The organism is Brevundimonas sp. TWP3-1-2b1 (assembly GCF_049896165.1).
Taxonomy (GTDB): Bacteria; Pseudomonadota; Alphaproteobacteria; order Caulobacterales; family Caulobacteraceae; genus Brevundimonas; species Brevundimonas subvibrioides_B.
Genome location: NZ_JAFCTT010000014.1, coordinates 1 through 45,676 on the forward strand (window position 1 = coordinate 1; position 45,676 = coordinate 45,676).

Here is a 45,676-nt window from a genome sequence, read left to right on the forward strand (position 1 = left end):
CGCAAACTCGCGCCGGATCCTCAACACCGTCTCCAACACCAACATCCCGAACTCGCCGCCTGACATCCGCCAAGCAGCCATCGTTAGACATCAGGAATGAGGGGTCCTTATTCGACGCCGATCACCCCGCTAACGGGGTCCCTTTTCCACGCCGATCCACAATCCGGCAGGTTGAACTCCGCGAACTGATCGACCTGCGGGACCTCATCCAGGATGACAATCCACCGTTCGCGGTTGGCGAAGAACGGGATAGCGAAGAAGGCCGCTTGGGTGATGAATAGGATTTCGGGGCCTTCGTCGGCGTCGTTTAGGTGTTTGACGATGGTCGAAATCACGTCGGCAGCGACGTCGCCGTGGATCACTCTCTGGCGAACCGAGGGGAGTTTGCCGAGTTCGTCGGCGACGGTCCGGTCGATCAGATTTTTCGTCGGCTGAGCGATCAGAACCTTCCTGCCACAACGGGCCAACTCGTGGGCCTTCCTGACAATGGCGTATGTCTTGCCCGCGCCCGCTAAGGCGTCGAGATAGTATTTTAGTCTTGATTTGAGTTGCATGATTGATCCTTGAATGAAAAGAGCCCGCCAGAGGATGGTGGTCCTGGCGGGCTCTCTCGGATCATTCATGCGCGTAGAGATATGGAGGTCGCGGAACCTACCATTCAGACATCAAACCATCCGAGTTCCCGTCTGGTCCGCTACCTGACTTGATCTCAACTGTATTTATACCACGCGATGTCAGCCCGACCCTAAAATGAAATGGCACGAAAGCTTTGACTAGGCTGTCAGTCGTTCTCCCCATCTCAGCTTGAAATGGACAGCGTCCGTCACCTCGACGAACTCTACCGTTAGGGTTCCCCTGAACTCGTCTCGGTCGGTTTCGAACTGCCCTTCTGCGAACTCATCGACCCAGGCTTCGATCTGATCGAATAGGACGTTCGGTTCACCGGCGAAGAACGCCCGAGCCTCAGCGGCGGTCTGGAAGCCCAAGACGACGAACGCGAAGGGGTGGCCGGTGTAGGGCGATAACGGCAAGGGAGACGGGGGCTCTTCGGTCAATTGAATGGGTCACAGACGTCGGCGGCGACAGAAATGTGATTTTTGACTTACGTGTTGAGAGTCAGCGATCATGCAACTCCTGCAAGGAGTGGGCTGATGGAAGCTTCATCAATCGTCGAGGCCGTCAACGACCTTTGGATCGATGCGAAAGGGATTGGCGACTATCCCCGCGTGCTCGAATGCACCGCCAATTTTCATGGACTGAACCCCGTTCTTCTGGATCGCAAGTTCCGGGAGACGCACGGAAGACCCGAAGCGGTCCTGCCACTCAAAAGGGCGGGCCAGCTTCGTGAGTTAGGCTTCCGACGAAAGGCCAAGCAGCGACTGCGGTATCATCTGAGCAAGGGGCACCGCATGGATGAGCGGCTCCTTCACCGCGTTGGGCAGCGGATCGTTCGTAACAACATGACGCTGTATTTTGTCGGACTCTGGTGGGACCAATATGGCGGATACCTGTTTGTCCAGGAGTCAGACCCAAGGACCCTGACTATCTCGTTCAAGGAGGGAGCAGACCTTGGCGACGTGTTGCGATTTGAGACGCCAAATCCTTGATGTTCGTCCATCCCTCTCGCCCGGCCAATCAACCGATGTAGGCCATCAGATCGAATTCCGGCCCCTCGAATAAAATTGACGTCATGGTCGTCTTGCCACGAAGGAGCATCGGCCCGTTCAGCAGCATGCTGGTGATCGATCCGGCCCACATCGCGGCGGCAACCTGTTAGCAAGAATCCAACGGAAGGCTCGCGTTAATCTCGAACCTGGACTTGCCCGCAGCCCTGTAATGGATGGACCGGGGGCTACCAGTTGCCGCCTGTGGCGGACACCAAAAGTTTTGCGGAACGCACATTATCTGTCCACGAGCAGCTCCCGGAACATCGTCAGTGCGGCCTCTGCGAACCTCCGAGAAGGATGGAGAGCGCACCTTGATGCCAGGGCCATAGTCGGACCTGCCGAGCCGTGTGCGTTCCGATGCGTGAATGGTGCAAAGGGACACATTGAGGTCAAGCCCCCGGTTCTGCTCTGACCCTCTGGTTGCGAGGCCGTCGCAGAGAGCCTAATCGCGGCGGACAGATAAGCGACAGCCTTCACTGCACCGTGGCGAGCCTCGCTGCCAGTTTCACCGTGAGTCCTCATGACCGGCTTGAATCCACGCTCGCTCGCTTCAACAGCCGCATGCGCGTTGCTCTGGCTTATGTCTGGCACCGCCGCGACGGCGCAGGACGTTCCGGCCCCGGAATCGGTTGAACCGGAAGAAGAGGCTGAAAGCGAGTTGGACGATGTGATCGTTCAAGCAACACGATCCCGTCGCCGGGTCCAGGATGAGCCCGTGAGGGTCGAGGTCGTCTCGCAGGAAGAGATCGAGGAGAAAATCCTCATGCGTCCCGGCAACATCTCCATGGTCCTGGCGGAAACTGGCGGGTTGCGGATTCAGGTGACCTCGCCGAGCCTCGGATCGTCAAACGTCCGCGTTCAGGGGATGCGCGGTCGCTACACGCAAATCCTCGCTGACGGGCTACCCCTTTACGGGGGGCAGTCGTCATCATTCGGACTGCTCACCATTCCGCCGAGCGACCTGAGGCAGGTCGAGATCATCAAGGGTGCGGCGTCCGCCCTTTACGGCGGTTCAGCGTTGGGTGGCGTCATCAACCTCGTGTCCCGCCGACCGGATGACTCCTCCACCGCCGAGATCACATTGAACGCGACCACTCGCGACGGTCAGGACTTCGCGGCCTACGGCGCGACGCCGCTGTCGGACTCGTGGGGCGGTTCACTCCTTACGACATTCAACCGCCAGACCATCCAAGACCTCGATGGTGACGGTTGGGCCGAGATGGCGGGCTACGAGCGCATCAGCGCACGGCCTCGCCTGTTCTGGGAAGGTGATAGCGGATCGACCGCCTATTTCACTCTGGGAGCGTTGCACGAGGAACGTGAGGGCGGGACCGTTTCGGGACGTGTTGCGCCGGACGGGTCGGCATTCCCGCAACTTCAAGACACGACTCGCTTTGATGGCGGCCTCGTCTTTGAACGAGCGATGGGCGACTGGGGCTTCGCGCAGTTCAGGGCCTCGGGGGTCAGCCAAGATCACCGGCACCAGTTCGGATCGCTGGTGGAGGAGGACGAGCATCGGACCATATTCGCAGAAGCGTCGATTTCCGCTGATTGGGCAGACGCATCTTGGGTCGGCGGACTGGCTGTTCAGGAGGATGACTATCGCTCCGAAGCCTTTCCGCAGTTTGACTACACGTTCACAACCCCGGCTCTCTTCGGGCAGGTGGAACGGGACTTGTCGAACGATCTCACCCTCGCCGGAAGTGCGCGTCTCGACGCGCACAGCGAATACGGAACACAGATCAGCCCCCGCATATCGCTCCTCTACAATCCTGGACCTTGGACAGTCCGGGCCTCCTATGGGCAGGGGTTTTACGGCCCGACGCCATTCGTAGAAGAAACCGAGGAGTCGGGCCTTTCTCGCCTTGAGCCATTGGCAGGGCTGGAGGCCGAGACCGCGCAAACGACTTCCATCGATTTCGGCTACGCGGCTGGCCCCTTCGAAGCCAATCTGACGTTCTTCGGGTCCGACATTCAGGACGCGGTTCAGCTAAGGGAGGTCGCGCCCGATCTGGTGCGCCTCGTGAACAGCACAGGCGCGAGTCGCACACGAGGTGCCGAAGCCCTGCTGCGCTACCGACTGGAAGGCTTCACTCTCACCGGCAGCTACGTTTATGTCGATGCGACCGAGCCTGACCCGTCTGGCTTTGGCCGCCGAGCGACACCCCTTACGCCTCGCCACTCCGGCAGCGTTGTCGCGATGTGGGAAAATGAGGAGCGGGGCAGGATCGGGCTCGAAGCCTACTACACCGGGCCTCAACCGCTGGACGGCAACCCATATCGGACGGAAAGCGAATCATACCTTGAAGTCGGCGCGTTGGTCGAAGTCGTCGTTACGCCCACGGTGCGGGCCTTCGTCAATCTGGAGAACATCCTTGATGTTCAGCAGACCGATTACGACCCGCTCTTGTTGCCGCAACGCTCCCCCGCTGGGACGTGGACGGTTGACTCGTGGGCTCCGCTGGAGGGCTTCGTTGTCAACGGGGGCCTAAGGCTGCGCTTCGGGGGATGAGCCGCTTTGCTCTGAAAAGCGGACATGGGAAAGTTTTGCGGAACGGATGTTACCGGTCCGAGAAATAGACCCATAATCCGAAGACATAACGGGTCCAATCTGGACCCCGCAAATGTCTGGGATGGTGGCTAGCGGACTCTCTTTGATCCTTCGGCTAAAGAGGAAGGACGAACACCCGCTCGTAGCCCTTGTGCCCGTCCTTAGTCGGCAACACCAAAAATTCGTTTCCCGTAGAATTGATGATGTCTCGCGTCAAAACGTTGAACAATTCGGCCTGACCATCCTGTCTAATAATAATCACCCCGTCGCCGACCGGCTCAATGCGGAAGGCGGGGTCGGCGCAGCGGAATTTGTCGATTAGACGATCCATACATCAAGCTGCACAGCAGTAGCACTAGATGTCCAGCGTAACCGTTCTAGTCATAGTTGGCGTTCTTGGGTCGCGGGTCGAGATTCTTCAATCTTCATCATGCCTTTGGCGACTACGGTATCGATGGCTCGGTGTTCAGAAGCGTTGCAACCGCGTTTATGATTTGCGCTGAGACGAATGGCTTACTCACGAGAATGCTATTGGGGACGCCACGGGCTGCCCACTCGTGCGCGCTGTCCCCGGTCACATAAACCACCGGCAAGGTCGGGAACTTCTCGCGGGCGTTCCGAGCCACATCCCAGCCCGTCAGTTCTCCGCCGAGGTTCACATCGGTTATCAGCGCACGGCAGTTCTGGCCGTGCTCTCTAAACAGCGTCACCGCCTCTTCGGCCGACATCACCGACTTGTGGTCGAAGCCGCCGTCTTCAAGTGCATGCTCGATGGTCATGAGGATCAGAGCCTCGTCGTCAACGACGAACACGCACACGGAATCCGACATCAAAGTCTCATTTCATTCAGGCGCAGGCTTAACCCCAGCCACTTTGGCTGGTTGCGTCCTTTTCCCTTAAATTTCCGTCATCTTCGACGTCGTCTGCAACGGGTCGAACCCGGCGGTTGGCGATCTGCCCCAAACCAGACGTTGGCGTCACCGCCACAAACCAGATGCGCCGAACTGTTGAGGGTGGAGGTCACTCCTCGTCTCGCGCGCCGATAGCGGACATCATTGCATCGTCGGGCTGGCGGTAACGCTTCTATCTACGTTCGCTGGCGAGCGGTCGGATACAGTGGCCTCTCCCGATATTATGGGATGTGAGGACGGATGTGCCGTGGTCGCTACAGGTTGGCCTTTAATCTTTGTCACCGATTATATTGTCTTGTCGGTCGCTAAAACTGCCAACATATGGGCGGTCGGTTCGCGCCGGATCACGTTTATTGGCTTTCTTTCCCCTTCAACTCCGAGCATAGACCGTCGTATCGCCCGTTGCGACACGCCTTGTGGTTCGTTTGTTGACTGGAACTGGGTTCTCGTCTCTCACAGACCGCTGATATTTCCCGCGTCTCGCGTGGATATATGCGCAAGCAGGGCATTTGGTGTTTTTCCAAAATGCAGATGACCGCCCAAGCCTCACGCATACCGGTGCTTGCACTCGGGCTGTCGGCCATCGCAACGGCGGCATGGGCGCACGTCAAATGGTTTGAAGCCTATGAGGTCTCGGCAGACCCGGTTCCGATCACGACCACCCTTGTGCTTCCTGCCTTCTGGTTTGCCGTCGCGCTGGTAACGGCCTTCTTTCTAGCAGCCACTGTTCTCGAACGCCGAGCACCCGGTCAGGCCGCCACCCGCATTCTCGACACTGGAACTCGGCTGCTGCGCGATCATGCAGACGCCTTCATGATCGCGGTGATGGCCGCGTTCTTCGTCGCGCTTTTTGCTGTCGGCGGCTCCTACCTGACGCCCGACCTCAAAACAGAATCTGAGCTTCTACCGTGGGCGCAATTGTTGATCGGCATTCTGCTGATCTGGCGACGCACTCGACCAGTGGCCGCGGTCATGATCGTCCTCCTGTGGGCCGTCGCGCTCGCGAACTATGACCTCTTCCACCTTTATGACTATCTCGCACTTGGCTTGGGGCTGGCGGGGTATCTGTTCCTGTCGGGACTGAAGGATGGGAAGTGGCATGACCGACGCTTCGCGGTGCTGCGCTGGGGCATTGCACTGGCCCTCATGTGGTCCAGCATGGAGAAGTTCATGTATCCGCAGTGGTTCATGCCGCTGCTGGAAGAGAAGCCTTTCCTAGCCTTCGGAATACCCTTTGAGCCGTATACGACGATGGCCGGGGTGGCTGAGTTTACCCTGGGCTTCGGGCTTCTGTGGACATCGCTCGTGCGACGGCTCTCGGCAGTCGCGCTGTTCGCGTTGATGTTCTCGGCAGTCTACCCATTTGGCCGTATCGACATGATCGGCCACGCGACCATCTTGGCCGGTCTGCTGGTCGCCATTGCAGACCCTATGCGTCATCACGCCTTCGAAGTGACGCCCCGTGATCACCGCGCAACGTGGCTCGTCCCGGTCGGCCTCGTTATCGCATTGGCCATCACTATGCTGTCCTACGCTGGCCAGCACTACGTTATCTATCGCGTGCTTGAAGGCCCGTTCGCAGCACTACTGCGGCCCGAGTCGCGGGAGATAGTCACCCAAGGCGGTGTCGCTCCTGGCGGTTTCTGGCGTGGCAATGAGCACTACCATGGCGATGAAAACTCGACCGCCGCGCCGGAGGCTGGGGCGTCTGCGGCCATGATGCGGTCCATGGATCGCATGCACGCCGAGATGAACGAACTACAGGTAACCGGCGACCTAGATCGGGACTTCGTTGCCCTTATGGTTCCTCATCACCAATCCGGTGTGGACATGGCTCGGGTGTATCTGGAAAGCGGCACCGATCCTGAGCTTCGGCGGCTGGCCGAGCAAATCGTCAGCAGCCAAGAGGCTGAGATCGGTCATATGAAGGCTGAGGTCGGCGGGGGTTCAAGCGCGACTAGTCCGGCCCACGCGGGGCACTAGCAGCGGGCAGACTTCATTGCCGATCCATTCCTCGGTTTTGCGGAACGCACACTACCGGTCGAGTTCGAGGCCCCGAAATATCGTTAACGAAGTTGACCGGAAGCATGCCGCGAATTCATGCATGTCTTTAACCCACATAACGTAGATTGGCGCGGGTTTCCCCAAGGTAAGCGGTTTTCGCCGCCCCCCACAGCGCGCCTGCTGGCATGCGATCATGACAACCTCAGCCCGATCATCGCTCGGTGACGACGAGCGGCTACCAGTCCACATTTATGGACTGGACCTTCTCTGTCGCCCTGTCTGGGTTTTTGACCCACTCGCCGAGCGTAAGCTCTACGCGAACCCAAGCGCGATTGCTCTCTGGGGAGCGGACGATCTGACTACCCTTCGCGCACGAGATTTCTCTGTGAAAAGTGAGTCGGCACGCACGCGAACTGAGCAGACTTTTCTCGCGGCTCAGAGGGGGGAGCACAGGTCAGAGGTTTGGACATTTTATCCAAACGGAAAGCCTGTCTCGATCAGAGCCGTCTCAAGCCTGATGCCGTTGCGAGATGGCTCGGAGGCTATCCTGTTCGAGGCTTCCAAACTGGAGGAATCCGATACGGAATACCTCCGCGCACTCGAAGCCGTGCGTCAGGCCAGCACGCCGATTTCTCTCTACGATGAGCAGGGTAGCGAACTCTTTGGCAATCCGAGCGCGGCGCGAACCTACGATGTTCGCGGGAGATTTGAGGACAGATGCGAGGACGTCAGCGCGGCCCGAAAGGCTTGGACATCGGCGAAGACCGGCGGTTTCAAGGGGCGTCTTTGGATGAACACCGAGGGCGGTTCGGTGTGTCATGAGGTATGGCTTCAGCGAACTGTCGATCCCATCACCGGAGCCGTCGCGATCCTCTCGTATGAGACCGACGATACCGGCAAGATCGCCGCTGAAGAACACCTTGCGGAGCAAATTACCGCGCTTGAGCTTGCGACGACAAAAGCCAACGAAGCCAATGAAGCCAAGAGCGTCTTTTTGGCGAACATGAGCCATGAGCTTCGCACGCCGCTCAACGGCGTCGTGAGTTTGGCCGACCTTCTTTGCCGGTCCGAACTGTCGCCGACGCAACGTGAGGCAGCGGAGTTGATACGCACGTCTGGTCGCAGCCTCGAACATCTGCTGGCGGACATTCTTCAGCTTGCCCAGATCGAGGCGGGTGAGGTGGCCATCCTTGCCAAGCCATTCGACGTCGCACTGGTTGCCAAGGATGTCACTGACCTGCTGCGGCTGAAAGCAGAAGAAAGCGGTTCGACGCTTGATCTCCGCATTGATCTTCCGGCCGGTCACGGGCGCGTAGGAGATGGGCTGCGGTTTCGTCAAATCCTGACGAACCTGATTTCAAACGCCGTGAAATTCACCGTCAAAGGCTCCACGTCGGTCACGATTGAGGAGCGTGGATTGGGAATCCGCCTTCTCGTCAGAGATACCGGAATCGGGTTCAACGATGAACAAAAGGGCCGCATTTTCGAGCGGTTCCAGCAGGCGGACGGGTCGATCACCCGTCGTTTCGGCGGCAGTGGATTGGGCCTCGCAATCACCTACAGCCTCGTTGAGAGGATGGGGGGCGAGATAGGTTGCGAGAGCAGCGTCGGCGTTGGTTCCACATTCTGGGCTGACCTGCCGTTTGCAGTGGCTGACTTAGCCGTTCCGGCTGCGAGCCAGATTTCGAACGGAGGAGACCTCGAAGGTCTGAAGGTGCTGGTCGCCGATGATCATCCGGTCAATCGCCGGGTCATCGAGATGATCCTCGAACCTCTCGGCGTTGAAGTCATTGCGGTTGAAAATGGGGCAGAGGCCGTCGAGGCTGTGCGCGAAGAACCTTTTGATGTGGTTCTCATGGATATGCAGATGCCGGTCATGGACGGACTTGAAGCTACGAAGACGATTGTCGCCACGGAGGGTCCGCCGGTCATAATGGTATCCGCTAACGGCCTCCCTCAGCACGTCGAAGCAGCATTGGAAGCTGGCGCAGTCGCTTTTGTGACCAAGCCGATTCAACCAGCCGTTCTCATCGAAACCGTCATAGCCACGGTCGAGCAGGAGCCACAGGTGAACGGGAAAGCCACGGATGCCCCACAGGTCGCGTAGACGGTCTCATGGGGCGCGGCACGGCGCGCAACGCATCGAACGGCTGCTTCCCCGTATCGACACCGGGTCACCCAGCAGGAAGCGTTAGAGGCTCTTGACCATCCGGTAGTTGCGGAAGGTCTGCCCGCGTAGTTCGACGTCTTGTGGCGCTATGATCTCGAAGCCGTTGCGCTCGAAGAACAGGCACGCGGTGATGCTGGCCTCGGTGAACAGGCGGTCGATGTCTTGCTCATGGGCACGTGCATGGATGTGTTCCAGCAGCGCGAGGGCGACGCCTTGCCCTTGGTGATCGGCATGGACGAACAGCATGTCGATGTGGCCGTCCTGTTCCAGATCGCTGAAGCCGACGATCTCGCCGTCTGCTTCCGCCACATAGGTCGGACGGCTACCCAGCCGGGTTGCCCAATGCTCGCGGTTCATGGCCACCGGCGCCCATGCCTCGATCTGGGCCGGGCTGTAGTCACGGCTGGCCACCTGTCGCACCGATCCGGCGAATAGGTCGATCAGCGTATCGAGGTCGGCCTCGTTATAGGCCCTGATGTGAACTGCTGCGCTCATGGGGGAGCGACTGCCACAGGTGACGCTCCACGGCTACTCAGGGCCGTCTCGGACGCACGAGCCGGGGCTGCGCCTCTTCCAGATCGGCAATGGCTTCATACTGGAAGGCGATGCGCAGGTAATGCTGGCGGTGCTCGACCACTGAGGTCACGCCCGCCTGTTCGCGCGCTCTCATCGCCCGCTGCCGATTGTAGCTGATCCCGAAACTCATCCGGCGCAAACGGCGAAAGAGCGGGTCGGCTCCTTAACCAAGAGGCATTTTTTTGGGGGACGGCGGCCTCACGGATTTCAGGCTGTAACCTTGCGCTGCGGGTGGCGGCCTCTGTTCCAACTTCTTCCAGCGCATCAGTAGCTCCCAGCCCTCAAGCTTCGACCAAAGCGGTCCGCAGGGGTTCCCCGTATGACCGATCAACGATTCTGCGAATCGCACAGCACCGGTCGAGATAGAGGACGCGGAACTGCTCGCGCGGTTCGTGCTGGAGGGCGACGCGGACGTAGGCGAGCAGGGCGGTCCAGGACGAGATGACGGGCCGTTTGACGGTCGGTTCCCTGGCCACGCGCCGGGCGACCTCGTGCAGGGCGGCGAGGTCCAGGGCGGTCTCCATGCCGACGCCCTTCGTGCGGCCCCGGGCGTCCTCGGTGCGGACGGTCATCAGGTCCTCGACCGAGGCGGCGAGGACGGCGGCGAAGGATCCGAACCGCGACAGCAGGGCCTTGGCGATCGGCTTCACGTCCCCCTGCGGCTGGCTGCGGAACAGGAACAGCTCCAGCAGTTCGTAGTCGGGCAGGTGATGCAGGCCGGCGGTGCGGGCGCGCTCGCGCAACCGTTCGCGGTGTCCCGCATGATGCGGGACGACCATGGCGGCGGCCGTTGTCGGTTGATCGCCCTGATACGTCACGACGCCCCCTGCTGACACGCAGTCAGGCTAACCGGTGGCGGGCGCGGTTCAAGGGGGTTTCTAGTTCGGGTTGAACAGGCCGGCCGGGCTGGCGGTGAAGATCTCGCAGCCGTCTCCGGTCACGCCGACGGTGTGCTCGCACTGGGCGGACAGGGACTTGTCGCGGGTCACGGCGGTCCAGCCGTCGGACAAGACCTTCACGTGCGGCTTGCCCAGATTCACCATCGGCTCGATCGTGAAGAACATGCCGGGCTTGAGCACCGCGCCCTCGCCCTTGCGGCCATAGTGCAGGACGTTGGGGCTGTCGTGGAAAAGGCGGCCGATGCCGTGGCCGCAGAAGTCGCGCACCACGCTCATGCGGTTGGCCTCGACGTGGCGCTGGATGACGAAGCCGATGTCGCCGAAGGTGTTGCCCGGCTTCACCTGCTCCAGCCCCAGAGCGAGCGATTCATAGGTGACGTCGACCAGCTTCTTCACGCGAGGGGCCAGGTTGCCCACGGCGTACATGCGGCTGGAATCGCCGTGCCAGCCGTCGACGATGACGGTGTGGTCGATGTTGACGATGTCGCCGTCCTTCAGCACCCGGTCGCCCGGGATGCCGTGGCACACCACGTGATTGATCGAGGTGCAGACGGTCTTCATATAGCCCTTGTAACCGAGGCAGGCGGGCAGGCCGCCGTTGTCCAGGGTGAACTGGCGGATTCGGTCGTCGATCTCCTGGGTCGTCACGCCGGGCACGACGAACGGCGTGATCATGTCGAGCGCCTCGGCCACCAGACGGCCGGCGACCCGCATGCCTTCGAAATCCGCAGGCTCATACAGACGGATGGCGCTGGTCCGCGTGTAGGTATCTTCAGCCAGCTCGGGCGTTTCGTACATTCGAGGGTCTCGGGGTCTCGGGGTCGCGCTGGTCAGCGCCGTCGGGGATTAGATGGGCAGTGTAGCACGCTTCCTCAAGCCTTTTCAGCGGCTGTGACAGCGAGACGCTTGTCGGCTGGCCCCGGCGGAGTAGGTGTGGCCCATGACCCACGCAGCACCGACCGCCGCCGTCCTGATCATCGGCGATGAAATCCTGTCCGGGCGGACGGCCGACACCAATCTGAACACCATCGCGCGGTTCCTTGGCGCGCTGGGGATCGACCTGCTGGAGGCGCGAACGGTCGGGGATCGGCCGTCGCAGATCGTGGAGGCGCTGAACGCGCTGCGCGCCGGGCACGACTATGTCTTCACCACCGGCGGGATCGGCCCGACGCATGACGACATCACGGCGGACTGCGTGGCCGAGGCGTTCGGCGTCGGCATAGCGGAACGGGCCGACGCGCTGGCGATCCTGGAGCGGCGCTATGGCGACGAACTCAACGAGGCGCGCCGGCGAATGGCGCGGATCCCGGACGGCGGCGGGCTGATCGCCAATCCCGTGACGGATGCGCCGGGATTCCAGATCGGCAACGTCTTCGTCATGGCGGGGGTGCCGAAGATCATGACCGCGATGCTGGAGGACGTGGCGCCCAGGTTGCGGACCGGGGCGGTGGTGCATCATCGGACGCTGAGGGTCACCGGCGTCGGCGAAGGCGCTATCGCGGCGCCCCTGGCCGAGGCGGCGAAGGCGGACCGCGACCTGTCGTTCGGCAGCTATCCGTTCGGGGCCGGGTCGGACGGCGAGCTGGGCACGAATCTGGTGGTGCGCGGCCGGGATGCGGCGAAGGTCGAGGCGGCAGTCCAGACGCTGGCGGGGACGCTTGGCGCGGCCGGGATCGCGACGGCGCTCCAGACATGAAAACGGCGGGCCCCTCGCGAGGCCCGCCGTCCCATTTCAGTTCAAAGCATCAGGCCTTGGCGACGTAGCCCTTGCCGCCGTTGGACGGGCGACGGCCGCGGGGGCGGCGGCTGATCTCGCCGTCGGGCTTGGGCGCCGCGACCGGACGGTTGGCGTTGGCGGCGGAGCGGGCGCGGTCGGCGGCCAGGGGATCGAACGGGGTGACGCTGACGATCGAACGGTCGCCGTTGTGGCCGCGGTTCTGATCGCGTCCGCCATCGCGTCCGCCTTCGCGGTTGCCGCCCGGAGCCGGCTTGCGCTGGCGATGCGGCTGGCCGCCGTGAGCCGGCTTGACGCCGTCGCGACGCGGGTTGCGCGGGCCGCGATCGCCACGCGGACGATCCTCGCGGTCGGGCATGGTGGCCTTGGTGCCGACGCCGGCGGCCATGATCGACTGGTCCAGCAGGCCCAGCGACTTGTCGTTGCGACGGTCGGTGGCCGGGATCTTCTGGCGGGTGACCTTCTCGATGTCCTTGAGCAGCTTCATCTCGTCGCCGGCGACGAAGCTGATGGCCGACCCGTCGGCGCCGGCGCGGGCCGTCCGGCCGATGCGGTGGACGTAGGCTTCCGGCACGAAGGGCAGTTCGAAGTTCACGACGTGGGAGACGCCGTCGACGTCGATGCCGCGGGCGGCGATGTCGGTGGCGACCAGAACGCGCAGCTTGCCGGCCTTGAAGGCGGCCAGGGTGCGTTCACGCTGGGGCTGGGACTTGTTGCCGTGGATGGCTCCGGCCTGGACGCCGCCGGCCTCCAGATAGGCCGCGACCTTGTCGGCACCGTGCTTGGTCTTGGTGAAGACCAGGCAGCGCGTGTAGTTGTCGTCGGCGAACATCTCGGTCAGCAGGGCGCGCTTGCGGCCCTGTTCGACGTGGACCACGGACTGGTTGATGCGCTCGACCGTGGTGGCCTGTGGGGTCACCTGGACCTTGACCGGATCCTTGAGCAACTCGCCGGCCAGCTTGCCGATTTCGGTCGGCATGGTGGCGGAGAAGAACAGGTTCTGGCGCTTGGCCGGGATGCGGCTGACGATCTGGCGGATCGGCTTGACGAAGCCGAGGTCCAGCATCTGGTCGGCCTCGTCGAGGACGAAGATCTCGGTCGAGGACAGGTCCAGCGTCTTCTGCTGCATGTGGTCGAGCAGGCGGCCGGGGGTGGCGACGAGGACGTCGAGGCCGCCCTGGATGGCGCGTTCCTGCGGGCCGTATTTCACGCCGCCGAAGACGACGGCGACCTTGAAGCCGAGGTGGCGGCCGTAGGTCTTGAAGCTCTCGGCGATCTGGCTGGCCAGTTCACGCGTCGGCGACAGGATCAGGCAGCGGGTGGTGCGTGGCAGGGGGGCGACGCGGTTTTCGGCCAGACGATGCAGGATCGGCAGGGCGAAGGCGGCGGTCTTGCCGGTGCCGGTCTGGGCGATGCCCAGCAGGTCCTTGCCGAGCATGACGTCGGGAATGGCCTGGGCCTGGATCGGCGTGGGGATGGTGTAGCCCTCGGTCGTGAGGGCTTGCAGCAGGGCCTTGTTCAGGCCGAAGGATTCGAAGGTAATGCTCATGGGAGCCATGTTTCTTTCGCGTATGCGGCGACGCGCATCAGCCATGGCTCAACGCCGATAAGGCCGCGCACCGCCAGTCCCGACGGAGCACCAGAGTGGGGCTCGCGGGGTGGATCGGGCGCCGCCCCGCGTGTCCGGGCAGCGAATGAATCTTGAGGGTCCGGCGGCTACTACAGTCAGGTCTTCGCTCGGGAGCAAGACCCACACGCGCTGGAGACGCCGGGGATCGCAATTGTGCGACGCAGCGCAAATGGGCGCACACTGCGGCGAAGTCAAGGCGGAGGGCTCTCGTCTCCTCCCTGTAGCGCAGCGATGGGGAGGTGGATCCGTAGCGAAGCGGAGGAGACGGAGGGGCTCTTCGCTGCGGCAAGAACCCCTCCGTCGGCTCGCGAAGGGCGCGCCGCCACCTCCCCATTCGCCAAGCGGCCAACGGGGAGGAGACGACCGGCCTAGATCAAACTCACCGCCAGATTGACCGCAAGGGCCACCAGGACAGTGTTGAACACGAAGGCCGTGACGCTGTGCACTGTCGAGAGCCGACGCAGACCCCGGTCGGCGATCTGGACGTCGGCGGTCTGGGAGGCGACGCCGATGATCAGGGAGAAGTGCAGGAAGTCCCAGTAGTCCGGCTCGGTCTCGCCCGGGAACAGCAGGCCGCCACGATCGCCCGTCTCGTCCGGCGCATAGAAGCGGTGGGCGTAGTGCAGGCCGAACAGGACGTGGACGAAGAGCCAGGACGCGGCGACGGTGCCGAGGGTCAACAGGGCCTCGATCCCCTTGTCGATGCCCGCCGACGCCGTGGCGGCCTCGGAGATGACCAGGGCGACGCTGGCGGCGGCGGCCAGCAGGCTGAGCGGGAGCACTGCGACCCCGGCCTCGTCCAGTTCGGCCGCCCGGGCGCGGATGGCTTCGACCGACTGCGTCCGGGCCAGCTTCAGGAAGGTCAGCAGCAGGAACAGGGCCACGCCCGCATCCCAGCCTGCCGCGAGCCGCACGGTCCAGCGCCACTCGACCGGGGCGGCGAGGGTGATGACCGCCGCGGTCGCCAGGCCCGCCAGCAACACGCCATGCAGGCGCAGCACCCGGAACGGCGGGCGGGCTTCGGGCGGGGCGGGCGGCTGGGCCATCAGGTTCCGGGCTGGATGTAGGGGATCGCCGCGAACAGGCGACGTTCGGCACCGCGCGGATCGTCCTCCATCCGGGGCGGCGCGTCCATGATCATCGTCTGGCGGCGGGTCAGATCGTAGGGGGCCCAGCTCGGCAGGCCGGGGTGGTTGGGGTCGCCGTCGCGGGCCAGGGCGACGAAGGCCTTCGACAGGCGGTCGGCCATGCCTTGCGCCTCCGGTCCCTGGGCGCGGCTGCCGGTCGCCATGATGGTGTCGAGCGCCAGGGGGATGTCGTCGGTGTGCATGGCGCCGCGTCGGCCGCCGTCGATCGGGGATGTCCAGTCCAGTTGGTAGACCCAGGCCGGGGTTCCGGCTGCGGCGCGGGCCTCGGCCTCGATCACAGCGCCGCGCCATGAGCGGGCGGCCGTGGTGGCGGAGAAGAAGACGTCGGACGGGGAGTAGGCGGGATAGATCCGGCGATAGGCGGCGATGACGGGCTCGGGGGCGACGTCGATGCGGAACTCCCGGTTCGTCATCTTGCCGGGCAGCTCGTCCCAGGTCAGGGCGAAATTGGCCGGATCGCCGCCGAGGAAAGCGCGGGTCTCGTCATGGGTGTTGCCGATGATTATCGGGATGTGCGCCGACTGCAGAGGGGCGTCGGGATAGAAGGGGTGACGCGTCAGGCTGCGGTTATCGAGCACCGGCCCCCAGTAGAGGCCGCCGAAACCGAGCACCGGATCGGTCGCTTCGGAGGCCTTCAGCAGATCTTCGACCGGCAGGGTCGCGGCCTCGGCGGCGCGGTCTTTCGGCAGGCTGAGGGCGTCGAGCCAGGCCTCGGCGCGGCGGCTCGCGTTCCAGGGGCCGGAGGCGGTGACCTGCTGGCCGCTCATGGTGGCGGCGCGGTGGAACAGGCCGGCGGCGGCCGGCGTGGCCATCATGGTCGCGATCTTGGCCCCGCCGCCGGACTGGCCGAAGACCGTGACGCGGGACGGATCGCCGCCGAAGGCTCCGATATTGTCGCGCACCCACTGTAAGGCGAGGTGCAGATCGAGCTGTCCGGCGTTGCCGCTGTCGAGAAAGGGCGCGCCGGCGATGCGGGCCAGATAGGCGTAGCCGAACAGGTTGAGCCGGTGGTTCAGGGTCACCACGACCACGTCATTGCGCGTCGCCAGCCGCGTCCCGTCGTAGAGCGGACTGGAGCCCGAGCCGTTCGAATAGGCACCGCCGTGGATATAGACCATGACCGGCCGCCGGTCGCGGTCGAGGCCGGGCGACCAGACGTTCAGGAACAGGCAGTCCTCGGACTGATTGGCTTCAGTCCCGCCCTGCGGGCTCGCGGGCCCATAGGCGAAGGCCTCGGCAGGGGCAGTCCATGAGGTCGGGCGGACGGGCGGCTGGAAGCGGCGCGGTCCGGTGTCGGCGCCGTAACGCAGGCCCTTGAACACCGCGACGCCGCCGTCCGTCTGGCCACGCACCGGCCCGTTGGTGGTGGCGACCACCGGGTGGTCGGATTGAGCGAAGGCGGGCACGGCGAGCGTGGGCAGGATCAGGCCGGCGGCGACCACGGAACGACGCGAAACACTCATCTCAACCTCCGTGCACCCCGGCCCCCGGGTCCGGCTTGCCGGCCCGAGGATAAACTTCGGCCGGGGTCCAGATCGCGGATGCCGAAGGTTGGGATCGGGCTTCGGTCTTGCTGATCATCGGACTGTGTCTTCCATCTGGACCCCGGCCTAAGTTTATCCTCGGGCCGGCAAGCCGGACCCGGGGGCCAGGGTGCACGGAGGGGGAGGGTAGGGCGGGGAAGGGGGTTCTGTCACCGGTGTCATCCGCATCGGCCCTTGCAGCCCCGCTGGCGCTCCGCTCTACTGCGATCACGCATTGTTACAGGCCGCCTCCCCAGCCGGTCTGCGCTGGAGATCCGCATGACCCACCATGACCGCGCCGGCCTGTCCGTGGCCGCCGAACTGGCGAGCTTCATCGAGGACGAGGTCCTGCCGGGGCTCGGGATCGGGGCGGACGGGTTCTGGACCGGCGTGGCGGAGGTGTTCGCGAGGTTCACCCCGGAGAACCGCAAACTGCTGAAGCGCCGGGACGACCTGCAGGCGCGGATCGACGCCTGGTATCTCGGCCGCAAGGGTCAGCCGCACGAACCGGCGGGGACCGAGAGCTTCCTGCGCGACATCGGCTATCTGGTCGACGAACCGGCGCCCTTCTCGGTGACGACGGAGCGTGTCGACGATGAACTGGCGCGGCTCGCGGGGCCGCAGCTGGTGGTGCCGATCCTCAATGCGCGCTTCCTACTGAACGCTGCCAATGCGCGGTGGGGCAGCCTGTACGATGCCCTCTACGGCACCGATGCGCTGGGCGATCTGCCGCCGGGCGGGGCGTATGATGCGGCGCGCGGGGCGCGGGTCGTGTCGCGGGCCAGGGCCTTTCTCGACGAGGCGGTTCCGCTGGAGACGGGATCGTATTCTCAGGTGACGGGCTGGTCGGTGGCGGCCGGCAGGTTGAAGCCGGGGCTCAGGGATCCGGCTCAGTTCGTGGGCTATCTGGGCGAGCCGTCGGCGCCGTCCTCGATCTTGCTGGTCAACAACGGGCTGCACGTCGAGCTGGTCATCGACCGGTCCAGCGCGATCGGCGCGGCGGATGCGGGCGGCCTGTCGGACGTCGTGCTGGAGAGCGCCCTGTCGACCATCTGCGACCTCGAGGACTCGGTCGCGGCGGTCGATGCCGAGGACAAGACGGCCGCCTACCGCAACTGGCTGGGGCTGATGCGGGGCGACCTGTCGGCCAGCTTCCAGAAGGGCGGGCAGACGCTGGAGCGGCGGCTGGAACCGGACCGCACCTTCGCCGCGCCCAATACTTCAGAGGGGGGCGGCGGGGCGGTGACGCTCAAGGGCCGGTCGCTGCTGTTCGTCCGCAACGTCGGCCATCTGATGACCAATCCGGCGATCCGCCTGCCGGACGGGACCGAGGCGCCGGAAGGGATTCTCGACGCCATCGTGACGTCGCTGATCGCGATGTACGACCTGAAGGGCATCGGCGCCTTCACCAACTCCGGCGCGGGGTCGGTCTATATCGTCAAGCCGAAGATGCACGGGCCGGACGAGGCGGCCTTCACGAACAAATTGTTCGATGCGGTCGAGGACCTGCTGGATCTGGCGCGGCATACGGTCAAGGTCGGGGTGATGGACGAGGAGCGGCGGACCTCGGCCAATCTGGCCGCCTGCATCCATGCGGTGAAGGACCGGATCGTCTTCATCAACACGGGCTTCCTCGACCGCACCGGCGACGAGATCCACACGGCCATGCAGGCCGGGCCGGTGGTGCGAAAAGCCGACATCAAGAGCTCGAAATGGATCGCCGCCTACGAGGCGCGCAACGTCGCCATCGGCCTGTCGTGCGGCCTGTCCGGGCGGGCCCAGATCGGCAAGGGGATGTGGGCCGCGCCCGACCGGATGGCGGACATGCTGGAGCAGAAGATCGGCCACCCGCGGACCGGCGCCAACACCGCCTGGACGCCCTCGCCGACGGCCGCGACCCTGCATGCGCTCCACTATCACGCGGTCGATGTGTTCGCGGTCCAGAAGGACGTGGCAGGGCGGCCGACGCCGGGGCTTGGGGATCTGCTGACCCCGCCGCTGGCGAACGGGGCCAACTGGTCGGAGCAGGAGGTCGCTGATGAGCTGGACAACAACGCCCAGGGCATCCTCGGCTATGTCGTGCGCTGGATCGATCAGGGGGTGGGCTGTTCCAAGGTGCCGGACATCCACGATATCGGGCTGATGGAGGACCGGGCCACGTTGCGGATCAGTTCGCAGCATATCGCCAACTGGCTGCTGCACGGGGTGTGCACGGCGGCCCAGGTCGATGCCGCCTTCCTGCGCATGGCGGCCAGGGTGGACGGCCAGAACGCGGGCGATCCCCTGTACCGGGCGATGGCGCCGGACCCCGATGGGTCGCTGGCCTACCAGGCGGCGCGGGCCCTGGTGTTCGAGGGGGTGGAGCAGCCGAATGGTTACACCGAGCCCCTGCTGCATGCATATCGGCTCAGGGTAAAGGCGGGCTGATCCGGCCTTGTCATCCCCGACGAAGCGAAGCGGAGATCGGGGACGAGACAGGGCCTTTCGTTCCCTCCCGGTCAGTCCGAAGGGCTGAACCGGGAGACGGCTCGTCGGCACTCGGCCTTGGTCCGGTTCGCCGATGGCGCCCGGACCCGGACGTTGGCAATGAGCGGCGTCCCCGATCTCCGCTTCGCTTCGTCGGGGATGACAATGGTCGTTACTGGAGGTGAGATAGGCGCCTTGCCGCCGCCGCGATCCCGGCGGAAGCTCCCCGCCAGAAGAGGAACGCATGACCCGTGACCGATCCATCATCTGCGCCGTCGCCGGAGCGATCCTCATGACCGGCTGCGCCGCGCCGGCGTCCTCGTCGGAGCCGCAGGGCCAGGTTCTCGCCGTCGATCAGGTCGCCGGCTTCTGGTCCCTGCGCGGACCGGGCGGGGCGCGCTGCCAGGTGTCGCTGGCCAACCTCGTGATCGACGGCGTCCGGCCGGTGCTGGCCGAGAACTGCGGCATCCCCGCAGCGACGCGGGCGAAGAGCTGGCGCGCGACGGCGAATGGGTTCGAGATCCTGGGGGCCGACGGGGCGGCGATCATGGCCTTCCGCCGCACGGGCGAGGACTCCTTCGAGGCGACCTCGGGCGGCTTCACGCTCAGCCGGGCGCCGATGTCCTGAACTGAATGCGGCCTCTGCCGGATTCGTCAGAATTCTGCATAGCCGTGCTGGTCGAAATCGCCGCGAAACGGCGGTCTCTGCATGGTCGAAATCACCGGGAACTCACTGATCGGCGCCCGGCCCTGCATTTCCGGCAAACCGTGACTCAATCGTAACTTGCCGAGCGCCCGACCGGCGTGACAAGGTCGCTTGACTGTCAGGGGGCTGCTCATGCTTACGATCAAGAATCTCGTCCACGTTTACGGCAACGGGACGCGGGCGCTGGATGATGTATCCCTGAGCGTGCCGAACGGCATGTTCGGCCTGCTGGGTCCCAACGGCGCGGGCAAGTCGACGCTGATGCGGTCGATCGCGACCCTGCAGACCCCGACCTCGGGCTCGATCGACTTCGACGGTATCGACGTGATCAAGGACCCGGAGAAGCTGCGCCGCACCCTCGGATACCTGCCCCAGGATTTCGGCGTCTATCCGCGCGTTTCGGCCTACGACATGCTGGATCAGATGGCTGTGCTGAAGGGCATCGCCTCGGGCAAGGATCGCAAGGAAACCGTCGAGACCCTGCTGCAACAGACCAATCTGTGGTCGGTGCGCAAGAAGGCCCTGGCCGGCTTCTCGGGTGGCATGCGCCAGCGCTTCGGCATCGCCCAGGCCCTGATCGGCAATCCCAAATTGATCATCGTCGACGAGCCCACGGCGGGTCTGGACCCGGAGGAGCGCAACCGCTTCCTGAACCTGCTGGCCGAGATTGCGGACAATGTGGTCATCATCCTGTCGACCCACATCGTCGAGGACGTGGCCGACCTGTGCCCGCGCATGGCCGTGCTGGCCGGCGGCAAGATCCAGCTGGAAGGCGCGCCCGCCCACCTGATGGCCCAGCTCAACGGCCGGGTGTGGAAGAAGACCATCGACAAGGAGGCGCTGGACGATCACCGCGCCAGACACGAGGTCATCTCGACGCGTCTGTTCGCCGGCAAGACGGTGATCCACGTCCTGGCGGACAGTCGTCCGGGCGAGGGCTTCGAGCCCGTGCCGGGCGGGCTGGAGGATGTCTATTTCTCGACCCTGTCAGCCTCGCGCAAGGTCGCGGCGTAAGACGATGTTCGGGAAAATCGCCGCCTTCGAATTCCGCTACCAGCTGCGCCAGCCGGCCTTCTGGGTCATCGCCATCATCTTCGGCCTGATGGGCTTCGGCCTGGTCGCCGCCTCGGACAACATCTCTATCGGCGCGGGCGGCAACGTCCACAAGAACGCGCCCTACGCCCTGGCCAGCATCAACGCCGTCATGTCGATGTTCTTCATGCTGGCGACCACGGCGATCGTCGCCAACGTCGTGGTGCGGGACGTCCAGACGGGCTTCGGGCCCATGGTCCAGTCCACCCGGATCACGAAGTTTGACTACCTCTATGGCCGGTTCACGGGCGCCTTCCTGGCGACGGCCTTGTGCTTCGCCGTCATCTCGCTGGGCCTCATCGCAGGCACGATCGCGCCTTGGGTGGACAAGGAGACGATCGGCGCCTTCCGGCCGTGGGACTACCTCTACAACTACCTCGTGCTGGGCCTTCCGGGCGTGTTCCTGACCTCGGCCCTGTTCTTCGCCCTGGCGACCGTGACCCGGTCGATGATGGCGACCTATGTCGGCGTGGTGGCGGTCTGCATCCTCTATCTGGCGGCGTCGGGGGTTCTGGGAAACAAGCCCGAGCTTGAGACGGCGATGGCATGGGGCGAGCCCTTCGGCGCCGCGGCCTTCGGCCTGGCGACCAAATACTGGACGTCCGCCGAGCGGAACACGCTGAACATCCCGCTGGAGGGGATCTTCCTGTGGAACCGACTGCTGTGGCTTGGCATCAGCGCGGGAATTCTCGCGGTCGCCTACGCCCTGTATCGCCCGGCCGTTCGCGGGGCCAAGGAGGGCAAGACCGACAAGCTGCGCAAGATGGCCGAGGCCGCCGCGCCCGCCTTGACGCCGAACCGCCCGCTGCCCACGCCGACCGAGGGCTTCGCCGCCGGCTGGACGCGGCTGGCCTCGCGCACGGCGTTCGAAATGAGCCTGGTGTTCAAGAGCCCGGCCTATTTCGTCCTGATCCTGCTGGGCTTCGCCTTCGCGGTCACGACCCTGTTGTTCCTCGGCGAGATCTACGGCGCGCCCGTCCTGCTGGTGACGCGCGTCGTCATCGACGGCCTGCCGTTCGGTTTGATCGCGATGATCGTGGCCATCTACTATTCCGGTGAGCTGGTCTGGCGTGATCGCGAGCGCAAGGTGCACGAGATCATCGACGCCTCGTCGACGCCTGACTGGACCTTCCTGCTGCCCAAGACCCTGGCCCTGATCCTGGTGCTGGCCTCGATCTCGATCGCGGGCGTAGTGGCCGGCGTCGCGGTGCAGACCTTCAAGGGCTACACTGACTACGAGTTCGACAAATACCTGATGTGGTACGTCGTGCCGCAGACGATCAACTTCGCCACCCTGGCTGTGCTGGCGATCTTCGTGCAGTCGCTGTCGCCGAACAAGTTCGTCGGCTGGGCGATCATGGTGGTCTACATGATCTCCACCATCGTGGCGTCCAACATGGGCTTCGACCATGTGCTGTATCGCTACGGTTCCGGCGTCGGTCTTCCGCTGTCCGACATGAATGGCCGGGGCGACTACGCCGGCTTCGCCGCCTGGATGGACGCCTACTGGACGATGGCCGCCATCATCCTGCTGACCCTCGGATACGCCCTGTGGCGTCGGGGGACCGAGACCCGGTTCATGCCGCGGCTGAAGCGTCTTCCGCACCGGCTGATGGGGCCTGCGGGCGTCGTCGGCGGCCTGGCCCTGGTCGCCTTCATCGGCCTGGGCGTCTTCATCTACGTCAACACCAATGTCTGGAACGAGTATCGCAGCCAGGGCCAGCAGGAGAAGCTGCAGGCCGAGTACGAGAAGACCCTGCTGCGCTTCGAGACCACGCCCCAGCCGACCCTGGTGGACGTTAAACTGAACCTCGACCTGCACCCGCGCACCCCGCGTCTGGAGACGCGCGGGACCTATGTGGTCGAGAACCGCACCGGGGCGCCGCTGTCGGAAATGCACGTGCGCTGGAACGACGAACTGGAGATGAAGACCCTGACCGTCCAAGGCGCGCGGATGGTGCGCGAATGGCCCGAGTTCGATTACCGCATCTACCGTTTTGACACGCCGATGGCCCCGGGAGAGCGACGGACGGTGTCGTTCGACACCGTGCTGGAACAGCGCGGCTTCAAGAACAGCGGCAACACCACCCGGATCGTCGACAACGGCACCTTCGTCTCCAACGGCGAGTTCGCGCCGCGCATCGGGATGGACCGCTCCGGGGTGCTGCAGGACCGGACCAAACGCAGGAAGCACGGCCTGCCGGCCGAGCTGCGTCCGGCGAAGCTGGAAGACCTGACGGCGACAGGCCGCAACTATATCGGCGCCGACTGGGTCACGGCTGACGTCACCGTTACCACCGACGCCGACCAGACGCCGCTGGCGCCGGGCCAGGTGCGCAGCGACACGACGGCCAATGGTCGCCGCACGATGCGGTTCGTGACCGAGAGCCCCGTGCTCTATTTCCTGTCGGTCCAGTCGGCCCGCTACGAGATCGCGCGCCAGATGCACAACGGCGTTGAGATGGTCGTCTTCCATGACGCCCAGCACGGCCGGAACGTGCCCCGGATGATGACGGCGCTGGAAAACGCGCTGGACTATTTCCAGGCAAACTTCTCGCCCTACCAGTTCCGTCAGGCGCGCATCAGCGAGTTCCCCTACGGGTCGTTCGCCCAGTCGATGCCGAACACCTTCGCCTGGTCCGAGAACCTGGGCTTCATCGCCGACCTGAGGGACGACACCAAGATCGACTACGTTACCTACATCGGGGCGCACGAGTTCGCGCACCAGTGGTGGGCGCACCAGGTGGTCGGGGCGAACATGCAGGGCGCGACCCTGATGTCCGAGACCCTGGCCCAGTACTCGGCCCTGATGGTGATGCGGGAGATGTACGGACCCGACAAGATCCGCCGCTTCCTGAAGTTCGAGCTGGACAACTACCTGCGTTCGCGCGGGACCGAGCTGATCGAGGAGCTGCCGCTGAACCGGATGGAGAACCAGCAGTATATCCACTACCGCAAGGGCGCGGTGGTCATGTACCTGCTGGCCGACCAGGTCGGCGAGGCGAACGTGAACCGGGCGCTGTCGCAGTTCCTGGCCGCCCACGCCTTCAAGTCGGCGCCCTATCCGCGCTCGACGGATTTGATCGACCTGTTCCGGGCCAATGCGCCGGCCGACAAACAGGCCCTGATCACCGACCTGTTCGAGAAGATCACCCTCTATGACGTCAAGACCACGGCGGCGACGGCGACCCGACGCCGTGATGGACGCTGGGATGTGACGGTCACGGTGGAGGCGCGCAAACTCTATGCCGACGGCAAGGGTGTGGAGACGGAGAGCCCGCTGAACGAGACGTTCGACATCGGTCTGTTCTCGGCCGAGCCGGGCAAGGGCGCGTTCGACGCCAGCAACGTGCTGTTGTTCGAACGTCGGCCGCTGCGGTCGGGGGTGCAGACGTTCCGGTTCACGACGGCGACGAAGCCGACGTTCGCGGGGGCCGACCCCTACAACAAGTGGATCGACCGGAACTCCGACGACAATGTGCGGAAGGTGGATTAGCGACCGCCGTCTCCTCCCTGTCGCGCAGCGATGGGGAGGTGGCTCGGAGCGCAGCGGAGAGGCGGAGGGGTTCTTTCCGCGCGCACGAAGACCCCCTCCGTCAGCTCGCGAAGCGCGCGCCGCCACCTCCCCATTCGCCAAGTAGCGAACGGGGAGGAGACTTCAGACGAATCTCAGTGAATGCTCTCGCCGTGTTCGGAGTAGTCCAGCCCCTCGACCTCGCCGTCCTTGGTGGCGCGCAGGCCGGTGGTGAATTTGCACACCATCAGGACTGCAAAGGTGCCGACCGCGCTCCAGGCGATGACGGCGGCGAGGCCAACGATCTGTTTCACCACGTCCGCGCCCTCGGCTGCGCCGTTGATGGCGGTGGTGGCGAAGACGCCGGTCAGGATGGCGCCGACGATTCCGCCGACGCCGTGGATGCCGAAGGCGTCGAGGCTGTCGTCGTACTTCAGGGCGTGCTTCAGCCAGACCGCGCCGGCGTAGCAGGCCGGGCCGCCGATCAGGCCGATCAGGAAGGCGCCCTTGGGATCGACGAAGCCGGCGGCGGGGGTGATTGCGACGAGACCGCCGACGATGCCGGAGAGAAGTCCCAGAAGCGTAGGACGCTTCTTCTCGATCCACTCGATAACCATCCAGCCGAGGGCGGCTGCGGCCGGTGCGATGATGGTGTTCAACGCGGCGACGGCGGCGATGCCGTCTGCGGCCCAGGCGCTGCCCGCATTGAAGCCCAGCCAGCCGACGAACAGCAGGCCCGTTCCGATGGCGGTGTAGGCGAGGTTGGCGGGCGCCATATTGTCCCGTCCGAACCCGTAGCGCGGACCGAGCACCAAAGCGCAGACGAGGCCCGCGACGCCGGCATTGACGTGCACCACAGCGCCGCCCGCGAAATCGAGCACCCCCCACGAGCCGAGGTAGCCGCCGCCCCAGACCTGATGGCAGATCGGCGCATAGACGATCAGATGCCACAGGCCGAAGAACAGCAGTGACGCGGAGAACTTCATCCGCTCGGCGAAGGCGCCGGCGATCAGGGCGGGGGTGATGATGGCGAAGGTCAGCTGGTAGGCGATCCAGAGGTATTCGGGCAGGGCAGGCGCCAGACTGTGCGCCGTGTTGATCCGCACTCCATCGAGGAAGACCGCCTGAAGCCCGCCGATGAAGCCATTGGTCGCCGGGCCTGATGTGCCGAACGACAGGCTGTAGCCGGCGATGAACCACAGGATGGTTACGACCATCAGCGAGGCCGTGGAGGCGGCGATGGTGGCGATGATGTTCTTCCTGCGCACCATGCCGCCGTAGAACAGCGCCAGCCCGGGCAGGGTCATCATCAGCACGAAAGCCGTCGAGACGAGGATCCACGCCGTCGCCGCGCCGTCGATGACCAGCGGCGCCTGATGGGCGAGGAGGGCGGGCGCGGCGAGCGTCACGCGGGCACGGCCTGTCCAGCGTCGACCTTGCGCTCGGCGTCGGCGACCGGGATCGGGACGATGCGGACGAACCGCTTCAGGCTCTCGGACCAGCCGCCCAGCAGCCGACGCGCGAGCGGTGATCCGGTGGCGGCGGCATGGGCCTCGATGAGCGCCTTCAGGCGTTCGCCCGCCGCCTGCGTCACCGGCGCGAAGGCCGCGAGGTCGCCGTTCAGGGCAAGACCCGTTCGGCCCGCCTCGTCCAGCACGAAGAGTTCGCCGCCACTCATACCTGCGGCCAGGTTCCAACCGACCGGGCCCAGGATCGCGACGCGGCCGCCGGTCATGTACTCGCAGGCATGAGCCCCCGCGCCCTCGACCACAGCCTGAGCCCCCGAGTTTCGGACGGCGAACCGCTCGCCCGCCGAACCGGCGACGAACAGGCGGCCGGAGGTGGCCCCGTACAGGGTGGTGTTGCCGATGGCGGGCTGGTGCTCGCGCCATTCGATCGGCTTGACCACTATGTCGGCGCCGGACAGGCCCTTGCCGACATAGTCGTTGGCCTCGCCGGTCAGCTCGAGTTTCAGACCCCTGGCCGCGAAGGCTCCGAAGGATTGCCCGGCCGAACCCTGCAGCTTCAGGGTCAGCACCCCGGTCGGGCCGGTCGGGCCCCAGCGGCGCACGATCGCCGAGGACACGCCCGCGCCGATGGTGCGCATGACGTTGGAGATCGGGTAGGTCAGCTCCGAGGTCTGGCCGCGATCGAGGAAGGCCCAGGCGTCGTTGAGGACGCGGGCGTCCAGGGTCGGTGGAACCTCGGCGCGGCCCTTCTCGGCCCAGGTCTTCTTCTCGGCGGCCTCGACGCGGACCAGGAGGGGGTTGAGGTCGAGGTCGTCCAGATGGGCCCCGCCGCGACGGACCTGGCGCAGCAGGTCGGTCCGACCGACGATCTCGTCGATCGAGCGGGCGCCCAGCATAGCCAGGTATTCGCGGACCTCTTCGGCGATGAAGCTGAACAGGTTGACGACCTTGTCGGCTGTGCCCGTGAACTTCTCGCGCAGGCGCGGGTCCTGCGAACAGACCCCCACCGGGCAGGTGTTGGAGTGGCACTGGCGCACCATCAGACAGCCCATGGCGATCAGGCTGGCCGTGCCGATGTTGAACTCCTCGGCGCCCAGGATGGCGGCGATGACGATGTCCCGGCCGGTGCGCATGCCGCCGTCGGCGCGGACCACGACGTGGCTGCGCAGATTGTTGAGGCTGAGGACCTGATGGGTCTCGGCCAGGCCGATCTCCCAAGGCAGGCCGGCATGTTTGATCGAGGACTGGGGCGAGGCCCCGGTACCGCCGTTATGGCCGGCGATCAGGATACAGTCGGCCTTGGCCTTGGCGACACCGGAGGCGATGGCGCCGATGCCCGAGGCGGAGACCAGTTTCACAGTCACCCGGGCATCCGGGTTGATCGACTTCAGGTCGTAGATAAGCTGGGCCAGATCCTCGATCGAATAGATGTCGTGGTGTGGCGGCGGGCTGATCAGGGTGGTGCCGACGGTCGAATGCCGCATCCGGGCGATGAATTCGGTGACCTTGAAGCCTGGCAGCTGGCCGCCCTCGCCGGGCTTGGCGCCCTGGGCGATCTTGATCTCGATCTCGCGGCACTGGTTCAGATATTCGGCCGTTACGCCGAACCGGCCTGACGCGACCTGTTTGACGGCCGAGTTCATGTTGTCGCCGTCCGGGCGGGTGGCGTAGCGGTCCGGATCCTCGCCGCCCTCGCCGGAGACCGAGCGGGCGCCGATGCGGTTCATGGCGACGTTCAGCACCCCATGCGCCTCGGGCGACAGGGCGCCGAGCGACATGCCGGGGGTCAGGAAACGCTTCCTGATGTCGGAGACGGATTCGACCTCATAGACCGGGACGGGTTTCAGGCCTTCGCGCCAGTCGAGCAGGTCGCGGGGGGCGAGGTCAGGCTGGTCGCGGACGGCCTCGGAGTATTGCTTGAAGCGCTTGTAGTCGCCGCGGTTACAGGCGTCCTGAAGCAGGTGGATCGTCTTCGCATCGTGGGCGTGAGCTTCCTGGCCCGCGCGGATGCGGAAGAAGCCGCCGACGGCGGGGGAGGGGGTGGCCTCTGTCCAGGCGGCGGCGTGGCGCTGGATCGCGGCGCGTTCCAGACCCGCCAGACCGATGCCGGAGATGCGCGACGGGGCGCCGGGGAAGAACTCGGCCGTGACGGCGCGCGACAGGCCGAGAACCTCGAACTCGCAGCCGCCGCGATAGGCGGAGATGACGCTGATGCCCTTGCGGGCCAGGGTCTTCATCAGACCGGCCTCGAGCGCGGCCTTGTAGTTCAGACAGGCGTCGCGAAGGGCGAGGCCCTGATAGGCGCCGCGATCCAGACGCTCCTGGAACAATTCCTGCGCCAGCCATGGGTTCACGGCGGTGGCGCCGACGCCGACGAGGACGGCGAACCCGTGTGGGTCCAGCACCTCGGACGAGCGGACGACGATGGAGACGAAGCTGCGCAGGCCGGTGTCGGTCAGGCGGCCATGCGCCCCGGCGGTGGCCAGGATCATCGGCATTGACAGGCTGGACCCGGACGCGCGCTCGTCGGTCAGGACGACAAGGCTGGAGCCGTGACGGACGGCGGCTTCGACCTCGTCCTTGATGCGGTCCAGCGCGGCGCGCAGGCCGGCGCCCGGGCGCGCATCGGCCTCGGGGAGGGGATAGGAACAGTCGATTACCACCGTCGAGCCGGCGCCGACGACGTCGAGCATCCGCTCGTACATGCCGGTCGTCAGGACGGGGCTGTCGAGGACGAAGACATTCGTCTGGGCCTCTTCCGCAGCGAGGATGTTGCCGAGGTTCTTGAACCGGGTCTTCAGGCTCATCGCGCCCGCTTCACGCAGGGGGTCGATGGGCGGGTTGGTGACCTGGGAGAAGTTCTGGCGGAAGTAATGCGCCAGCGGCCGGGGCAGGGCGGAGAGCACCGCCGGGGGCGTATCGTCGCCCATGGAGCCGACCGCTTCCTTGCCGTCCTTGATCATCGGATCGAGCAGCAGGTCGAGGTCTTCGCGGCTGAAGCCGGCGGCGATCTGGCGGCGGGTCAGGGCCTCGCCGGTGGCGGCGCGCGGCTCGGGTCCGGGGCCGATGATCGGCTCCAGGTCGACCATATTCTCCAGCCATTCCGTATAGGGATGATCGGCGGCGAGAGCGTCGATGGTCTCGATCTCGTCCAGCAGGACGCCGTTCTGGAGGTCGGCGACGATCATGCGGCCCGGGCCGATCGGCAGGCGGCGCTTGATGCGGCTTTCCGGCAGACCGGCGAGGCCCGCCTCGGAGCCCGCCAGCAGCAGGCCGTCATGGGTCTCCATGGCGCGCAGGGGGCGAAGGCCGTTGCGGTCCTTGCCGCAGACGATCCAGCGGCCGTCGGTGGCGCAAATGGCGGCAGGACCGTCCCACGGCTCCATCACGGCGTTGCAGTAGGCATAGAGCGCGCGATGCTCGGCCTTCATCAGGCCCTCGTCGCGGGCCCAGGCCTCGGGGATCAGCAGCGCCTTGGCCATAGGCGCGGGGCGGCCGGCGCGGACCAGGACCTCGAACACGTTGTCGAGGGCTGCGGAATCGGAGCCGCCGGGCTGGACGACCGGCTTCACGTCGCCGTCGCTGTCGCCGAAGGCCTGGGCCGTCATGCGGATCTCGTGCGACCGCATCCAGTTCAGATTGCCCTTCAGCGTGTTGATCTCACCGTTGTGGGCCAGCATCCGGAACGGCTGGGCCAGCCGCCATTCGGGGAAGGTGTTGGTCGAATAGCGCTGGTGGAAGATGGCGTAGGCGGACTGGAAGGTCGGATCCAGCAGGTCGGGATAGAGCTGGTCCAGCAGTTCGGCGCGGACCATCCCCTTGTAGATCAGTGACCGGGCCGACAGGGAGCAGATATAGAAACCGGGCACGCTTTCGGCGATTACCGCGCTCTCGATGCGGCGGCGGACCAGATAGAGTTCGCGCTCCAGCGCCTCGCCGTCGTCCGTCAGATCGGCGGGGACGGCCAGCATGATCTGTTCGATTTCGGGCCGGGTTGCATCGGCCTTGGAGCCGACCACGCTGAGATCGATCGGGGTCTGGCGCCAGCCGTAGATGGTGAACCCGGCGCGCAGCACCTCGGTCTCGACGATGGCGCGGGCGCGGTCCTGGGCGCCGAGGTCTGTCCGCGGCAGGAAGATCTGGCCGATGGCGATGGGGCCGGGACGCAGGGTCTGGCCGATGACGCGAACCTGTTCGGCGAAGAAGGCCTGGGGCGCCTCGACCATCAGTCCGGCCCCGTCGCCCGACAGGCCGTCGGGATCGACCGCGCCCCTGTGGGCGACATTCTTCAGCGACTTGATGGCCAGTTCGACGACCTCGCGGCGCGGCACACCGTCGATGGCGGCGACCAGGCCAACGCCGCAGGCGTCCTTCTCCGACGACGGCTCATAGGCGTGGGCATCGATCAGGCGCTGCCGGTCTTCTTGGTACTTGGTCAGCCAGGTCATGCGTACTCTCCGCTCATCCCCGCGAAGGCGGGGACCCAGTGCTTTTGTGAGGCACGGGCGGTTGGGATTGGGGTCAGCGGGCACGAGGAAATGTCAGCGCGCCCAGAGGTCTGGGTCCCCGCCTTCGCGGGGATGCACGGAGATTGCCGTGTCACGCCGCGACCTCCGCCGTTCGGGTGCGCAGGTAACGGTCGATCTCGGCGGCGGCGTCCTGACCGTCGCGAACGGCCCAGACGACGAGCGAGGCGCCGCGCACGGCGTCCCCCGCCGCATAGACGCCGGGCAGGCTGGTGGCGAAGCCGGACCGGGCGGTGGCGACCGTGTTCCATTCGGTCAGGCTAAGGTCGTCGTGATGGGCGGCGAATTTCTCCGGCTCGAAGCCCAGCGCCTCGATGACGAGGTCGGCCTTCAGGTCGAAATCGGCGCCTGGGACCGGCACGATCTCGCGGCGCTTGCCGAACTCGGGTTCCGACAGGGCCATGCGCGCGGCGCGGACGGCGGACACCGAGCCGTCACGCGACATCAGGGCCTTGGGCGCGCCAAGCCACTCGAAGCGGATGCCCTCTTCCTCGGCGTTGAGAACCTCGCGGGCCGAGCCGGGCATGTTCTCGCGGTCGCGACGGTACAGGCAGGTGACGCTCTCGGCCCCCTGGCGGATTGCGGTGCGGACGCAGTCCATGGCCGTATCGCCGCCGCCGATGACGACGACGTTGCGACCCCGGGCATGATGGCCGGTGTCGTCGTCGGCCTCGCCCAGGTCGCGACGGTTCTGGTGGATCAGGAACTCGAGCGCCGGAAGGGTGTCGCCCGGGCCCGCGCCGGGCACTTGCAGCGCGCGGGCCTGATAGACGCCCATGGCCAGCAGGACGGCGTCGTGGCGCTCGCGCAACTCGGCAAGGGTAATGTCGGTCCCGACATCGCAGTGGGTGACGAAGGTCACGCCGCCGTCGATCAGGCGATCGATGCGGCGCTGGACGACGCGTTTCTCCAGCTTGAAGCCGGGGATGCCGTAGGTCAGCAGGCCGCCGGGGCGGTCGTGGCGGTCGTAGACGGTGACCTGATAGCCCTGTTCGCGCAGCCGGTCGGCGGCGGCCATGCCGGCGGGGCCGGCGCCGACGATAGCGACAGACTGGGCTCGTTCGTGCAGCGGGCGGATCGGCTCCACCCAGCCGTTGTCGAAGGCAGTGTCGCCGATGAAGGCCTCGACCGAGCCGATGGTCACGGCTTCCCAACCGGACTGGTTCAGGGTGCAGGAGCCCTCGCATAACCGGTCCTGCGGACAGATGCGGCCGCAGATCTCGGGCATGGTCGAGGTGGCCGAGGCGATACGCCAGGCTTCGCGCATCTCGTCCTCGGCGGACAGGCCCAGCCAGTCGGGGATGTTGTTCTGCAACGGGCAGGCCGTCTGGCAGAAGGGCACGCCGCAGTCGGTGCAGCGGCCGGCCTGGATCTCGACGGTCTCGGTGGTCGGTTTGACGATGATCTCGCCGAAATCCTGCACGCGCACGGCCGCCTCCGCCTTGGGGAGGCGGCGCGGTTGGACGACGAACCCTTGCGGTCCGGATGGGCCTTTCTGTTGCATAGCAACATATAAGGCGAGGCAGGGCTGTCAGCGCAAATGATTTCCCCGATCCGGGGTCAATTCATCCGTCATGCGCATGAAATATGCGCTCAATTGCGAATGGCTCGCGGATTTCACCCTCGCCGGTCGGGGAGGGTGGTCGAAGCGAAGTGGAGGCCGGGTGGGGGCGGCAAGGCAAATCATCACAGGCCGGTATCTGCATCGCCGGTTGTTCCCACCCCGCCGCTTCGCGACGACCCTCCCCCGAGGGGGAGGGAGAGTCATTTGGCAGGTCTCAGCCTTGGTCCCAGCCGCCCGCCAGCGCCTTGAACAGGGCGATCTGGTAGGTGGTCACGAGAGCGTCCGACTGGGCCAGGGTCGCGTCCGCTGCAGCCTCCGTCCGCTGGGCGTCCAGGACGGTCAGGAAGCTGTCGGCGCCGGCGTCGAAGCGTAGGCGGGCCAGACGGGCGGCGTTGGCGGCCTGGTCCCGCGCCTCGGTCAGGGCCGCGCGGCGGTCCAGTTCGTTGGCGTAGTTGATCAGGGCCGTCTCGGTCTCCTGCAGGGCCAGCAGCACCGTCTGGTCGAAGGTCGCCAGGGCCGCGTCAGTGCGGGCGTCGGCGGCTTCGATCCGGGCGCGGGCGGCCAGGATGTTGGGGAAGCTCCAGCTGATCAGCGGGCCGAACGAGAAGCGATACGACGTGTCGTCGCTGAGATCGCCGGCCTCCAGCGCGGTCGAGCCGATCGACCCGCCGAGCGAGATGGTCGGGAAAAGAGCGGCCGTGGCGACATTGACCCGTGCAGCGGCGCCGACGAGGGCGCGCTCCGCCTGACGGATGTCGGGACGACGGGCCAGCAGGGCCGCGCCGTCGCCGGTCGGGATCGGCTGTGAAAGCTGCGGCGGACGTTGGCATGACCGGGCGGCCTGGGACGCTTCGGCCGGAGCGACGCCGGTCAGGGTGGCGAGGCGATAGAGGGCGCCGTCGCGCTGGGCGCGCAGAGTCGGCAACTGCGCGCGGGTCGAGGCCAGCAGGGACCGGGCGCGGGCGGTGTCGAGGCCCGTGCCCGCGCCGCCTTCCAGCAGGCGCTGGGTCAGGTCGGCCGTGTTCTGCTGCAGGCCGAGGGTGCGTTCGGCGACCGCGATCTGGGCGTTGGCGGAACAGGTGTCGGCATAGGCGCGGGCCGTCTCCGCGGCGACGCTGACGCGGATCACGTCGAGCACCGCGGCCTGGGCCTCGGCGTCGGCGTTCGCGGCGCGGATGGTCGAGGCGACGCGACCGAACAGGTCGATCTCGTAGGAGGCGTCGAGGCCGACGGCATAGACATCGACCTCCGGCGCTTGCTGACCAGCGGCGAGGCCAGGCGTGATCGCGGCCGAGGCGCGGCTGCGGGTCGCGGACGCTGAGGTGTTGGTCGTCGGGAACAGACCCGCGCGGGCTTCCGACAGGCTGGCCCGGACGGCGCGCAGATTGGCGACGGCGGCTTCCAGCTCGTTGTTCCGTGCGAAGGCCTGCTCGATCAGACCGTCCAGCGTCGGGTCGGCGTAGAGGCGCCACCAGTCGCTGCGCGCCTCCGCCGTCGAGGTCGCACCGGCGGCGGACCCGAGCGGCGAACTTACGAAGGCGCCCGACGCGAGGGGGGGGAGAGGGGCGTCGGGCGCCTTCGGCCCGACCGCGCAGGCCGCCAACAGGGCGGAGGCTGCACACGCGGTCAGGAGGGGGGTGAGGCGGGAAATCATGCGGCGTCTCCCGTGCGCGGCGCGTTGAGGGCCGGCGTGGGCTGTGAGTGGATGGCGTGGTCTGAGGGCGCGCTGGTCGTGGGAGTGACGCTGGGCGCCGACGGCCGCTGCGGGATCTTTGAGGCAAGGCCCCGGCAGATCACGTAGAAGACCGGCGTGAACAGCAGGCCGAAGACGGTCACCCCGATCATGCCGAAGAATACCGCCGCCCCGAGGGACCGGCGCATCTCGGCGCCCGCGCCCTCGGCCAGCACCAGGGGCAATACCCCCAGGATAAAGGCGAAGGAGGTCATCAGGATCGGGCGAAGACGCGTCCGGGCGGCCGCGACGGCGGCGTCCCAGCGGTCCAGACCATGCTCGTCCTCGTTCTGCTTGGCGAACTCGACGATCAGGATGGCGTTCTTGGCCGCCAGCGCGATCAGCACCACAAGTCCGACCTGGACCAGGATGTTGTTGTCCAGGCCGAGTGCGTTCACCCCCAGCATGGCCGCCAGCAGACACATCGGCACGATCAGGATCACGGCCAGGGGAAGCGTGAAGGCTTCATACTGGGCGGCGAGCACCAGGAACACCAGAAGCACCGCGACCACGAAGATGACCGTCGCGCCGCCGGAGGCCTGTTTCTCCTGATAGGCCAGGCCGGTCCATTCGTAGGAGAAGCCCGGCGGCAGGGTGGTCGCCGCCATATTCTCCATGATGCCGATGGCCGTGCCGGACGATATGCCCGGCGCGCCCTGACCCTGCAACTCGGCCGCCGGGAACAGGTTGTAGCGCACGATCCGGGACGGGCCCGCGCTCTCGCGGAACGTGGCGACCGAACCCAGGGGCACCATGGCGCCCGAGGCCGAACGGACCTTCAGGTTGGCGATGTCGGCCATGTCGTCGCGATAGGCCGGCTCCGCCTGGGCCGTCACCCGGAAGGTGCGGCCCAGCATGTTGAAGTCGTTGACGTAGGATGAGCCCAGATAGATCCCCATCGTGTTGAACACATCGGAGGGCTGGACCCCCATCATCAGGGCGCGGTCGCGATCGACGTCGGCTTCGACGCGTGGCGAGGCGGTGTTGTAGGTCGAGAAGACCTGCTGAACCTCGGTCGGCGCCTGGCCCGCGGCGCCCATCATGGCGAAGGTCGCGCCCTCGAGCGCGCCATAGCCGGCGCCGGACCTGTCCTGGATCATCATCGCGAAACCGTTGCCGGTGCCCAGGCCCTGGATGGACGGCGGGGCGATGACGAAGATGTTCGCGTTCTGGATTCCCTGGGCCGCGCCGGTGATTGCGCCGGCAAGGGCTGCGGCGGTCGTCTCCCGCGTCGTCCGGTCGTGGAAGTCGTTCAGACGGACGAAGATGGTCGCGGCATTGGAGCCGAACGAGAAGCTCGTGCCGTCCAGGCCGGAGAAGGCCACGGTGCCGTCGACGCCCTCGGTATTCTCGATGATCTCGCGGGCGCTGGTCATCACCGCATTGGTGCGTTCCAGCGAAGAGCCGGCAGGCAGCTGGATCACGCCGATCAGGAAGCCCTGGTCCTGGTCCGGGATGAAGCCCGACGGGGTGTCGATCAGGCGCCAGGCGGTGAGGCCGAGCAGGCCGGCATAGACGACCAGAACAACGGCGACCGTGCGGACCAGACGAGCGGTCAGACGGCCGTATTTTTGCGACAGCCAGTCGAAGCCCTCGTTGAATTTCCGACCCGCCCAACCGCCATAGTAGCGGGTCTTGCCCAGGACGGTCGTCGGATGGGCCGCATGCTCGTCATGCTCGTCGTGCGGCTTCAGCAACAGGGCGGCCATGGCCGGGGACAGGGTCAGGGAGACGAACAGCGACGTCACCGAGGCGGCCGCGATGGTCACGGCGAACTGGCGGTAGAAGATGCCCGGAATTCCGGGCACGAACATGGTCGGAACGAACACCGCGACCAGCACCAGGCCGATGGCGATCAGGGCGCCCGACACCTCCTGCATGGACTTGTAAGCGGCGTCCTTGGGCGAGAGACCCTCGCGAATGTAGCGTTCCACGTTCTCGACCACGACGATGGCGTCATCGACCACGATCCCGACCGCGAGCACCAAGGCCAGCAGCGACAGGGAGTTGATCGAATAGCCGAGCGCCAGCTGGACCGCGAAGGTGGCGACCAGGGCGATCGGGATGGCGACGATCGGGATGATCGCGGCGCGCCAAGACTGCAGGAAGATCAGCACGACGAGCACGACCAGGATGATCGCCTCGATAAGGGTGTGCTGCACCGACTCGACCGAGGCGGCGACGAACTCCGTCGGGTTGTAAGGAATGCCGATCTCGAGACCTTGCGGGGCGTCGGCCTTGATGCGTTCGATCTCGGCCATCACGCGTTCGGCGGTGCCCAGGGCGTTGGCGCCCGGCTGTTGAACGATGGCGATGCCGACGCCGCGCTGGCCGTCGAAATAGCCCTGGATGCCGTAATCCTGAGCGCCCAGTTCGACACGGGCGACGTCGCGAATCCGGGTGACCCTGCCTTCGGCGTCGGTCTTGATGACGATCTCGGCGAACTCGTCCGGGTTGGACAGACGGCCCTGGACCTGGATCGGCTGCTGGAAGGCCGAGGCGTTGGTTGCGAACGGCGGCTGGCCGATGGAGCCGGCGGCGGCCTGGATGTTCTGGCCGCGCAGGGCTCCGACGATATCGGTGGCGTTCAGGCTGCGGGCGGCGGCCTTGGCCGGGTCGATCCAGACGCGCATCGAATAGTTGCCGCCGCCGAAGACGGTGACGTTGCCGACGCCCTCGATGCGCAACAGCCGGTCGCGCAGGGTCGAGTTGGCGTAGTTGCCGACATAGTCGTTGTTCAGGACATTCCCGGGCGAGGTCAGGCCCAGGATCATCAGGAATCCGGATTCCTGCTTGTTCACGATCACGCCGACCTGGCGCACGGCCTCGGGCAGGCGGGGCTCGGCCAGGGCGACGCGGTTCTGGACCAGCACCTGGGCCGAATCGAGATCCGTGCCGGGCTGGAACGTCACGGTGATCGCCACCGCGCCGTCGGAGGTCGAGGACGAGGAGAGGTAGAGCATCCCCTCGACGCCGTTCACCTCCTGCTCGATCGGGGCGGCCACAGTCTCGGCCAGGGTCTCGGCCGAGGCTCCCGCGTAGGCGGTATTGATGGTGATGGTGGGGGGCGCGATCTCCGGATACTGCGCGAGCGGCAGCAGCGGATAGGCGAAGATCCCGACCAGGGTGATGAACGCCGACAGGACGGCCGCGAAGATCGGCCTGTCGATGAAGAAGCGAGAGATGTTCATGCGTCTGGCCTCAGTCGCCGACGATGACGGATTGCGTCAGGGCGCCGGCGGGGGTGCCGGTCGCCGCTGGCGGCGCATAGGTGGTCGGGATGGATTCCGGGCGTGGCTGGCGCGCGATACGACCGTTGGTGGGGGCCACCGTCATGCCCGGCATGGCGCGCTGCAGACCATCGATGATGATCCGGTCGTTCGGACGGAGGCCCGAACGGATGACGCGCAGGCCATCGACCAGCGGGCCGAGCTGGACCGGGGTCGGGGTGACCGAACCATCGGCAGCGACGACCGAGACGACGCGGCGGGCCTGATCCGTGCCGATGGCCGAATCCGGCACCAGCAGGGCGTCATAGGCGCCGGCTCCGGCGACGCGGGCCTGGGCGAACATGCCCGGCTTCAGGAAGCCGTCGCCGTTCGGAATGACTGCGCGCAGGCGGATGGTGCCCGAGGCGGCGTCGACCGCGTTGTCGGTGAAGTCGAGCGTGCCTGTGCGGGTGAAGTCGCTCTCGTCCTGCAGACGGATGCGGACCGGCGCGGAGCGGCCGGCGCGGGCGTCGCGCTGATATTTCAGCAACAAGGCTTCGGAACCCTCGAAGACGAAGTAGATCGGCGAGGAGGAGACAATGGTGGTCAGGACGTCGGCGGCGGACGATCCGCCGGCGATGACGTTGCCCGGATCGACGCGCCGGTCCGACACTCGGCCCGAGGCCGGGGCGGTGACGCGGGTGAACTCGAGCTCCAGCTGGCGCGCGCGGACGGAGGCCTGGGCGGAGGCGACGGAGGCCTCGGCGATCTGGACGGCGCCCTTGTTGGTGTCGACCTCGGCCTGGCTGACGGCCTGGCTGGCCAGCAGGCCTTCCGAACGGGCCAGGTTGGTCCGGGCAAGCGTCAGCTGCGCCTGGGCCTGGTTGAGGGCGGCGCGGGCCGAGGCCAGCTGGGCCTGGGCCGGACGCTGATCGAGGGTGAACAGCAGCTGGCCACGCTGGACATAGGCGCCGTCGCGGAAGTGTACGGCCTGGATGAAGCCGCCGACGCGGGCCCGGACCTCGACGGACGAGGTGGCCTCGAAGCGACCGGTGAAGTCGTCCCAGTCGACGACGCGTTCAGCCAGGGGCACGGCCACGGTGACGGGCGCGGCCGGTGGCGGGCCCTGGGCCTCTGAACGTTGTGAACAGCCGTAAAGCGCGCCCGTCGCGAGGACGGACACGGCGATGATCTTCAGCCTGCGCATGCGCGCAATCTCCCTTGAGGGGCGAATTCCCGGTCTGGCGAAACGCGGGCAAACGGGGGAGGATGCCCGGTCATCGCCTGATGACTTCCTTGTGTCCATCGGCGAAGCTTGTCAACAGGCGATGACATAGCCATACCCTTCCTACGGTTATTTCGGAGATCACGTTGAGTTTCGCCGTTTGCCATCGACCCCGGAACGCAGCGGCCACCCGCAGCGCAATTCTTGACGCGGCCAGCAAACGGTTCACGGCCGAGAGTTATGATCAGGTGGGGATGCGAGACATCGCCAAGGATGTCGGCGTCGATCCCGCCCTCATCTCCCGCTATTTCGGATCCAAGGAAGAGCTGTTCCGGGCCGTGCTCGACGGCTGCGACGGTAAGGACCTGATGGAAGGCGACCGCTCGACCTTTGGGGAACGGATGGCCGACGACCTGGTCTATGGCCCGGCCAAGGATGATGACCTGGCGTGGCTGCTGATCATGCTGAAGTCAGCCGGCTCGCCCAAGGCGGCGGAGATCGTTCAGCAGTTGTCGACCGAGTGCTTCTACCAGCCGTTCACCGAGTGGCTCGGTGGCAAGGACGCGCCGGTTCGGGCCCGGATCCTGGCCGGCATCCTGATGGGCGTAGCCGTGGGCCGCGATCTGTCCGGCGGCATGAAGCTGTCGGCCGACGAATGCGAACGGATGAAGGCGCGCCTCGCCCCCATGCTGCAGGAATTGGTGGATGGCTGACGCTGTCCTCCGTCCGGTCGGCGCCGGCCGAGTGGGATAGGAGCAGCGCGCGCGGCGTTTCGACCCGCAACCGCTGCGCATGCGGCAGATCTCACCCGAGCCGGTCCAGTCGGCGGCTAGAATTGCCTATTGGATATCCAAAGGGGCAGATATTGGAAGTTTCTTCCAAAAGCAGGTTGTGCGACGCAGCGATTTCTGGCTCTATGTCGCGGTAATCAGGAGTTGGCCGTGAGCCACGAGACCCGTCACACCCCGATCCGCCACACGGCCCGCGCCGTCGCTGCGACGTGCCCTGTTGTCACGCCCGCCGCCCTGACCACCCTTATTCTCAGCGTACTCCTTGGCCTGCTCTCCGGAGCGGCGTGGATGCAACTGACCTGAACCCAAGCAAAATCAGGATCGAACGCAGCCACCCGCTCCCGAAAGGAAGCGGGTTTTTTGTTGCGCCGATCCGGGACCTCTCTCGGAACACCTCAAGACAATGACGCAAGATTTCACCCCGGAGGATACGGCTCCGTCGCCACAGCGACGTAGCGCCGTCGTGACCGCAGGAGCCAACCGCGCCGCAGCCCGCAGCTATCTGCGGGCCGCCGGCATGGACGACGCCGATTTCGGGAAGCCGATGATCGCGGTGGTCAACACCTGGTCGTCGGTGACGCCCTGCAACATGCATCTGGACCGGCTGGCCAAGGACGTCCGCGCCGGGATCATCGCGGCCGGCGGCTTCCCGATCGACTTCAACACCATCGTAGTCACTGACGGCATCTCCATGGGCACGCCGGGGATGAAGGCCTCGCTGATCTCGCGGGAGGTCATCGCGGACTCGATCGAGCTGGCGGTTCAGGGCCACCAGCTGGACGGCGTCGTCTGCATCGTCGGTTGCGACAAGACCATTCCGGCGGCCGCCATGGCCCTGGCCCGGATGGATATCCCGGGTCTGGTCTACTACGGCGGGACGATCATGCCGGGCGTCATCGGCGGCAAGGAGATCTCCATCCAGGAGGTGTTCGAGGCCATCGGCGCGCACGGCGCCGGGACCATCGACGACGAGCAATTGAAGATGGTCGAGAGGGCGGCCTGCCCGGGCGCCGGCGCCTGTGGCGGTCAGTTCACGGCCAACACCATGGCCATGGCCCTGTCGGTCATGGGGTTGTCTCCCATGGGAGCGAACGACGTCCCGGCCGTCGATCCGATGAAGGGGGCCCAGGGTCATCGCTGCGGCGAACTGATCGTCGAGCGCGTCTTCGCCGGCGACACGGCGCGCAAATACATCACCCGCGCCTCGCTGAAGAACGCGGCCGCCGCCGTTTCCGCCTCGGGCGGGTCGACCAACGCCGTCCTGCACCTGACCGCCATCGCCATCGAGGCGGGCATCGAGTTCGGTGTCGAGGACTGCAACACGGCCTGCGAGGAGACGCCCGTCATCTGCGACCTGAAGCCAGGCGGCCGGTTCCTGGCCTCGCACCTGTACGCCTCGGGCGGCACACGTCTCGTGACCCAGCGGCTGGCCGAGGCGGGCAAGATCATCAACGCCCCGACCGTGTCGGGCCGCAGCCTGTTCGCCGAGGCGGCCGAGGCCGAGGAGACCCCGGGCCAGCAGGTCGTCTCGACCGTCGCCGAGCCTTTCAGCCCGCGCGGCTCCTATGCCGTCATCTATGGCGACATCGCCCCGGACGGCGCCGTCATCAAGCTGACCGGCCACAAGGTCGACCGGTTCGAGGGCCCGGCCTGTGTGTTCGACTCCGAGGAAGACGCCTTCCACGCCGTCCAGGGCGGGGCAGTGGGCGAGGGCGACGTCATCGTTATCCGCTACGAAGGCCCCAGGGGCGGCCCCGGCATGCGCGAGATGCTGCAGGTCACCGCCGCCCTGAAGGGCCGGGGCATCCACAACGTCGCCCTGATCACCGACGGCCGGTTCTCGGGTGCCAGCTACGGCTTCGTCGCCGGGCATGTGTCTCCGGAAGCGGCGGCGGGCGGCCCCATTGCCCTGATCCGCGACGGCGACCGCATCACTATCGACGTCACCGCGCGCCGCATCGACGTCGCTGCGGACCTGGCCGCGCGCCGGACCGCTCACACTGCGCCGCCGCTGAACGCCGCGACCGGCGTCTTCGCAAAATACCGCGCTTCGGTGGCTTCGGCCGCTCAGGGCGCCGTCACCATTCCCAACCCGCCGCCGGCGCAAGTCCGTGCGGAAACCCGTCAGACGCAGGAAGCCTGAGCCATGGAAATCTATACCAACGACGACATCCGTCCCGGCGTCATCGCCGGCCAGCGCATCGCTGTCATCGGCTATGGCTCGCAGGGGCGCGCTCATGCCCAGAACCTGAAGGAGTCCGGCCACGACGTCGTCGCCGGCGTCCGTCACGGTGGCAAGGGCTGGAAGAACGCCACCGCCGACGGCATCGCCACGGCCGAGCCTTCGGAGGCCGTCAAGGGCGCGGACATCATCGCCATCCTGACGCCCGACATGGCCCAGGCCGAGATCTACAAGACGGTCATCGAGCCCAATGCGAAGAAAGGCGCGGCCATCCTGTTCGCTCACGGCTTCTCGATCCTGTACGGCCGCGTCACGCCGCGCAAGGACATGGACGTCATCCTGGTCGCGCCCAAGGGGCCGGGCGATCTGGTCCGTCGCGAATATGCGCGCGGACGCGGCGTTCCCGCCCTGTTCGCTGTCGAGCAGGATGCGACCGGAAAGGCCCGCGACCGGGCCATGGGCTATGCCAAGGGCATCGGTGGCGCGACCGGCGGCCTGCTGGAGACCTCCTTCAAGGAAGAGACCGAGACCGATCTGTTCGGTGAACAGGCCGTCCTGTGCGGCGGCGCCAAGGAACTGGTCATGAGCGGGTTCACCACCCTGGTCGAAGCCGGTTACCAGCCCGAGATCGCCTATTTCGAGTGCATGCACGAGCTGAAGCTGATCGTGGACCTGTTCTACGAGGGCGGCATCACCAAGATGAACGAGTTCATCTCCGAGACGGCCAAATGGGGCTCGGTCGTCAGTGGCCCGCGCGTCATCAACGCCGAGACCCGCACCCGGATGAAGGAGATACTGACCGAGATCCAGAGCGGCGCCTTCGCCCGCGAGTGGATCGCCGAGAACGAAGCCGGCAAGGGCGCCTACGACGCCCTGGTCAAGGCCGACGGTGAGCATCTGATCGAATCGGTCGGCAAGGGCCTGCGCGAGCGGATGGCCTGGCTGCACGCGCCCAAGACCGCCGAAGCCGCATAGTCGAACCGCAAAAAAGTCAGTCCCGGAACCGCAATGTCAGCCGTCGCCACCGCCATCAGCGCCAAAGCCGCTACCGCTCCCAAGAGCGGTGCGCAGCTGCTCGTCTCCACCCTGGAGCGGCTGGGCGTGGATGTGGTGTTCGGCTATCCGGGCGGCGCGATCATGCCGGTCTATGACGCCCTGACCGGTTCGAAGCTGAAGCACATCCTGGTGCGTCATGAGCAGGGCGCGGCCTTCGCCGCCGACGCCTATGCCCGGGCGACCGGCAAGGTCGGGGTCTGTATGGCGACCTCGGGTCCGGGGGCGACCAACCTGATCACCGGTATCGCCAATGCGATGATGGATTCGGTGCCGATGGTCTGCATCACCGGCAACGTCGCCACCCATCTGATGGGGACCGACGCCTTTCAGGAGATCGACATCCTGGGCGTCACCCTGCCGCTGGTGAAACACTCCTGGGTCGTTCGCGACCCGGCCGACGTCCCCGCCGTGATCGAGGAAGCCTTCCACGTCGCCCGCTCGGGCCGCCCCGGTCCGGTCCTGGTCGATCTGCCCAAGGACGTGCAGGTCGGCATGACCTCGGACGACTTCGGCTTCCACTATCCGAACGACGTCACGCCGCTGGATCACGCCGCGATCGCCGAGGCGGAGACCCTGATCCGCGCCGCCGAACGTCCGCTGATCTACATCGGCGGCGGGGTGAAGATCGCCGGCGCCGTCGAGGCCCTGCGCGACTTCGCCGAACGCACAGGCATCCCCTCGGTCTCGACCCTGAACGCCCTTGGCTCCATTCGCACGGATGCGCCGGGCTTCCTGGGCATGCTGGGCATGCACGGCACGCGGGCCGCCAACGAGGCGGTGCAGGACAGCGACCTGCTGATCGTCTTCGGCGCCCGGTTCGACGACCGCGCCACCGGAAAGCTGAACGCGTTCGCGCCACACGCGAAGGTCGTCCATTTCGACATCGATCCGGCCGAGATCGGCAAGCTGCGCGCCGTCCACGTCCCGGTCATCGGCGACCTGAAGGCGGGCATCGAGGCCCTGACGGCGCGCGTCGCCACAGCCTCGTTGGCCATCGACCCCTGGATTATCCGCTCGACCTCGAACGCCAGGCGCAACGCCTTCCGCTACGACGCGCCGGGCGAGGGGGTCTATGCGCCGGCCCTGTTGAACGAACTGTCGAAGACGGCCGGCGACAGTTTCGTCGCCGCCTGCGACGTCGGCCAGCACCAGATGTGGGTCGCCCAGCACTGCGAGTTCTCGCGGCCCGAAGCCCACCTGACCTCGGGCGGTCTGGGTGCGATGGGCTACGGCCTGCCGGCTGGCCTGGGCGCCAAGATGGCGAACCCCGAGGCAAAGGTCGTCACCATCTCGGGCGACGGCAGCTTCATGATGAACATCCAGGAGCTGGCGACCCTGCGCCGCTACGGCGTCGCCCTGAAGATCGTGCTGCTGGACAATGCCTCCCTCGGCCTGGTGCGCCAGTGGCAGGAGCTGTTCTTCGCCGAGAACTATTCCGAGGTCGACCTGTCGGACAATCCCGACTTCGTCGCCGTGGCCCAGGCCTTCGGCATCGAGGCCTTCATGATCGACCGTCGGGATCAGGTCACGGACGGCATCGCCCGTCTGCTGGACGCGCCGGGGCCGTGCCTGATGCACGTCCTGATCGACCCCAAGGAAAACGTCTGGCCGCTGGTGCCCCCGGGCAAGTCCAACGGCGAAATGATGCACGACACGCGCTTTGAAGGAGACATGTGATGAGCGACACCATCCAGATCCAGATCGACCGGGCCGACGGCTCGCTCCAGCGCCTCATCGGTCTCGTGGAGCGTCGCGGCTTCCACATCGACGGCATGAGCCTGTCGGACGAGGGCGCGATGCGCCGCGTCCAGCTGCAGGTCCGCGGCCGCGACGAGGGACGCTGCACCGAGAACCTGGGCCGCCAGATCGACAAGCTGATCGGCGCCACCCGGGTCGGTTTCGCCGGCTCGACCTTCGGCTATCAGAGCGTAGCCGCAGCATGACCGGCTCGATTGTTGACCGAGTAGCCACCGACCCGAACCGGGTCATCGTCTTCGACACGACCATGCGCGACGGTGAACAGGCACCGGGCTTCTCCATGTCTCCCGACGACAAGGTCCGCATGGGCCGGGCGCTGAAGGCCCTGGGCGTCGACGTCATGGAGGCCGGCTTCGCCGCCGCGTCTCCGGGCGACGAGGACTGCATCCGCGCGGTCGTCGGCGAGCTGGCCGAGGACGACTCGGGGCCCGTTTTCTGCTCCCTGTCGCGGTCGAACGAGAGCGACATCGACGCCTCGTACCGCGCCCTGCGAGGGACGAAACGCCGTCGCTGCCACGTCTTCATCGGCACCAGCCCGATCCATCGCTCCGCCAAGCTGAAGATGACGCCCGACCAGGTGCTGGCCCAAGCCGTGCGCTCGGTCGAATACGCGCGCACCCATTTCCACGACGTCGAGTTTTCGGCTGAGGATGCGATCCGCACCGAGCCCCAGTTCCTGGCAGAAGTGCTGGAGGCGGCGGCCGGTGCCGGGGCCTCGACCCTGAACGTCCCGGACACCGTGGGCTATGCGACGCCGGACGAGATCGCGAACCTGTACCGGTTCCTGATCGCCAGGATCCGCCCGAATTTCCCGAACGTGATCTTCTCGACCCACTGCCACAACGACCTCGGACTGGCCGTGGCCAACAGCCTGTCGGCGATCGAGGCGGGCGTGCGTCAGGTCGAATCGACCATCAACGGCATCGGCGAACGCGCCGGCAACGCGGCCCTGGAAGAGGTGGTCATGGCCCTGCGGGTCCGGGCCGAACGCTATTGCGTCACGACCGGCATCGACACGACCAAACTGCTGGAAACCAGCCGCATGCTGAGCGAGGTCACCCATTCTCCGATCGTGCGCAACAAGGCCATCGTCGGCATCAACGCCTTCGCCCACGAGGCCGGCATTCACCAGCACGGCATGTACGCCGATGCCCGCACCTATGAGATCATGCGTCCCGAGGATGTCGGTTTCTCCGGCAGCTTCTTCGTCCTGGGCAAGCACTCGGGCCGGACCGCGGTGCAGAAGCGGGCCGAGGTGCTGGGCTATCCTCTGATTGGCGACCACCTGAACGACGCCTTCGCAGCCTTCAAGAGGCGCGCGGACGAGATCGGCGAGATCGACGACGCCGAACTGATCGCCATCTGCACGGCGACGCAGAGGGATGCGCATGCGGCGGCGTAGTTCTCAGTCCTCCCCCATCGGGGGAGGGGGACCGCGAAGCGGTGGAGGGGGGCAACCCCGGACACCGGGTTCGCGGCGAGGCCCCCCCGGCGCGGGGGGGGGCGCCCCCCCCCCCCCGGCCGGGGGGGGGGGGGGGGGGGGGGCCCCCCCCCCCCACGAGAGAAAGGGAG

The 45,676-nt window shown here is 66.1% G+C and carries 33 protein-coding genes and 1 pseudogene; 16 read left to right on the forward strand and 18 right to left on the reverse strand.

Features of this window, described 5'->3' with window-relative positions:
- Window positions 1–107 precede the first annotated feature (107 nt).
- Window positions 108–554: a hypothetical protein gene (locus ACP7AB_RS13380; protein ID WP_426046158.1), complete on the reverse strand. Its 447-nt coding sequence runs from the start codon at window positions 552–554 to the stop codon at window positions 108–110.
- A gap of 219 nt (window positions 555–773) precedes the next feature.
- Window positions 774–1,055, reverse strand: a complete 282-nt coding sequence (locus tag ACP7AB_RS13385; protein WP_426046159.1) for a hypothetical protein — start codon at window positions 1,053–1,055, stop codon at window positions 774–776.
- Between the two features lie 96 nt (window positions 1,056–1,151).
- Here ACP7AB_RS13385 and ACP7AB_RS13390 point away from each other — a divergent pair, with 96 nt between their 5' ends.
- Together ACP7AB_RS13390 and ACP7AB_RS13395 are read left to right on the forward strand one after the other, a co-directional pair.
- The gene (locus tag ACP7AB_RS13390) at window positions 1,152–1,607 is read left to right on the forward strand and encodes a hypothetical protein (protein WP_426046160.1); all 456 of its coding nucleotides are present in this window, start codon (window positions 1,152–1,154) and stop codon (window positions 1,605–1,607) included.
- A 580-nt stretch (window positions 1,608–2,187) separates the two neighbouring features.
- The gene (locus ACP7AB_RS13395; protein ID WP_426040179.1) at window positions 2,188–4,179 is read left to right on the forward strand and encodes a TonB-dependent receptor plug domain-containing protein; all 1,992 of its coding nucleotides are present in this window, start codon (window positions 2,188–2,190) and stop codon (window positions 4,177–4,179) included.
- Window positions 4,180–4,333: 154 nt separating this feature from the next.
- Here the strand turns inward: ACP7AB_RS13395 and ACP7AB_RS13400 are convergent, their stop codons facing one another.
- Together ACP7AB_RS13400 and ACP7AB_RS13405 are read right to left on the reverse strand one after the other, a co-directional pair.
- A complete protein-coding gene (locus ACP7AB_RS13400) occupies window positions 4,334–4,549 on the reverse strand; it encodes a hypothetical protein (RefSeq protein WP_425988407.1) in 216 nt (71 codons plus the stop codon).
- Window positions 4,550–4,661: 112 nt separating this feature from the next.
- Window positions 4,662–5,048: a response regulator gene (locus ACP7AB_RS13405; protein WP_425988404.1), complete on the reverse strand. Its 387-nt coding sequence runs from the start codon at window positions 5,046–5,048 to the stop codon at window positions 4,662–4,664.
- Between the two features lie 573 nt (window positions 5,049–5,621).
- On the opposite strand from ACP7AB_RS13405, the gene ACP7AB_RS13410 reads away from it, so the two are divergent.
- A complete protein-coding gene (locus ACP7AB_RS13410; protein ID WP_425988401.1) occupies window positions 5,622–7,112 on the forward strand; it encodes a DUF305 domain-containing protein in 1,491 nt (496 codons plus the stop codon).
- Window positions 7,113–7,650: 538 nt separating this feature from the next.
- Entirely contained in the window at window positions 7,651–9,240 is a 1,590-nt protein-coding gene (locus tag ACP7AB_RS13415; protein WP_425988398.1) for a response regulator, read from the forward strand.
- 84 nt (window positions 9,241–9,324) lie between these two features.
- On the opposite strand, the gene ACP7AB_RS13420 is transcribed toward ACP7AB_RS13415, so the two are convergent.
- From ACP7AB_RS13420 to map, 4 genes and pseudogenes are all read right to left on the reverse strand, one after another.
- The gene (locus ACP7AB_RS13420) at window positions 9,325–9,798 is read right to left on the reverse strand and encodes a GNAT family N-acetyltransferase (RefSeq protein ID WP_425988395.1); all 474 of its coding nucleotides are present in this window, start codon (window positions 9,796–9,798) and stop codon (window positions 9,325–9,327) included.
- A gap of 37 nt (window positions 9,799–9,835) precedes the next feature.
- A complete protein-coding gene (locus ACP7AB_RS13425) occupies window positions 9,836–10,009 on the reverse strand; it encodes a hypothetical protein (RefSeq protein ID WP_425988392.1) in 174 nt (57 codons plus the stop codon).
- 223 nt (window positions 10,010–10,232) lie between these two features.
- Window positions 10,233–10,658: pseudogene (locus ACP7AB_RS13430) on the reverse strand (JAB domain-containing protein); the annotation flags it as partial.
- 99 nt (window positions 10,659–10,757) lie between these two features.
- Window positions 10,758–11,576 (reverse strand): type I methionyl aminopeptidase, encoded by an 819-nt coding sequence (gene map / locus ACP7AB_RS13435; RefSeq protein ID WP_425988389.1) that lies wholly within the window; start codon window positions 11,574–11,576, stop codon window positions 10,758–10,760.
- 142 nt (window positions 11,577–11,718) lie between these two features.
- Between map and ACP7AB_RS13440 the strand changes: the two genes are divergently transcribed.
- On the forward strand, window positions 11,719–12,474 hold the full coding sequence (locus ACP7AB_RS13440; RefSeq protein WP_425988386.1) for a competence/damage-inducible protein A: 756 nt from the start codon (window positions 11,719–11,721) through the stop codon (window positions 12,472–12,474).
- A 49-nt stretch (window positions 12,475–12,523) separates the two neighbouring features.
- On the opposite strand, the gene ACP7AB_RS13445 is transcribed toward ACP7AB_RS13440, so the two are convergent.
- The 3 genes from ACP7AB_RS13445 to ACP7AB_RS13455 form a co-directional block, all read right to left on the reverse strand.
- Entirely contained in the window at window positions 12,524–14,062 is a 1,539-nt protein-coding gene (locus ACP7AB_RS13445) for a DEAD/DEAH box helicase (protein ID WP_425988383.1), read from the reverse strand.
- 449 nt (window positions 14,063–14,511) lie between these two features.
- The gene (locus ACP7AB_RS13450) at window positions 14,512–15,189 is read right to left on the reverse strand and encodes a DUF1345 domain-containing protein (RefSeq protein ID WP_425988380.1); all 678 of its coding nucleotides are present in this window, start codon (window positions 15,187–15,189) and stop codon (window positions 14,512–14,514) included.
- The gene (locus tag ACP7AB_RS13455; protein ID WP_425988377.1) at window positions 15,189–16,754 is read right to left on the reverse strand and encodes a carboxylesterase/lipase family protein; all 1,566 of its coding nucleotides are present in this window, start codon (window positions 16,752–16,754) and stop codon (window positions 15,189–15,191) included. The genes ACP7AB_RS13450 and ACP7AB_RS13455 overlap by 1 nt, the downstream gene beginning before the upstream one ends.
- Window positions 16,755–17,093: 339 nt before the next feature.
- Here ACP7AB_RS13455 and ACP7AB_RS13460 point away from each other — a divergent pair, with 339 nt between their 5' ends.
- Both ACP7AB_RS13460 and ACP7AB_RS13465 read left to right on the forward strand, forming a co-directional pair.
- Window positions 17,094–19,241 (forward strand): malate synthase G, encoded by a 2,148-nt coding sequence (locus ACP7AB_RS13460; protein WP_425988374.1) that lies wholly within the window; start codon window positions 17,094–17,096, stop codon window positions 19,239–19,241.
- Window positions 19,242–19,524: 283 nt separating this feature from the next.
- Window positions 19,525–19,908 (forward strand): AprI/Inh family metalloprotease inhibitor, encoded by a 384-nt coding sequence (locus tag ACP7AB_RS13465; protein ID WP_425988371.1) that lies wholly within the window; start codon window positions 19,525–19,527, stop codon window positions 19,906–19,908.
- Between the two features lie 26 nt (window positions 19,909–19,934).
- On the opposite strand, the gene ACP7AB_RS13470 is transcribed toward ACP7AB_RS13465, so the two are convergent.
- Window positions 19,935–20,120, reverse strand: a complete 186-nt coding sequence (locus ACP7AB_RS13470) for a hypothetical protein (protein ID WP_425988368.1) — start codon at window positions 20,118–20,120, stop codon at window positions 19,935–19,937.
- Between ACP7AB_RS13470 and ACP7AB_RS13475 the strand changes: the two genes are divergently transcribed.
- Together ACP7AB_RS13475 and ACP7AB_RS13480 are read left to right on the forward strand one after the other, a co-directional pair.
- Window positions 20,119–21,000 (forward strand): ABC transporter ATP-binding protein, encoded by an 882-nt coding sequence (locus ACP7AB_RS13475; protein WP_425988365.1) that lies wholly within the window; start codon window positions 20,119–20,121, stop codon window positions 20,998–21,000. The genes ACP7AB_RS13470 and ACP7AB_RS13475 overlap by 2 nt on opposite strands.
- Before the next feature lie 4 nt (window positions 21,001–21,004).
- Window positions 21,005–24,574, forward strand: a complete 3,570-nt coding sequence (locus ACP7AB_RS13480; RefSeq protein WP_425988362.1) for a M1 family aminopeptidase — start codon at window positions 21,005–21,007, stop codon at window positions 24,572–24,574.
- A 173-nt stretch (window positions 24,575–24,747) separates the two neighbouring features.
- Here ACP7AB_RS13480 and ACP7AB_RS13485 read toward each other — a convergent pair whose 3' ends face one another.
- The 6 genes from ACP7AB_RS13485 to ACP7AB_RS13510 all read right to left on the reverse strand — a co-directional run bounded on the left by ACP7AB_RS13485 (window position 24,748) and on the right by ACP7AB_RS13510 (window position 38,299).
- The gene (locus tag ACP7AB_RS13485; protein WP_425988359.1) at window positions 24,748–26,001 is read right to left on the reverse strand and encodes an ammonium transporter; all 1,254 of its coding nucleotides are present in this window, start codon (window positions 25,999–26,001) and stop codon (window positions 24,748–24,750) included.
- Window positions 25,998–30,509 (reverse strand): glutamate synthase large subunit, encoded by a 4,512-nt coding sequence (gltB, locus tag ACP7AB_RS13490; RefSeq protein ID WP_425988356.1) that lies wholly within the window; start codon window positions 30,507–30,509, stop codon window positions 25,998–26,000. Before gltB ends, ACP7AB_RS13485 begins: the two co-directional genes overlap by 4 nt.
- A 151-nt stretch (window positions 30,510–30,660) precedes the next feature.
- The gene (locus ACP7AB_RS13495; protein ID WP_425988353.1) at window positions 30,661–32,091 is read right to left on the reverse strand and encodes an NAD(P)-dependent oxidoreductase; all 1,431 of its coding nucleotides are present in this window, start codon (window positions 32,089–32,091) and stop codon (window positions 30,661–30,663) included.
- A 274-nt stretch (window positions 32,092–32,365) separates the two neighbouring features.
- Complete coding sequence (locus tag ACP7AB_RS13500; RefSeq protein ID WP_425988350.1) at window positions 32,366–33,805, reverse strand: efflux transporter outer membrane subunit; 1,440 nt, start codon at window positions 33,803–33,805, stop codon at window positions 32,366–32,368.
- On the reverse strand, window positions 33,802–37,074 hold the full coding sequence (locus tag ACP7AB_RS13505; protein ID WP_425988347.1) for an efflux RND transporter permease subunit: 3,273 nt from the start codon (window positions 37,072–37,074) through the stop codon (window positions 33,802–33,804). The genes ACP7AB_RS13500 and ACP7AB_RS13505 overlap by 4 nt, the downstream gene beginning before the upstream one ends.
- 10 nt (window positions 37,075–37,084) lie before the next feature.
- Entirely contained in the window at window positions 37,085–38,299 is a 1,215-nt protein-coding gene (locus ACP7AB_RS13510) for an efflux RND transporter periplasmic adaptor subunit (RefSeq protein ID WP_425988344.1), read from the reverse strand.
- Between the two features lie 164 nt (window positions 38,300–38,463).
- Here ACP7AB_RS13510 and ACP7AB_RS13515 point away from each other — a divergent pair, with 164 nt between their 5' ends.
- The 7 genes from ACP7AB_RS13515 (at window position 38,464) to ACP7AB_RS13545 (ending at window position 45,506) form a co-directional block, all read left to right on the forward strand.
- Window positions 38,464–39,030 (forward strand): TetR/AcrR family transcriptional regulator, encoded by a 567-nt coding sequence (locus ACP7AB_RS13515; protein ID WP_425988341.1) that lies wholly within the window; start codon window positions 38,464–38,466, stop codon window positions 39,028–39,030.
- A gap of 228 nt (window positions 39,031–39,258) precedes the next feature.
- Window positions 39,259–39,411, forward strand: a complete 153-nt coding sequence (locus ACP7AB_RS13520) for a hypothetical protein (RefSeq protein ID WP_425988339.1) — start codon at window positions 39,259–39,261, stop codon at window positions 39,409–39,411.
- Between the two features lie 100 nt (window positions 39,412–39,511).
- Entirely contained in the window at window positions 39,512–41,251 is a 1,740-nt protein-coding gene (locus tag ACP7AB_RS13525) for a dihydroxy-acid dehydratase (RefSeq protein WP_425988336.1), read from the forward strand.
- A 3-nt stretch (window positions 41,252–41,254) separates the two neighbouring features.
- Window positions 41,255–42,265, forward strand: a complete 1,011-nt coding sequence (ilvC, locus tag ACP7AB_RS13530; RefSeq protein ID WP_425988333.1) for a ketol-acid reductoisomerase — start codon at window positions 41,255–41,257, stop codon at window positions 42,263–42,265.
- Between the two features lie 33 nt (window positions 42,266–42,298).
- The gene (gene ilvG / locus ACP7AB_RS13535) at window positions 42,299–44,023 is read left to right on the forward strand and encodes an acetolactate synthase 2 catalytic subunit (RefSeq protein ID WP_425988330.1); all 1,725 of its coding nucleotides are present in this window, start codon (window positions 42,299–42,301) and stop codon (window positions 44,021–44,023) included.
- A complete protein-coding gene (locus ACP7AB_RS13540; protein ID WP_425988328.1) occupies window positions 44,023–44,289 on the forward strand; it encodes an ACT domain-containing protein in 267 nt (88 codons plus the stop codon). The genes ilvG and ACP7AB_RS13540 overlap by 1 nt, the downstream gene beginning before the upstream one ends.
- Window positions 44,286–45,506, forward strand: coding sequence for a 2-isopropylmalate synthase (locus ACP7AB_RS13545; RefSeq protein WP_425988326.1), 1,221 nt, complete (start codon window positions 44,286–44,288; stop codon window positions 45,504–45,506). Before ACP7AB_RS13540 ends, ACP7AB_RS13545 begins: the two co-directional genes overlap by 4 nt.
- Window positions 45,507–45,676: the final 170 nt, after the last annotated feature.

What these genes read in the sequence shown, in the direction of transcription:
- ACP7AB_RS13380 (WP_426046158.1), bottom strand. Translation starts at nt 554, where the DNA reads ATGCAACTCAAATCAAGACTAAAATACTATCTCGACGCCTTAGCGGGC.
- ACP7AB_RS13390 (WP_426046160.1), top strand. Translation starts at nt 1,152, where the DNA reads ATGGAAGCTTCATCAATCGTCGAGGCCGTCAACGACCTTTGGATCGAT.
- ACP7AB_RS13395 (WP_426040179.1), top strand. Translation starts at nt 2,188, where the DNA reads ATGACCGGCTTGAATCCACGCTCGCTCGCTTCAACAGCCGCATGCGCG.
- ACP7AB_RS13400 (WP_425988407.1), bottom strand. Translation starts at nt 4,549, where the DNA reads ATGGATCGTCTAATCGACAAATTCCGCTGCGCCGACCCCGCCTTCCGC.
- ACP7AB_RS13405 (WP_425988404.1), bottom strand. Translation starts at nt 5,048, where the DNA reads ATGTCGGATTCCGTGTGCGTGTTCGTCGTTGACGACGAGGCTCTGATC.
- ACP7AB_RS13410 (WP_425988401.1), top strand. Translation starts at nt 5,622, where the DNA reads ATGCGCAAGCAGGGCATTTGGTGTTTTTCCAAAATGCAGATGACCGCC.
- ACP7AB_RS13415 (WP_425988398.1), top strand. Translation starts at nt 7,651, where the DNA reads ATGCCGTTGCGAGATGGCTCGGAGGCTATCCTGTTCGAGGCTTCCAAA.
- ACP7AB_RS13420 (WP_425988395.1), bottom strand. Translation starts at nt 9,798, where the DNA reads ATGAGCGCAGCAGTTCACATCAGGGCCTATAACGAGGCCGACCTCGAT.
- ACP7AB_RS13425 (WP_425988392.1), bottom strand. Translation starts at nt 10,009, where the DNA reads ATGAGTTTCGGGATCAGCTACAATCGGCAGCGGGCGATGAGAGCGCGC.
- map (WP_425988389.1), bottom strand. Translation starts at nt 11,576, where the DNA reads ATGTACGAAACGCCCGAGCTGGCTGAAGATACCTACACGCGGACCAGC.
- ACP7AB_RS13440 (WP_425988386.1), top strand. Translation starts at nt 11,719, where the DNA reads ATGACCCACGCAGCACCGACCGCCGCCGTCCTGATCATCGGCGATGAA.
- ACP7AB_RS13445 (WP_425988383.1), bottom strand. Translation starts at nt 14,062, where the DNA reads ATGAGCATTACCTTCGAATCCTTCGGCCTGAACAAGGCCCTGCTGCAA.
- ACP7AB_RS13450 (WP_425988380.1), bottom strand. Translation starts at nt 15,189, where the DNA reads ATGGCCCAGCCGCCCGCCCCGCCCGAAGCCCGCCCGCCGTTCCGGGTG.
- ACP7AB_RS13455 (WP_425988377.1), bottom strand. Translation starts at nt 16,754, where the DNA reads ATGAGTGTTTCGCGTCGTTCCGTGGTCGCCGCCGGCCTGATCCTGCCC.
- ACP7AB_RS13460 (WP_425988374.1), top strand. Translation starts at nt 17,094, where the DNA reads ATGACCCACCATGACCGCGCCGGCCTGTCCGTGGCCGCCGAACTGGCG.
- ACP7AB_RS13465 (WP_425988371.1), top strand. Translation starts at nt 19,525, where the DNA reads ATGACCCGTGACCGATCCATCATCTGCGCCGTCGCCGGAGCGATCCTC.
- ACP7AB_RS13475 (WP_425988365.1), top strand. Translation starts at nt 20,119, where the DNA reads ATGCTTACGATCAAGAATCTCGTCCACGTTTACGGCAACGGGACGCGG.
- ACP7AB_RS13470 (WP_425988368.1), bottom strand. Translation starts at nt 20,120, where the DNA reads ATGAGCAGCCCCCTGACAGTCAAGCGACCTTGTCACGCCGGTCGGGCG.
- ACP7AB_RS13480 (WP_425988362.1), top strand. Translation starts at nt 21,005, where the DNA reads ATGTTCGGGAAAATCGCCGCCTTCGAATTCCGCTACCAGCTGCGCCAG.
- gltB (WP_425988356.1), bottom strand. Translation starts at nt 30,509, where the DNA reads ATGACCTGGCTGACCAAGTACCAAGAAGACCGGCAGCGCCTGATCGAT.
- ACP7AB_RS13495 (WP_425988353.1), bottom strand. Translation starts at nt 32,091, where the DNA reads ATGCAACAGAAAGGCCCATCCGGACCGCAAGGGTTCGTCGTCCAACCG.
- ACP7AB_RS13500 (WP_425988350.1), bottom strand. Translation starts at nt 33,805, where the DNA reads ATGATTTCCCGCCTCACCCCCCTCCTGACCGCGTGTGCAGCCTCCGCC.
- ACP7AB_RS13505 (WP_425988347.1), bottom strand. Translation starts at nt 37,074, where the DNA reads ATGAACATCTCTCGCTTCTTCATCGACAGGCCGATCTTCGCGGCCGTC.
- ACP7AB_RS13510 (WP_425988344.1), bottom strand. Translation starts at nt 38,299, where the DNA reads ATGCGCAGGCTGAAGATCATCGCCGTGTCCGTCCTCGCGACGGGCGCG.
- ACP7AB_RS13525 (WP_425988336.1), top strand. Translation starts at nt 39,512, where the DNA reads ATGACGCAAGATTTCACCCCGGAGGATACGGCTCCGTCGCCACAGCGA.
- ilvC (WP_425988333.1), top strand. Translation starts at nt 41,255, where the DNA reads ATGGAAATCTATACCAACGACGACATCCGTCCCGGCGTCATCGCCGGC.
- ilvG (WP_425988330.1), top strand. Translation starts at nt 42,299, where the DNA reads ATGTCAGCCGTCGCCACCGCCATCAGCGCCAAAGCCGCTACCGCTCCC.
- ACP7AB_RS13540 (WP_425988328.1), top strand. Translation starts at nt 44,023, where the DNA reads ATGAGCGACACCATCCAGATCCAGATCGACCGGGCCGACGGCTCGCTC.
- ACP7AB_RS13545 (WP_425988326.1), top strand. Translation starts at nt 44,286, where the DNA reads ATGACCGGCTCGATTGTTGACCGAGTAGCCACCGACCCGAACCGGGTC.